The 57,671-nt window shown below is 35.7% G+C and carries 57 protein-coding genes (1 of these 57 running past the window's edge); 2 read left to right on the top strand and 55 right to left on the bottom strand.

Features of this window, described 5'->3' with window-relative positions:
- From fliH to MKY81_RS13070, 17 genes are all read right to left on the bottom strand, one after another.
- A protein-coding gene (gene fliH / locus MKY81_RS13150; RefSeq protein WP_066233039.1) for a flagellar assembly protein FliH crosses the window boundary here: on the bottom strand, window positions 1–67 show its 5' end (the start). It extends 701 nt beyond the left edge of the window; the window shows 67 of its 768 coding nt (coding positions 1–67); its start codon is at window positions 65–67; the stop codon falls past the left edge of the window.
- A complete protein-coding gene (gene fliG, locus MKY81_RS13145) occupies window positions 60–1,073 on the bottom strand; it encodes a flagellar motor switch protein FliG (RefSeq protein ID WP_066233034.1) in 1,014 nt (337 codons plus the stop codon). The genes fliH and fliG overlap by 8 nt, the downstream gene beginning before the upstream one ends.
- Before the next feature lie 12 nt (window positions 1,074–1,085).
- Window positions 1,086–2,678 (bottom strand): flagellar basal-body MS-ring/collar protein FliF, encoded by a 1,593-nt coding sequence (fliF, locus tag MKY81_RS13140; RefSeq protein WP_107921074.1) that lies wholly within the window; start codon window positions 2,676–2,678, stop codon window positions 1,086–1,088.
- A gap of 67 nt (window positions 2,679–2,745) precedes the next feature.
- The gene (fliE, locus tag MKY81_RS13135) at window positions 2,746–3,054 is read right to left on the bottom strand and encodes a flagellar hook-basal body complex protein FliE (RefSeq protein WP_107921073.1); all 309 of its coding nucleotides are present in this window, start codon (window positions 3,052–3,054) and stop codon (window positions 2,746–2,748) included.
- Window positions 3,055–3,068: 14 nt separating this feature from the next.
- Window positions 3,069–3,518 (bottom strand): flagellar basal body rod protein FlgC, encoded by a 450-nt coding sequence (flgC, locus tag MKY81_RS13130; protein WP_066233028.1) that lies wholly within the window; start codon window positions 3,516–3,518, stop codon window positions 3,069–3,071.
- Between the two features lie 2 nt (window positions 3,519–3,520).
- The gene (gene flgB / locus MKY81_RS13125) at window positions 3,521–3,913 is read right to left on the bottom strand and encodes a flagellar basal body rod protein FlgB (protein ID WP_066233026.1); all 393 of its coding nucleotides are present in this window, start codon (window positions 3,911–3,913) and stop codon (window positions 3,521–3,523) included.
- A gap of 396 nt (window positions 3,914–4,309) precedes the next feature.
- On the bottom strand, window positions 4,310–5,089 hold the full coding sequence (gene codY / locus MKY81_RS13120; RefSeq protein ID WP_107920826.1) for a GTP-sensing pleiotropic transcriptional regulator CodY: 780 nt from the start codon (window positions 5,087–5,089) through the stop codon (window positions 4,310–4,312).
- Between the two features lie 178 nt (window positions 5,090–5,267).
- A complete protein-coding gene (gene hslU / locus MKY81_RS13115; RefSeq protein ID WP_108070731.1) occupies window positions 5,268–6,671 on the bottom strand; it encodes an HslU--HslV peptidase ATPase subunit in 1,404 nt (467 codons plus the stop codon).
- A 77-nt stretch (window positions 6,672–6,748) separates the two neighbouring features.
- The gene (gene hslV / locus MKY81_RS13110) at window positions 6,749–7,291 is read right to left on the bottom strand and encodes an ATP-dependent protease subunit HslV (RefSeq protein WP_066230314.1); all 543 of its coding nucleotides are present in this window, start codon (window positions 7,289–7,291) and stop codon (window positions 6,749–6,751) included.
- A gap of 105 nt (window positions 7,292–7,396) precedes the next feature.
- Complete coding sequence (xerC, locus tag MKY81_RS13105) at window positions 7,397–8,296, bottom strand: tyrosine recombinase XerC (protein ID WP_066230311.1); 900 nt, start codon at window positions 8,294–8,296, stop codon at window positions 7,397–7,399.
- Window positions 8,297–8,567: 271 nt separating this feature from the next.
- Window positions 8,568–10,643: a type I DNA topoisomerase gene (gene topA / locus MKY81_RS13100; RefSeq protein WP_107920825.1), complete on the bottom strand. Its 2,076-nt coding sequence runs from the start codon at window positions 10,641–10,643 to the stop codon at window positions 8,568–8,570.
- Between the two features lie 386 nt (window positions 10,644–11,029).
- On the bottom strand, window positions 11,030–11,902 hold the full coding sequence (gene dprA, locus MKY81_RS13095) for a DNA-processing protein DprA (RefSeq protein WP_066230304.1): 873 nt from the start codon (window positions 11,900–11,902) through the stop codon (window positions 11,030–11,032).
- Between the two features lie 68 nt (window positions 11,903–11,970).
- Complete coding sequence (sucD, locus tag MKY81_RS13090) at window positions 11,971–12,873, bottom strand: succinate--CoA ligase subunit alpha (protein ID WP_107921168.1); 903 nt, start codon at window positions 12,871–12,873, stop codon at window positions 11,971–11,973.
- A gap of 21 nt (window positions 12,874–12,894) precedes the next feature.
- On the bottom strand, window positions 12,895–14,064 hold the full coding sequence (gene sucC / locus MKY81_RS13085) for an ADP-forming succinate--CoA ligase subunit beta (RefSeq protein WP_066230300.1): 1,170 nt from the start codon (window positions 14,062–14,064) through the stop codon (window positions 12,895–12,897).
- A 204-nt stretch (window positions 14,065–14,268) separates the two neighbouring features.
- The gene (locus tag MKY81_RS13080) at window positions 14,269–14,544 is read right to left on the bottom strand and encodes an EscU/YscU/HrcU family type III secretion system export apparatus switch protein (RefSeq protein ID WP_066230297.1); all 276 of its coding nucleotides are present in this window, start codon (window positions 14,542–14,544) and stop codon (window positions 14,269–14,271) included.
- Entirely contained in the window at window positions 14,541–15,806 is a 1,266-nt protein-coding gene (locus MKY81_RS13075) for a hypothetical protein (protein ID WP_066230294.1), read from the bottom strand. The genes MKY81_RS13080 and MKY81_RS13075 overlap by 4 nt, the downstream gene beginning before the upstream one ends.
- 34 nt (window positions 15,807–15,840) lie before the next feature.
- Complete coding sequence (locus MKY81_RS13070; protein WP_325946734.1) at window positions 15,841–17,709, bottom strand: terpene cyclase/mutase family protein; 1,869 nt, start codon at window positions 17,707–17,709, stop codon at window positions 15,841–15,843.
- A gap of 167 nt (window positions 17,710–17,876) precedes the next feature.
- On the opposite strand from MKY81_RS13070, the gene MKY81_RS13065 reads away from it, so the two are divergent.
- Window positions 17,877–19,040 (top strand): iron-containing alcohol dehydrogenase, encoded by a 1,164-nt coding sequence (locus tag MKY81_RS13065; RefSeq protein ID WP_066230293.1) that lies wholly within the window; start codon window positions 17,877–17,879, stop codon window positions 19,038–19,040.
- A gap of 36 nt (window positions 19,041–19,076) precedes the next feature.
- Here the strand turns inward: MKY81_RS13065 and MKY81_RS13060 are convergent, their stop codons facing one another.
- The 27 genes from MKY81_RS13060 to MKY81_RS12930 form a co-directional block, all read right to left on the bottom strand.
- Window positions 19,077–20,936, bottom strand: a complete 1,860-nt coding sequence (locus MKY81_RS13060) for a PTS fructose transporter subunit IIABC (RefSeq protein ID WP_341118007.1) — start codon at window positions 20,934–20,936, stop codon at window positions 19,077–19,079.
- A 15-nt stretch (window positions 20,937–20,951) separates the two neighbouring features.
- Window positions 20,952–21,863: a 1-phosphofructokinase gene (pfkB, locus tag MKY81_RS13055; RefSeq protein WP_066230286.1), complete on the bottom strand. Its 912-nt coding sequence runs from the start codon at window positions 21,861–21,863 to the stop codon at window positions 20,952–20,954.
- Window positions 21,860–22,615, bottom strand: a complete 756-nt coding sequence (locus MKY81_RS13050) for a DeoR/GlpR family DNA-binding transcription regulator (RefSeq protein ID WP_066230283.1) — start codon at window positions 22,613–22,615, stop codon at window positions 21,860–21,862. Before MKY81_RS13050 ends, pfkB begins: the two co-directional genes overlap by 4 nt.
- Window positions 22,616–22,775: 160 nt before the next feature.
- Window positions 22,776–23,543, bottom strand: coding sequence for a ribonuclease HII (locus MKY81_RS13045; protein WP_066230280.1), 768 nt, complete (start codon window positions 23,541–23,543; stop codon window positions 22,776–22,778).
- A gap of 44 nt (window positions 23,544–23,587) precedes the next feature.
- Window positions 23,588–24,457 (bottom strand): ribosome biogenesis GTPase YlqF, encoded by an 870-nt coding sequence (gene ylqF, locus MKY81_RS13040; RefSeq protein ID WP_066230274.1) that lies wholly within the window; start codon window positions 24,455–24,457, stop codon window positions 23,588–23,590.
- Between the two features lie 19 nt (window positions 24,458–24,476).
- Window positions 24,477–25,019: a signal peptidase I gene (gene lepB / locus MKY81_RS13035; RefSeq protein ID WP_066230270.1), complete on the bottom strand. Its 543-nt coding sequence runs from the start codon at window positions 25,017–25,019 to the stop codon at window positions 24,477–24,479.
- 262 nt (window positions 25,020–25,281) lie between these two features.
- Window positions 25,282–25,626 (bottom strand): 50S ribosomal protein L19, encoded by a 345-nt coding sequence (gene rplS, locus MKY81_RS13030; protein WP_066230267.1) that lies wholly within the window; start codon window positions 25,624–25,626, stop codon window positions 25,282–25,284.
- A gap of 143 nt (window positions 25,627–25,769) precedes the next feature.
- A complete protein-coding gene (gene trmD / locus MKY81_RS13025) occupies window positions 25,770–26,516 on the bottom strand; it encodes a tRNA (guanosine(37)-N1)-methyltransferase TrmD (RefSeq protein ID WP_341118000.1) in 747 nt (248 codons plus the stop codon).
- Entirely contained in the window at window positions 26,513–27,028 is a 516-nt protein-coding gene (rimM, locus tag MKY81_RS13020; RefSeq protein WP_066230261.1) for a ribosome maturation factor RimM, read from the bottom strand. The genes trmD and rimM overlap by 4 nt, the downstream gene beginning before the upstream one ends.
- Before the next feature lie 10 nt (window positions 27,029–27,038).
- Window positions 27,039–27,425, bottom strand: a complete 387-nt coding sequence (locus tag MKY81_RS13015; protein WP_066230258.1) for a YlqD family protein — start codon at window positions 27,423–27,425, stop codon at window positions 27,039–27,041.
- Between the two features lie 212 nt (window positions 27,426–27,637).
- Window positions 27,638–27,871: a KH domain-containing protein gene (locus tag MKY81_RS13010; protein WP_066230327.1), complete on the bottom strand. Its 234-nt coding sequence runs from the start codon at window positions 27,869–27,871 to the stop codon at window positions 27,638–27,640.
- An 11-nt stretch (window positions 27,872–27,882) separates the two neighbouring features.
- Window positions 27,883–28,155 carry a 30S ribosomal protein S16 gene (rpsP, locus tag MKY81_RS13005; protein ID WP_066230256.1) on the bottom strand — a complete coding sequence of 91 codons (273 nt, stop codon included), beginning with the start codon at window positions 28,153–28,155 and terminating at the stop codon, window positions 27,883–27,885.
- Window positions 28,156–28,275: 120 nt separating this feature from the next.
- Window positions 28,276–29,619 carry a signal recognition particle protein gene (gene ffh, locus MKY81_RS13000; protein ID WP_066230253.1) on the bottom strand — a complete coding sequence of 448 codons (1,344 nt, stop codon included), beginning with the start codon at window positions 29,617–29,619 and terminating at the stop codon, window positions 28,276–28,278.
- 12 nt (window positions 29,620–29,631) lie between these two features.
- Window positions 29,632–29,958 carry a putative DNA-binding protein gene (locus MKY81_RS12995; RefSeq protein WP_066230250.1) on the bottom strand — a complete coding sequence of 109 codons (327 nt, stop codon included), beginning with the start codon at window positions 29,956–29,958 and terminating at the stop codon, window positions 29,632–29,634.
- A gap of 81 nt (window positions 29,959–30,039) precedes the next feature.
- Window positions 30,040–31,029, bottom strand: coding sequence for a signal recognition particle-docking protein FtsY (ftsY, locus tag MKY81_RS12990; RefSeq protein WP_066230247.1), 990 nt, complete (start codon window positions 31,027–31,029; stop codon window positions 30,040–30,042).
- Window positions 31,030–31,063: 34 nt separating this feature from the next.
- Window positions 31,064–34,630, bottom strand: a complete 3,567-nt coding sequence (gene smc, locus MKY81_RS12985; RefSeq protein WP_341117993.1) for a chromosome segregation protein SMC — start codon at window positions 34,628–34,630, stop codon at window positions 31,064–31,066.
- 62 nt (window positions 34,631–34,692) lie between these two features.
- A complete protein-coding gene (gene rnc, locus MKY81_RS12980; protein WP_108070657.1) occupies window positions 34,693–35,442 on the bottom strand; it encodes a ribonuclease III in 750 nt (249 codons plus the stop codon).
- A 185-nt stretch (window positions 35,443–35,627) separates the two neighbouring features.
- Window positions 35,628–35,861: an acyl carrier protein gene (locus MKY81_RS12975; RefSeq protein ID WP_066230236.1), complete on the bottom strand. Its 234-nt coding sequence runs from the start codon at window positions 35,859–35,861 to the stop codon at window positions 35,628–35,630.
- A gap of 59 nt (window positions 35,862–35,920) precedes the next feature.
- Window positions 35,921–36,664 (bottom strand): 3-oxoacyl-[acyl-carrier-protein] reductase, encoded by a 744-nt coding sequence (gene fabG, locus MKY81_RS12970; RefSeq protein WP_066230233.1) that lies wholly within the window; start codon window positions 36,662–36,664, stop codon window positions 35,921–35,923.
- 37 nt (window positions 36,665–36,701) lie between these two features.
- Entirely contained in the window at window positions 36,702–37,640 is a 939-nt protein-coding gene (fabD, locus tag MKY81_RS12965; protein ID WP_341117991.1) for an ACP S-malonyltransferase, read from the bottom strand.
- A gap of 6 nt (window positions 37,641–37,646) precedes the next feature.
- Window positions 37,647–38,648 (bottom strand): phosphate acyltransferase PlsX, encoded by a 1,002-nt coding sequence (gene plsX / locus MKY81_RS12960; protein ID WP_107921027.1) that lies wholly within the window; start codon window positions 38,646–38,648, stop codon window positions 37,647–37,649.
- 46 nt (window positions 38,649–38,694) lie between these two features.
- Window positions 38,695–39,258, bottom strand: a complete 564-nt coding sequence (fapR, locus tag MKY81_RS12955) for a transcription factor FapR (RefSeq protein ID WP_341117990.1) — start codon at window positions 39,256–39,258, stop codon at window positions 38,695–38,697.
- A gap of 103 nt (window positions 39,259–39,361) precedes the next feature.
- Window positions 39,362–41,416 carry an ATP-dependent DNA helicase RecG gene (gene recG, locus MKY81_RS12950; RefSeq protein ID WP_181294606.1) on the bottom strand — a complete coding sequence of 685 codons (2,055 nt, stop codon included), beginning with the start codon at window positions 41,414–41,416 and terminating at the stop codon, window positions 39,362–39,364.
- Complete coding sequence (gene sdaAA / locus MKY81_RS12945; RefSeq protein ID WP_066230224.1) at window positions 41,403–42,290, bottom strand: L-serine ammonia-lyase, iron-sulfur-dependent, subunit alpha; 888 nt, start codon at window positions 42,288–42,290, stop codon at window positions 41,403–41,405. Before sdaAA ends, recG begins: the two co-directional genes overlap by 14 nt.
- A gap of 81 nt (window positions 42,291–42,371) precedes the next feature.
- Window positions 42,372–43,034 (bottom strand): L-serine ammonia-lyase, iron-sulfur-dependent subunit beta, encoded by a 663-nt coding sequence (gene sdaAB, locus MKY81_RS12940; protein ID WP_066230221.1) that lies wholly within the window; start codon window positions 43,032–43,034, stop codon window positions 42,372–42,374.
- A gap of 125 nt (window positions 43,035–43,159) precedes the next feature.
- Window positions 43,160–44,833: a DAK2 domain-containing protein gene (locus MKY81_RS12935; RefSeq protein WP_325946710.1), complete on the bottom strand. Its 1,674-nt coding sequence runs from the start codon at window positions 44,831–44,833 to the stop codon at window positions 43,160–43,162.
- 17 nt (window positions 44,834–44,850) lie between these two features.
- On the bottom strand, window positions 44,851–45,213 hold the full coding sequence (locus tag MKY81_RS12930) for an Asp23/Gls24 family envelope stress response protein (RefSeq protein WP_066230215.1): 363 nt from the start codon (window positions 45,211–45,213) through the stop codon (window positions 44,851–44,853).
- A 301-nt stretch (window positions 45,214–45,514) separates the two neighbouring features.
- Between MKY81_RS12930 and rpmB the strand changes: the two genes are divergently transcribed.
- Complete coding sequence (rpmB, locus tag MKY81_RS12925; protein ID WP_066230212.1) at window positions 45,515–45,703, top strand: 50S ribosomal protein L28; 189 nt, start codon at window positions 45,515–45,517, stop codon at window positions 45,701–45,703.
- A 79-nt stretch (window positions 45,704–45,782) separates the two neighbouring features.
- On the opposite strand, the gene spoVM is transcribed toward rpmB, so the two are convergent.
- The 11 genes from spoVM to coaBC all read right to left on the bottom strand — a co-directional run bounded on the left by spoVM (window position 45,783) and on the right by coaBC (window position 57,660).
- Window positions 45,783–45,863: a stage V sporulation protein SpoVM gene (spoVM, locus tag MKY81_RS12920; protein ID WP_017551496.1), complete on the bottom strand. Its 81-nt coding sequence runs from the start codon at window positions 45,861–45,863 to the stop codon at window positions 45,783–45,785.
- Between the two features lie 171 nt (window positions 45,864–46,034).
- Window positions 46,035–46,682 carry a thiamine diphosphokinase gene (locus tag MKY81_RS12915; protein ID WP_107920600.1) on the bottom strand — a complete coding sequence of 216 codons (648 nt, stop codon included), beginning with the start codon at window positions 46,680–46,682 and terminating at the stop codon, window positions 46,035–46,037.
- A 67-nt stretch (window positions 46,683–46,749) separates the two neighbouring features.
- Complete coding sequence (rpe, locus tag MKY81_RS12910; protein WP_107920599.1) at window positions 46,750–47,403, bottom strand: ribulose-phosphate 3-epimerase; 654 nt, start codon at window positions 47,401–47,403, stop codon at window positions 46,750–46,752.
- 3 nt (window positions 47,404–47,406) lie between these two features.
- Window positions 47,407–48,291: a ribosome small subunit-dependent GTPase A gene (gene rsgA, locus MKY81_RS12905; protein WP_107920598.1), complete on the bottom strand. Its 885-nt coding sequence runs from the start codon at window positions 48,289–48,291 to the stop codon at window positions 47,407–47,409.
- Window positions 48,292–48,310: 19 nt separating this feature from the next.
- Window positions 48,311–50,338 (bottom strand): Stk1 family PASTA domain-containing Ser/Thr kinase, encoded by a 2,028-nt coding sequence (pknB, locus tag MKY81_RS12900; protein ID WP_108070661.1) that lies wholly within the window; start codon window positions 50,336–50,338, stop codon window positions 48,311–48,313.
- Complete coding sequence (locus MKY81_RS12895; RefSeq protein WP_108070663.1) at window positions 50,335–51,093, bottom strand: Stp1/IreP family PP2C-type Ser/Thr phosphatase; 759 nt, start codon at window positions 51,091–51,093, stop codon at window positions 50,335–50,337. Before MKY81_RS12895 ends, pknB begins: the two co-directional genes overlap by 4 nt.
- A gap of 170 nt (window positions 51,094–51,263) precedes the next feature.
- The gene (gene rsmB / locus MKY81_RS12890) at window positions 51,264–52,607 is read right to left on the bottom strand and encodes a 16S rRNA (cytosine(967)-C(5))-methyltransferase RsmB (protein WP_108070665.1); all 1,344 of its coding nucleotides are present in this window, start codon (window positions 52,605–52,607) and stop codon (window positions 51,264–51,266) included.
- A gap of 1 nt (window position 52,608) precedes the next feature.
- Window positions 52,609–53,553 carry a methionyl-tRNA formyltransferase gene (gene fmt, locus MKY81_RS12885; protein WP_108070667.1) on the bottom strand — a complete coding sequence of 315 codons (945 nt, stop codon included), beginning with the start codon at window positions 53,551–53,553 and terminating at the stop codon, window positions 52,609–52,611.
- Entirely contained in the window at window positions 53,550–54,029 is a 480-nt protein-coding gene (gene def / locus MKY81_RS12880) for a peptide deformylase (RefSeq protein ID WP_425319818.1), read from the bottom strand. The genes fmt and def overlap by 4 nt, the downstream gene beginning before the upstream one ends.
- Window positions 54,030–54,052: 23 nt before the next feature.
- Window positions 54,053–56,455: a primosomal protein N' gene (priA, locus tag MKY81_RS12875; protein WP_341117988.1), complete on the bottom strand. Its 2,403-nt coding sequence runs from the start codon at window positions 56,453–56,455 to the stop codon at window positions 54,053–54,055.
- Complete coding sequence (gene coaBC, locus MKY81_RS12870) at window positions 56,455–57,660, bottom strand: bifunctional phosphopantothenoylcysteine decarboxylase/phosphopantothenate--cysteine ligase CoaBC (RefSeq protein ID WP_341117987.1); 1,206 nt, start codon at window positions 57,658–57,660, stop codon at window positions 56,455–56,457. Before coaBC ends, priA begins: the two co-directional genes overlap by 1 nt.
- Window positions 57,661–57,671 lie beyond the last annotated feature (11 nt).

The raw sequence follows: 57,671 nt of genomic DNA, 5'->3' as shown, positions 1-57,671 counted from the left end.
TAATACCAATTACTTTTCCTACTCTATTTTCATTGACTGATGTACGTGACTTAATGATTCTAGACAATAATGTCGTCCCCTCCACCACGAGCAATGATTATTTCACCAGCATCTTCTAATCTTCTAATGATTGAAACGATTCTCGATTGTGCTTCTTCTACATCTTTTAAGCGGATTGGTCCCATATATTCCATTTCTTCTTTAAATGTTTCTACCATTCTCGTTGACATATTCCTATAAACAACATCTTTCACTTCATCACTTGAAACTTTTAAGGCCAATAACAAGTCCTCATTCTCACATTCTCTAATAACACGTTGTATAGATCGATTATCCAATGTAACGATATCTTCAAATACGAACATTCTCTTTTTAATTTCTTCAGCTAGCTCCGGGTCTTGGATTTCGAGCGCATCCAAAATGGTTTTTTCTGTTGCTCGGTCTACACCATTCAACACTTCAACGACTGATTCGATTCCACCAGTTTGCGTGTAATCTTGTGTAACAGTTGCTGATAATTTCTGCTCCAAGATGGTTTCAACCTCACTAATAATTTCCGGAGAAGTTCGATCCATTAATGCAATCCGTCTCGCAATATCCGCCTGAACATCCTGTGGTAATTCAGATAGAATTTGCCCGGATTTTTCAGGTTCCAAATAGGATAGAATAAGAGCAATAGTTTGCGGATGTTCGTTCTGAATAAAATTTAGTACTTGTCCAGCATCCGCTCGCCTTGCAAAATCAAATGGTCGTACCTGTAAGGATGAAGTTAACCGATTAATAATTGTTTCCGCTTGTTCTGCTCCCAATGCTTTTTCAAGCACTGTTTTTGCATATCCAATTCCACCCTGTGAAATATAATCTTGCGCTAAAGCTAGATGATGGAATTCATCAAAGATGTCTTCCTTTGTGTGAGATTCAACCTTCTTTACTCCCGAAATTTCCAGAGTTAATTTTTCAATCTCTTCTTCAGATAAATGCTTATATACTGATGCAGAGACATCTGGACCAAGTGATATGAGAAGGATAGCGGCTTTTTGTTTTCCAGTTAAACCTTTTTCTCTACTCGCCATTTTTATCCCCCTTTAATCCTCTGAAATCCAAGTTCTTAATAATTTTGCAAACTCATCTGGTTTTTCTTTCGCCATTTTTTCCAATTGTTTCTTTCTTAATGAGCTTTCTGTTTCATGTTCCTCATTAACATCTGCGATTCGAACAGGTTCAGGTTGCTCAAGTAAATCTTCATCATCTTCTTCAGTAGCTGCCTTCTTTTTAGATCGCAGCATGAAAATAATTAACACGATTATTACTAATAAAAGTAATCCACCAATGAGATACACCCACCACGGAATTTTCGACTTATTACTAGCAGTTTCTTTCATTTTTCCATCAAAAGGTTGGACCGAAACAGCAATTTTATTTTCAAGATCCTGGTCACTAATATTTGCAGCTTCCTTTTTATCAATCGATGTTCTAATGATCGTGGATAATATTTTCGATACGTCATCCTTTGTACTTTGAGGCAATGAGTTCGGATTTTTCGGATCAGGTGGTTCAAGCATTACTTGAATTCCAAGATCTCTTATTTTATAAGGACTTTCTGCGACTTGTTTATGAATTTTATTCACTTCATAATTGACGGAGTCCTGTACTTTTTCATAATCTCCATTAGAGTCACTACCAGATACATAACTACTTCCTAGGGAATCAGCCGGGTCTGAACCTTGAGGAACTCCACCTGCCGATGCACCTTTTCCTGAATACGTTTCAGTAATTTTCTGGGCACTAATTTCAAGACCCTTCATATTATCTTTATCAACTGGCGCGACTAAGTTTTCCTCACGATTTTCTTGAGTAAAGTCGATGTCGGCAGTTACGGATGCTACAACTTTGTCATAACCGATCATTGTTCCTAGCATCGTTTGAACTTGCCTTTGAATATCACGCTCAATTTGATGTTTTATATCCATTTGTTGAGTAAATGTATTTCCCGTACTATTATCATTATTTAAATCAAAATACTCAAAATTTTGATTCATAATGACGATATTATCATTAGATAGGTTAGGGACACTTTTCGATACCAAGTTATATAGGGACTTTATTTGTGATTGATTAAATTCATAACCAGGTTTCGTCGTTAATACAATTGATGCGGATGCTTCGGCATTTTTATCATTTACAAATATTTCTTTCTTAGGCATATTAATCATTACCTTGGCATCTTCAACACCATCAATTTCCTTAATTAAGTTAGATAATTCTGTTTGCATAGCTTCCAATTTAACTACATCGAATTCATTATCAGTCATGCCAAAACCGGCATTTTGACTAAAGAAAGAATAATCAATACTTCCAGATTTCGGGATTCCCTCTGAAGCTAATTCAATTTTTAACGAATCAACATTTTCTTCAGGTACTTTAATCGTTTTTCCGCCATCAGCAACCTCGGATTGAATCCCTTTTGAATCAAGGCTTTCTTTGATTGAACCTGCTTCCGATGGGGTTAGATTGCTATATAGGGGTACCATAGTCGTTCTAGTAGTAAAAAATGTAATAATTGCAATTAAAAATATAACTAGCAAAATGGAGGAGATACCTACGATCTTTTGTTTTTTCGATAAATTATTCCAAAAGTCTTTCATCTTGACTGAATAGTTTTTTAATTTCTCATTCATTAACTATCCTCCAATATCAAACAAAAAAAGAATAAATATAAAATATATTATTAGTACTAGCAAGCTATTAAACTTGCATTCTCATTGTTTCTTGATAAGCTTCAACTACTTTATTTCTAATTTCTAATGCCGCTTGTAAAGTAATACTAGCTTTTTGAGCAGTAATCATTACTTGATGTAAATCAACATTTTCACCATTAGCCATTTTTTTTGTTAAAATATCTGAATCAATTTGTGATTGGTTCACATCTTCAATTGATTTTTTTAGAAAATCGGAAAATTTGACTTGTGATTGTGTATTCGGCGATTGGATATTTTTTTGTTCCAACGGTCGTAAAATATTAGTAGCAACCGAATTAATATTTTGTATAGCCATTAGTACTCCTCCTGTTATTTACCTATTTCCAAAGCTTTCATCATCATCGATTTGGACGCATTTAGAACAGTTACGTTTGCCTCATATGATCGGGTAGCACTCATTAAATCCACCATTTCCCTCAGTGGATCAACATTTGGTAAGCTAACGTAACCATCTTGATTGGCATCAGGGTTTTCTGGATCATAAACCATTTTTGAAGGTGTATTATCTTCGACTATTTTATTTACTTTAACCCCACCAATGCCATTTTGATTATTTAGAGCTGTTTGAAAATAACTTGTAAAAGAATTAGATTTCGGCTCAAGTACGACCATTTTACGTTTATATGGTTCCCATACTCCATTTACTAATTTTCCTCTTGTTGTATCGACGTTCGCCATATTAGAGGAAATAACATCCATCCTTAATCGTTGTGCAGTTAGAGCGGAGGAAGTAATCCCCATACCATTAAACATAGACATAATTATTTCCCACCTCTAATTACTGTCTGTAATGTTGAAAATTTTCCACTAATACGATTAGATAACGCATCATAGTATATTTGGTTTGTTGCAAGATCTGACATCTCTTTATCAATGTCCACACCATTTCCATTTTCGTTATACTCAATATTTTGTTGTGTAGATATAACCGAATCATTTGTCGTATTTTGAAATTCAAAATGCCTTGAATCCGTTCGTATTGCTTCAAATGGTTGATTCAACTGTTTCGCTAGCATCTGTTTAAAACTAACGTCTTTCGGTTTATAATTTGGAGTATCAACATTTGCAATATTATTAGCAATAACTTTTTGCTTTAATGAGGAATAATCTAATGCACGTTCTAATGTATTGAATGTATTGGAAAATAAATCCAATTTGTGACACCTCTTACTTTTCTTTGACATTTTTTGATTTTATATGACATTCTTTTTACAAACTAATATTATTTTAAAGTTAAATATTCAGCCTGTCCATGCTATGAATAAAAATTACATTAAATTTTCTTTTGTTTTATTAAAAATAGGACTTTTGGCATATGCCCATTTCTCTACATGTCATGTCATTATTTACTTTTCTAATTTTAGCAACTTTTAATTCTATTAACTACTGTGATTTATTGGGATTTTTATTAAATTTATTTTTTAGGTCTTTATTACTAGTCCATTTTCACAAATATCTGAAATTAACCGTTTAGAATATTATATAAACATAATAAAACCACCAATGATTAACTCATTGGTGGTTTTTGATTGTCGAAACTCGACGAAAACTTAATTTGATTTTAATTTTTCAAGTTCAACAAGGAATTTATCATTTAAAACTTTAATATACGTACCTTTCATACCAAGAGATCTTGATTCAATTACTCCGGCACTTTCTAATTTACGAAGCGCATTGACGATTACTGATCGTGTAATACCTACTCTGTCAGCAATTTTTGAAGCTACTAATAAACCTTCTTTGCCATTTAACTCTTCAAAAATATGTTCAATTGCTTCTAATTCACTATATGATAACGAACTAATTGCCATTTGAACAACCGCTTTGCTTCTAGCTTCAACTTCAATTTCTTCAGATTTTTCACGTAGAATTTCCATTCCAACTACCGTTGCACCATATTCAGCTAGAATTAAATCATCATCCTGGAATTTCTCTTGAAGACGAGCAAGAATTAAAGTACCTAATCTTTCTCCTCCACCGATAATTGGAACTACTGTTGTTAATCCATTTTGGAAAATTTCTTTATTTTCTACCGGAAATGCTGTATATTCACTATTTACATCTAAGTTTGGTGATGTTTCATTTATGCTGAAAAGACTATTTGTATATTCTTCAGGGAATTGACGATCTTCTAACATTTTTGTCATACGTTCGTTTTCAACTTGTTGATTAATCGCAAATCCTAATAGCTTTCCGCGACGGCTAACAACATAAACATTTGCCTCGATTACTTCACTTAATGTTTGTGACATTTCATTAAAATTAACTGGCTTCCCAGCAGCTTTTTGTAACATTGCATTAATTTTTCTTGTTTTGTCTAATAAATTCATTTTTCTTCCTCCTAGTGGATTCATTACTTCATTTTTTTATTTCATTTTTTTGAACTAATAAGGATTCTTTCCTTGCTATGTTAATCCCAGCTGTTGATTTTTCGCTTCAGGTGCCGGCTTTTTCTCTCCAATCAACTCAGCGGCAAAATCAATATTGTCCTTTAACATAGCTATTTCATTAAAGAATAAACTGACTTAAATCTTTGTTTTGCGAAATTACTCCGAGTTTTTCATTTACATATTGGGGTGTGATGTTAATTTTTTCTAATGTTATATCTGGTGCTTCAAATGATAAATCTTCAAGAAGTTTTTCTAAAATTGTGTGTAATCGTCTTGCCCCAATGTTATCTGTATTTTGGTTAACTTCATATGCAATTTCGGCAATTCTAACAATAGCATCGTCAGAAAATTCAATTTGTATACCTTCTGTTTCCAATAATGCACAATATTGTTTTATTAATGCATTATCCGGCTCAACTAAGATTTTCACAAAGTCGTCAACAGTGAGTTTTCCAAGTTCTACACGGATAGGAAATCGCCCTTGCAATTCAGGAATCAATTCAGATGGTTTCGCCATATGAAAAGCACCCGCAGCAATAAATAAAATATGATCTGTTTTTACAGAACCGTATTTTGTAACAACGGTAGAGCCTTCGACAATCGGCAAAATATCTCTTTGTACTCCTTCACGTGATACATCAGCTGAAGAATTACTATTTTTACCGACAATTTTATCAATCTCATCTATAAAAATAATACCCATTTGTTCTGCACGAAAAACAGCTTCTTGTGTTACTTCATCCATATCGATTAATTTTTGTGCTTCATCGTTTGTTAAGATTTTTCGAGCTTCTTTAACAATCACTTTTCTTTTCTTCTTTTTCTTAGGAATTAAATTGCTAAACGCATCTTGCATATTCATTCCCATTTGTTCCATTCCAGATCCTTGGAGCATATCAAACATAGAAGGTTGCTGCTCTTCGATTTCTACCGTAACCAATTCATTTTCAAGTTCACCGTTGGCTAGTCTTTCCTCTATGTTTTTTCGGTATTCTTTCATTGGAACATCTTCAGAAGAATCCTCTTCTACATCATTCGATTGATCATTTCCACCAAAAATCATTTCAAAAGGATTTTTATAATTTGATGATTTCTTTTTTGATGGCATAAGCAATTCAACTAATCGACGATTCGCATACTCTTCTGCTCTCTCTTTTACTTGAATTACTTTTTCTTCTTTTACTAAACGGACTGCTGTTTCAACCAAATCTCTTACCATTGATTCAACATCACGGCCAACGTAGCCGACTTCCGTAAACTTGGTAGCTTCTATTTTTATAAAAGGGGCACCTACCAACCGCGCCATTCTTCTGGCTATCTCTGTTTTTCCTACTCCTGTAGGGCCAATCATCAATATGTTTTTCGGAATGATTTCATCGCGAAATCTTTCATCTAACAGGCTCCGGCGATACCTATTACGCAATGCTACTGCTACTGCTCTTTTGGCATCTTTTTGCCCGACAATATATTGATCTAATCGATCGACAATTTGTCTAGGGGTTAAACTCATTGCTTTATTCATATTGTTTGCCATATCAATTCACTCCTTAAATTCAGTTTAAATAAATTTCTTAGTGATTCGAGAAATGACATAACTTATTAGAGTTCTTCCACAATAATATTAGTGTTCGTATACACACATATGTCCGCCGCAATATCCAGTGATGCCTTCGCAATTTCTTTTGCACTTAGCATTTCTCCTGCATGTTGTTTAAGCGCCCTCCCAGCCGATAAAGCATAATTTCCTCCGGAGCCTATAGCAAGAATTCCGTCATCTGGTTCAATTACTTCACCTGTGCCAGAAATTAACAGCATCTGACTTTCATCCATTACGATTAACATTGCTTCAAGTTTGCGTAAAATTTTATCGCTTCGCCATTGCTTCGCAAGTTCTACTGCTGCTCTTGTTAAATTACCGTTAAACTCTTGTAGTTTTCCCTCGAACATTTCAGATAAGGTAAACGCATCTGCTACGGAACCTGCAAAACCCGCTAACACTTTCCCGTTAAAAAGCCTTCTTACTTTCTTTGCAGTATGTTTCATTACTACTGCATTTCCAAAGGTAACTTGACCATCACCCGCCATTGCTGCTTTACCTTTATGCTGAATAGCAAAAATCGTTGTTGCATGGAAATCTCCCATATGAACACCTCCGAATAATTAATGCAAATTAATTATTAGTTATTATAATTGGACTTCACATATTCCATTGACAAATTAAAAAGAACCTATTCATTTGAAACTGATTTAAGCTCTTGGATGATGAGATAAATACGTTTTACGTAATTGTTCTTTCGTCACATGTGTATATATTTGAGTTGATGATAAATTTTCATGTCCAAGAAGTTCTTGTACCGTCCTTAAATCTGCACCATTATTTAGTAGATGTGTAGCAAATGTATGTCTTAGCATATGTGGATGCATTTTTCCAGTAAGTGCAGCTTTGCTGATCAAATTATTCAATATATGACGAATTCCTCTAGTTGTTAACGGAGTTCCTCGAAAATTGACAAAAAGATATTCGTGATCGGTCTTATTCATAAGTAAAGGTCTAGCATTCTTTATGTAATTGTTTAATGCCTCACTAGCAAATGTCCCAAATAATACAATTCGTTCTTTTCTCCCTTTACCTTTAACATGAATCGTCTCAAAGTCAAAATCAATATCACTTAGTTTAATATTTGCACATTCACTTACACGAATACCCGTGGAATATAATACTTCAAGAAGTGACAAATTTCGAAAATCTAAGGTTGAATTTCCTTGGCAAACTTCAAAAAGCTTTTCCATTTCCTCTTCATAAAAGAATTTCGGAATCTTTAGATGCTTTTTTGATTGGGATATTAACGTAAACGGATTTTCCTTTACCGTCTTTTCTCTCATCAAAAATTTAAAAAAGCTTCGTAAGCTAGAGATTTTCCGAGCTAAACTTGTTCTGCTATATTCCTTTTCATAAAGTTTTGTTAAATACAACCTGGCGTCAAAATATTCAACATCTTCAAGTTTTGATATACCTTGTTCAGCCATGAACATAAAAAAGTTTTCAATGTCTTGTCGATAAAATTTCACAGTGTATTCAGAGTAGTTTCGTTCTACCTGAATATACTCAATAAAAGCATATAGATTCGTTTTTAAATTCTCATCCATACTAACACCTCATAAGGGCTACTAAATATTATCACACTTTAGTAGCCCTTGCAATCAATGTTACAAACTTTTCACAAAGTTTCGAATTATTCACTAAACCAGATTATTTAAATTCGACAAATTTTTTGTTTATCCCCTAAAGCATTTTACAACACTCGTTCGAAGAAATAAAGTATTTGCAATTTTTTTAGTTAATCTATTATCTTAAATTTTTTCTTATTAGAACAAAAAGAGTGAGTTTCGTTAACTCACCCACATTGTTGTTTCTTTTTTACTCCACTGTCTTTTCTTTGTAATCACAATTTGTACATTGTACTTGAACGCCTTTTTTTAATTTCTTTTCAACTAGAAGTTGCTCGCATTTCGGACATTTTCTTTCGATCGGCTTATCCCAAGATAAGAAATCACACTCTGGATAACGATCACAACCGTAAAAGATTCTTTTCTTCTTACTTTTTCTTTCAATTATATTTCCTTCATTACATTTAGGACATTTGACCCCTATTTCCTTGACGATTGGTTTTGTATTTCTACAATCAGGAAAATTGCTGCATGCCATGAATTTACCATAGCGTCCCATTTTGAAAACCATTGGATTTCCACATAATTCACAATCTTCGCCGGCTTCCTCATCCTTTATTTCAACTTTTTCCATTTCTGATTCGGCCTTTACGAGATTTTCATAAAAACCTTTATAAAAATCATCAATGATTTTTACCCACTCGACTTTCCCTTCTTCAATTTCATCAAGATTATGTTCCATTTTTGCAGTAAATTCAACATCTAATATTTCAGGGAAAAATTCCATTATAAGTTCTAAAACAATTTCGCCAAGTTCAGTCGGAATAAATCTTTTATTCTCTAGAGCGACATATCCTCTTTTTTGAATTGTATCCAATGTAGGAGCATATGTAGACGGTCGGCCAATTCCGAGTTCCTCAAGTGTTTTTACTAAACGTGCCTCCGTATATCTAGGAGGTGGCTGTGTGAAGTGCTGTTTCGGATCAACCACGTCTGATTTAACGATATCTCCTTTTTCCATTTGAGGAAGAAATTTATCCTTTTCTTCAGATTGATCGTCCGTTCCTTCAACATACACTTTCATAAAACCTGGAAATTTCAATTTCGATCCATTTGCTCTAAAAACAATCTCTCCATTATTTAAATCGACACTCATCGTATCCATAACCGCTTGTGCCATTTGACTAGCAACAAAACGTTCCCAAATTAATTTATATAACCTTAACTGATCTCGGCTTAAAAATGCTTTAAGCGAGCTCGGTTCTCTCATCGTACTTGTCGGACGAATAGCTTCATGGGCATCCTGAGTATTGGAGGATTTCTTTTCCTTCCTTTGCTCTCCGCGAATATATTCTTTTCCATACTGCTGTTGAATAAAATTTGCCGCCTCTTCTTGTGCAACCTCTGATATTCGAGTTGAGTCTGTTCGCATATAAGTAATGAGACCGACCGTTCCTTCTTTTCCTAAATCGATTCCTTCATAAAGCTGCTGTGCTAACATCATTGTCTTTTTCGCTCTGAAGTTTAACTTTCTAGCCGCTTCTTGTTGAAGAGAAGAAGTGGTAAATGGAGGAGCTGGATTGCGTTTTCTCTCTTTTTTGGATACGGAAGTAATTTCGAAATCCTTCCCCTTAATTTGCGAAAGAATGGACTTAACTTCCTCCTCCGATTTTAGTTCTACTTTTTTTCCATTTTTACCGTAAAAGGAACCTTGAAATGTTTCTTTTCCTTTTTTAAAATCTGCAACGATCGTCCAATATTCTTCAGGTGTGAAATTCTTAATTTCATTTTCACGGTCAATGATCAAGCGGACAGCTACGGATTGTACACGGCCTGCACTCAATCCCTTTTTTACTTTCTTCCACAATAAAGGACTTATGTTATATCCGACTAATCGATCCAAAATCCGTCTTGCTTGTTGAGCATCAACAAGGTCGGTATTTATCGGGCGAGGATGTTTAAACGATTCTTTAATGGCATCTTTTGTAATTTCGTTAAAAACAACCCGACAATTAGAATGGATATCTACATCTAGGCTATGTGCCAAATGCCACGCAATTGCTTCCCCTTCACGATCAGGGTCAGCTGCCAAGTATACTTTTTTAGCTTTTTTTGCGGCTGTCTTCAATTCCTTTAAAATAGGTCCTTTTCCTCGAATTGTTATATATTTCGGTTCAAAGTTATGTTCAGTGTCGACACCCATTTGACTTCTTGGTAGATCCCTAATATGTCCCATAGATGCCTTAACTTTATATTTTTTTCCTAAATATCGTTCAATGGTCTTTGCCTTTGCAGGTGATTCCACTATTACTAAGTACTCTGACATTAAGAAGCCTCCCAGAGGTTTTCATTATTTTTCTAGTTATATACTTTTTCGATATTTCTGATACATAAAATCAAGTGTTCATATTAACCTTGATTTTTTTATTTGTCAATAAAGAGTGGAAGTTCAAAACTAGAAATCGTTTTCATTATAAGTTTTTTATTGCTAGTATCTGTTGGAAACAGTATAACAGATATTCCAAAATTGCAACCTTTTTCACTTAAATAGATGATTTTTTTATCATTTCGTTCCAAATTGCTTAGTTGTTTTCCTTTAGAAACGTTAGATAAATCTAGATATATGAAAAAAATCTGAGAAAATTACAGCATAAAATTATTGCCTAAATTAATATTATTTATTGAACAGTATACATAAATAGTTAACTCTGCCTAAAGATTGAGTTCATTAATAATATCTTCACTATTTAATACCAACTTTGCACCCTGTTGTATTAACATATTTGTTCCTTTTGAAAGTGGATCAAACATATTACCCGGAATAGCAAATACCTCTCTACCTTCCTGTAACGCATATTCCGCAGTAATTAATGACCCACTTCTTTCCTCCGCTTGAATAATCAATGTTCCAACCGATAATCCATTAATTATTCGATTTCTCATTGGAAAATGCCATTTTTGCGGCTTCACTTGTGGAGGATACTCCGAAATAAGAAGGTGCTCTTTTTTCATATTCTCTGCTAATTGTTTATTTTCCTGCGGATATACATGAAAAAAACCATTTCCTAAAACACCAATTGTTTTTCCACCAAATTGAATAGTTACTTGATGTGCTATTGTATCTACCCCTTTTGCTAAACCACTTGTTATGATCATCCGTTTATTTAATAAACTTGGCAGCAACTCTTCTATCACTTTTCTGGCATATCCATTTCCTTTTCGCGAACCGACAATGGCAAGTGAGGGCTCGTTAAGAAGAGTGGCATTACCCATTGTGTATAGAACGATAGGTGGATTGTAAATTTGTTTTAATCTAAATGGGTATGTTTTATCAAATATAGTTATTGGATGGATATTATGATTCGTGAGGGTCGCTATAATTTTGTCGGGATTTAAATGTTGAAGATCATAATAAAACTTGGAGAAAAGTTCGGGTGGAAGTTGCGTGAGATTTTTTAATGTGGAATCTGAAAAGCGATATATATTTTTTAAACTAGGGTCCGATTTTAGTATAGATATCATTCCTTTTGATCCTATTCCCCTGCAATAATGAAGATGTATCAATCTTTTCTTATACTCTTCCATATAATCCTCCTTTAAATGTTAGTAAAATAGTCCCTCTTAATAGAGGGACTATTAATTATGACTTTATCTTAATGTGTTTTACACTTTTCGTAAAGTCCTCTTTCTTTAAGTACTTCAATTAATGTTTCACCCATTACTGATGGTGTTGCTGCCACTTTAATTCCGCACTCATTCATGACACGGATTTTTTCTTCAGCTGTACCTTTTCCACCGGAAATAATCGCACCGGCATGTCCCATGCGTTTTCCTGGAGGTGCTGTTACACCGCCGATGAATCCTACAACCGGTTTCGTCATATTGGCTTTCACCCAGTTAGCAGCTTCTTCTTCTGCAGTACCACCGATTTCACCAATCATAATAACAGCTTCAGTTTCTGGATCTTCATTGAATGCTTTTAGCACGTCAATAAAGTCAGTTCCATTAACGGGATCTCCACCGATACCTACAGCAGTAGTTTGTCCAATACCTGCTTGTGATAATTGATGAACTGCTTCATAAGTTAATGTACCAGAACGTGATACGACACCAACATGCCCTTTTGTATGAATGTATCCAGGCATAATACCGATTTTACATTCTTCAGGAGTGATGACACCAGGACAGTTAGGACCAACTAAACGAGTCTTTTTGCCTTCCATATAACGTTTTACTTTTACCATATCCAATACAGGAATATGTTCAGTGATACAAATTGCTAAATCTAATTCTGCATCAACAGCTTCCATAATTGCATCCGCAGCAAAAGGAGCTGGAACATAAATGACGGAAGCATTTGCACCAGTAGCTTTAACCGCTTCTTCAACGGTATTAAATACCGGTACACCTTCAACTTCTGTTCCGCCTTTACCTGGAGATGTACCCCCAACGATTTTTGTACCGTATTCTAGCATTTGTTTTGTATGGAAAAGAGCTGTTTTTCCAGTAATACCTTGAACGATTACTTTTGTATCTTTATTAACAAAAACGCTCATTATATTCCCCTGCCTTTCTTATTATCTTGTTGTGCCTACTAATTCAACGATTTTTTGTGCACCGTCTGCCATAGATTCAGCTGCTACAATATTTAATCCGGATTCATTTAGAATTTTCTTACCTAAATCAACATTCGTTCCTTCTAAACGAACAACTAAAGGCAATTCTAAACCAACTTGTTTCGTTGCTTCTACGACACCTTCAGCAATAATGTCGCATTTCATAATTCCACCAAAAATATTTACGAAGATACCTTTAACATTTTCATCAGATAAGATGATTTTAAATGCTTCAGTAACTTTCTCAGCAGTTGCACCGCCCCCAACATCCAAGAAGTTAGCCGGATCGCCGCCATAATGTTTAATAATGTCCATTGTAGCCATTGCAAGACCTGCGCCGTTTACCATACAACCGATTTTTCCGTCCAATGCAATGTAGCTTAAATCATATTTAGAAGCTTCAATTTCTTTTGGATCTTCTTCTTCAAGGTCGCGATATTCTAACACGTCTTTTTGACGATATAGTGCATTAGAATCAAAGTTTAATTTAGCATCTAATGCCATTACATTACCATCACCTGTTACTACAAGTGGGTTAATTTCGGCAATTGAACAATCTTTTTCAACAAAAGCAGTATATAATCCCATCATGAATTTAACTGCTTTATTTACAAGATTAGCTGGAATGTTAATATTGAATGCAATTCGACGTGCTTGGAATGCAGTCAAACCAACAACCGGATCAATTGTTTCTTTGAAGATTTTTTCAGGTGTCTTTTCAGCAACCTCTTCAATTTCTGTACCGCCTTCTTCAGATGCCATTAATACAACACGTGAAGTAGCACGATCTAAAACAAGACCTACATAATATTCTTTTTGAATATCACAACCTTCTTCAATAAGAAGGCGCTTTACTTCTTTTCCTTCTGGACCAGTTTGGTGTGTTACCAATGTTTTTCCTAAGATTTCGTTTGCATATGTACGTACTTCTTCCAAATTCTTAGCAACTTTAACACCACCGGCTTTACCACGACCACCAGCATGAATTTGTGCTTTAACGACACATACAGTAGTACCTAATTCCTTTGCTGCTTCCACTGCTTCTTCAACTGTGAATGCAACTTTACCATTTGGTACCGCTACCCCGTATTTTCTGAGGATTTCTTTACCTTGATACTCATGGATATTCATTTTCCATCCTCCTATCAAACTCTACAAAAAATAAACTGCGATTCCATTGTATAAAATGGATTAAAATATGTCTAGCTTTCTGACGAAATTAGAATTGTTTATAACGTTATTTTATCTATTTTTTACTAATTATTTCCATACTTCCGAATCATTCCATTTTCGGAAGATGAATACTCATTTATATGAATATTGCGATTCATTTTACTAGTTAGCAATATTGCGATCCAAACGATAAATAAATGCAAAAACTTCAGCAACTGCTTCATATAATTCTTCAGGAATCGTTTCATTTATTTCTAGTTGACTAAGCAATTCTACTAAATTATGATCTTCTTGAATTGGAATATTTTTTTCTTTTGCTACTTCAATGATATTTTCAGCTGTTAAGCCTTTCCCTTTTGCGATAACTTTAGGTGCATCCTGGATTTCGGATTGATATTTTAAAGCGATTGCCTGTTGTCTTTTATTCGTTTCACTCATATTCGTATATCCACCCCCGAGTATTGGTTTATCACCGAATTTGAAAGAGACTTTTGAACTTCATTATTTGAAGAATGTTCGAATTGGATTGCGGATAGGGTGTAATTTAAATCTTTCAATCCTTGTTTTAATTTTGGAAGGATGAGCTTTGCCATATTTTGCAGTTGCTCGTTATTATTAATAATTTTTATTGAAATAATTCGGTTTTGCACCTTCATATCAACAATGGTTTCCTTCAGATGTTCCAATTCTAAATAAAATAATACATGGCAATAATCAGGGTCTATTTTCCCATCTTCTTTTCGTTTCCCGGACCATTGCATTGTTAGTTCTGTTTGAAATCCAAATAATTGTAATGGTAATTGATAAACAATATGCTGGTATGGTGTATTTGAGTGTGATAATAATTGTTGTCCATTCATTTTATTAATGATCTGTTCTGCAAGTTCTTTTGTCTCCAATGTATGGCCGGTTTCCTGTAAATACTTTACTAACAACGGCTTCATGCTATTTTCTAAACTTTTGTTGTCTTCTATATTTGCTAAAATATCTGCTTCGTAAAACAATCCCATTTTACTTGTTGTTTTCTTTAATAATGATAATAGAATTTGTGGGACGGATTCTTTATTGTTTGCATCTAAGTCTTTAAGTTGTATAGATTCAAGTGTTGATAACAATGCTTGGACTGTTTTTGTTTTAGGTTCAGCAATTAATTGAGATTCTAAATTTTGGAGCAAAGTTTGTATTGGAGCTTTGGGACTTAATACTTCCTTTAGTGATTTATAAATGGACTCAGAAAAAGGAAAGTCTTTTTCCACCATATATTTTAGGGCTTCGAACCCTTCCTTTGTATTATTCTGATGTTCAATCCATTGACCGGCTTTCAAGATTGATTCCTTCGGTAAGGGAATTTGTTCTTTTGCTAAGAATACTGTTAATTCTTTAAAAATTTTACTATTGGGAAGAGATAATTGTTTTAAAATAGAATCTTGAGTTTGATTTTCCATTGATAAAGGGGAAAGGATTTTTAAATGAATTTCTCCCTCTTTTGTTGATGCTTGAAACCAATACTTTCCGCCATTTATGATAGGAGCCTCAAGCTTTGCCAAAATATTTTGATTCCCTACTTTAACAACAGCTGTTTGATTTGGGTATATTTTACTAATATTTCCTGCAAAAACGTCACCCGATTTGAATTCAAATTGATTTTGAAGGGGCTTCACATCTCCTCTTAAAATTGACTGGATATTTGATAAGAGCATTCAATCCCCTCCTTTTTTGGGCTATTATCATAAACTACTTGTTAAATTTTTTTAAATATTTTACAAGTGTGAACAGGGGCCAAATATAATCATAGCTATGATAATGAATATAAAATTCCCCACCCATCCCTTGACCTTTTGGATAAGAACTCCTCCAATCTTTAATATCGGCATGATTGATTAAAAAGTTTATTCCTTTTTGTATCGAAGGAGTAACTTCATCCGCTATCGTTATTAAGGAGTCAAGGGCCCATGCAGTGTGGGTTAGTGTGCTTACACCCAATGGGATATATTTTTTTATTTTATCACTATTACATGACTCCCCCCAACCTCCATCGACATTTTGTGTGTGCTCAATCCACTTTTTTGCACGAGTGATTGATGGATGATTGGGTCTTATACCAACTGCCATTAATCCTATGATTGCTGTCCAAGTACCATATATATAATAAATTCCCCAGCGACAATTCCAACTGCCATCATCTTCCTGGTGATTTACAAGCCATTTAATTGCTTTTTTAATTTGTTGATCATCTTTATCAATGCTTGTATAATTCCCCAAAAAATCTAACGTTCTACCTGTTAAATCTACTGATGAGGCATCTAGCAACAACCCTTCCCCATAAGGCAATAAATTCAATAATGGATTATCAACATTTTTTTCAAAAGCTGCCCATCCGCCATCGTCATTTTGCATGGATAAAACCCAGCGAATCCCTCGATCCCACACATTATAATAATGTGGCTGTTCAATTATTAGTTGATGCAACGCACGCAAAGATGCAATTGTATCGTCTATATCCGGATTGATTGTGTTAACATTTGAAAATCCCCAACCGCCAGGATATGTATGCGGATTATGAACCGTCCAATCCCCTAGTTTTACATGTTGTCTTTCTAATAAATATTGATTTGCTTGACGAATGTTTACTTCTGTATGGGGAATTCCAGCAAATTGGAGTGCTGACGAAATTAATGCAGTATTCCAAACATGCGCCGTCGTATACTGACAATGCTTATCCCCATTAATCGTGCAAATCATAGATTTCAATCCGTCAATGGCTTTAATAATTTTTGAATCATTTTTATCCTTTCCCCGGGCAATGAATGCAAAAATCATATAGAAAGTTGCACTGAAGTAGCTATAAAGTGTGCCATCTAGTTCGATATGATCATATAAATATTGCTCCAAATATTCCAATGCTTTTTCATGAACATCTTCCTTTAATTCTACAATTTGTTCAATTCCCTGTTCAATGAAATCGAAAATTGATCTCGTTTCATCGGTAAACTTGTTCTTTCCATCAGTTTTCCTAATTATAAGATCTGCTAGATTCGGAGAATTTGCCGGTTTTACTACTAACTTATAATCCGCCACTATAAGTAAGGGAGCTAAGTTTGCTCTGCCAAAGACAGATATGTCAAAAAAATTAATTGGAAATTTTTCAGGAAGGAGGACTGCTTCTACTGGAATTGGAAATGGTGAATCCCACTCGATTTGACCTGTTAACGATAATAAGGCAAGTGTGAACATGTTTGCTTTATGGAGCCCACCATTTATCATGATAAATTCTTTTGCTCTTATGAGATTAGGAGAATTCTTCTCTACGTAACCCGAAAACAGCAAGGCATAGTAAGCTGTAATGGTTAATGATAAATTCCCTTTCCCTTCATCAACATATAGCTTCCATGTCCCATCATTGTATTGTTCCTTTAAAATACGATTAACTAGGCTTTGAATTAAACTTTCATCATTTTTTTCCAAAACTCTTAATAAGATAATCATATAGCAATCTGTTAATATCCCTGTTTCAAAAGGATATTCCCAAGAACCATTACGGGATTGATCAGAAAGCAAGCGCTCTATTATTTTATCCCTTTGTCTTATTACATCTTTCCTCATCCTTATCATCCTCTCTGGGAACTCATTATCTATATTTTTATTCTTACAGACTTGTCTAATTTCCAAAACAATTATTGTAAAATGAAAAGATTGTAGCATATTAATAATGCTGCATTTTTGCATTTCTTATTTCTCTATTTCATAATGTAGGTGAGGAGTGATTGTTAATGGATAATTTTACATATTGGAACCCAACTAAATTAATATTTGGTAAGGGTCAACTTGAACAGTTGAAAGTAGAAGTTCCACAATACGGAAAAAAGGTGCTGCTTGTTTATGGTGGAGGCAGTATTAAGAAAAACGGCTTGTATGATCAAGTGGTAAAAAATTTAGAAGAGATCGGCTCACAAGTATTCGAATTATCTGGAGTTGAGCCAAATCCGCGTATCTCAACGGTAAGGAAAGGCGTCGATTTATGTAAAAAAGAGCAAATTGATTTTCTCCTTGCTGTTGGTGGTGGAAGTGTCATTGACTGTACAAAAGCAATTGCAGCGGGAGCGAAGTATGATGGGGATGCGTGGGATCTTGTTACGAAGAAAGCTTTCGCAAAAGAAGCCCTTCCCTTTGGTACAATACTAACCATTGCAGCAACTGGTTCAGAAATGAATGCAGGATCGGTTATTACCAATTGGGAAACGAATGAAAAGTATGGCTGGGGTAGTTCGGTTACATTTCCTAAATTTTCAATACTTGACCCAGTTAACACTATGACTGTTCCGAAAGATCAAACCGTATATGGAATGGTCGATATGATGTCACATGTGTTCGAGCATTATTTTCATCTAACAGAAAACACACTTATGCAGGATCGGATGTGTGAATCATTATTACTTACTGTTATGGAAACTGCTCCAAAGCTAATTAATGATCTGGAAAATTATGAATATAGATCAACGATTTTATATACAGGAACGATGGCATTAAACGGTATGCTTTCAATGGGCTATCGAGGCGATTGGGCTTCCCATAATATTGAACATGCCGTTTCGGCTGTTTACGATATTCCCCATGGTGGTGGATTAGCCATCCTCTTTCCAAATTGGATGAAGCATAATTTAAAGGTGAAGCCTTCACGTTTTAAACAGCTCGCAGTACGGGTATTTGGCGTAGACCCTGAAGGTAAAACCGACGAAGAGGCTGGTTTAGAAGGGATCGAAAAACTGAGGGAATTTTGGAATAGTATCGGTGCACCATCCCGATTAAGTGATTATAATATCGATGCAAGTAAATTAGAAGTGATGGCCGATAAAGCAATGGCAAATGGTGAATTTGGCAATTTTAAAAAATTAAACCGTGAAGATGTATTAGAAATATATCGCAAATCCTTATAAAAGGAAATAGGCTGACATTTTGTCAGCCTATTATTTTTATTCAATTACTCTTTTCTTAAGTAAGCCTACTAATAATGCTGTGACGACAGAACCGATTAAGATGGCTAGGATATATAAAAGAGGATTTCCATCCACTAAAGGAATAACAAATATTCCACCGTGCGGCGCGCGAAGTCCAATCCCAAATAGCATCGTTAATGCCCCCGCAACTGCCGAACCTACTACAGCTGAAGGAATCACACGTGCTGGATCAGATGCAGCAAATGGGATGGCACCTTCAGTAATAAATGACGCACCCATAATATAGCAAGTAATCCCCGCTTCCCGCTCTTTTTTTGTAAATTTATTACGAAATAAAGTCGTTGCAATTGCCATACTAAGTGGTGGAACCATCCCACCGGCCATGACAGCAGCATGTGGCGCATAATTTCCTGCGTCAATCATCGCAATCCCAAACGTAAAGGCCGCTTTATTAATTGGACCACCCATATCGACGGACATCATACCACCAAGAATAATACCAAGTAATACTAAATTTCCGGTACCAAGATTATTTAATAAATTGGTTAAATATTCATTAAATAGACTACAAGGTTTATTTATAACAAAGAACATGATGATACCAGTAATAAATATCCCAAATAGTGGATAAAGCAATACCGGCTTAATTCCTTCAAGTGCATCCGGTAATTTCGAGAATAATTTTTTCAGTAATACAACAACATACCCTGCTAGAAAACCTGCAATGAGACCTCCTAAAAATCCAGCTCCACCTTGGGCAGCCATAAAACCGCCAACCATACCAGGTGCTAATCCGGGACGATCAGCAATACTCATCGCGATAAAACCAGCTAAGACAGGGATCATTAAACCAAACGCGTTACCGCCACCAATTGTATTTAAAGCTTCCGCAAATCGATTATATGTCTCGTCTTTAGGATCAGCCGAATGAATCCCAAACATAAAGGAAATCGCAATTAAAATTCCTCCGCCAACAACGAAGGGCAGCATATTTGATACACCATTCATGAGATGTTTATAAAAGCCGCTTCTGCCTTTATGATCACTACTATCTTTTTTCTTTTCACCTGAACCGTTGTAAATCGTACCGTCCTGTTTAACCGCTTTCTCAAGCAGCTCTTTCGGTTTACGGATTCCATCGGCAACTGGCACTTCAATAATACACTTACCTTTAAAACGTTCCATTTCTACTTGCTTATCTGCAGCAATAATGATAGCGGCCGCTTGATCAATTTCTTCTTGTGTTAATACATTTTTTTCACCGCCGGAACCATTTGTTTCAACCTTAAATGGAATCCCTAATTCTTTTGCCTTTTCCTTTAGCGAATCAGCAGCCATATATGTGTGAGCAATACCAGTAGGGCAAGCTGTAACTGCAAGGACCATATTCTTCTCTACGGATGTTTGTACCGTTTCTTCATCTACATCAAATTCATTAAATACAGCTATTACCTCTTCAGGAGATGAAGCTGCCATTAATTTATTTCTGACAACATCTTTCATTAATAACGAAGAAAGTCTTGATAACGCCTCTAAATGTGTATTATTTGCCCCTTCACTGGCAGCAATCATAAAGAATAAATGACTGGGCTGTCCATCAAAAGATTCATAATCCACACCTGCAGTCGATCTCCCAAAAGCGATAGCCGGTGCTTTTACTGCATCTGTCTTAGCATGTGGGATGGCAATTCCGTCTCCAATACCGGTGGTACTTTGCTCTTCTCTTGCTAAAACAGCTTTTTCATATTTATCTTTATCATTTAATTTTCCAGCTTGATCAAGGACATTTACCAGTTCATTAACTACTTCTTTTTTTGCTGTTGATTTAATCCCCAATTTAATGGTTTCTAATGTAAGCAGTTCGGTAATTTTCATGTTGTTTATCTCCTTTTAAAGAGTTGTAACTTTTACTTGGTTTAGTAGATTTGAAACCATTTCTTTCGTGCAAAGACCCATAGAAAACGCGGTGGCACTTCCTGAAGAAACTCCATTTCGAAATGCTTGTTCAACTGGAGCACCTGTTACAAAAGCAGCTAAAAATCCACCTACTAAAGAATCTCCGGCACCAACCGAGTTTACAAGTGTTCCTTTTGGTACATTTGCATGATACGCACCTGTTTTAGTAATTAATACGGCGCCTTTGTCAGCCATTGAAACAATAACATTTTCAATTCCACTGTCTACTAATTTTTTTCCATATAAATAAGCATCTTGAATAGTAGTAATTTCTTTATCAAAAAGTTCCCCAAGTTCATGGTGATTGGGCTTAATTAAAAATGGTTTAGCTTCTATTACATTTTTTAATGCCACACCCGAAACATCTGCAACAAAAAGTGTTCCTTTCTGTTTCCCCTTTTCAATTAAGTCCTTATATATTGTTGCGGGGAGTGTGCTTGGAATACTTCCTGAAAAAACGATTATATCTTTTGAATTAGCCGCATCTAGTTTTTCTATAAATTTTTCAAATTCGGCTGGCCCAATATTGGGACCTGACCCATTAATTTCAGTTTCAACATCTGTTTTCAGCTTAATGTTAATTCGGGAATCACCGGCTACTTTTACAAAATCTACTTCAATTTGTTCGTCTTTTAAATAGTCTTCAATATACTTTCCTGTGAATCCACCAACAAATCCGAGTGCCTTCGAGTCTACTCCAAGTCGTTTTAACACGCGCGATACGTTAATACCTTTCCCGCCGGGAACTTTATAATCTTCGTTCGATCGATTTAATTCACCTATTTGAAAATTATCTACTTTTACGGTGTAATCCAATGAAGGATTTAATGTTATTGTGTATATCATGGTGTCACTACCTTAATAATTGTTTTTTCGTTATATAATTCTTTCGTTTCTTCATCTATATCATTTGTAATTATAGAGGCTTTAGAAATATCAGCTATTTCTGAAAAGGCGATTTCACCAATCTTTGAACGATCTGCAAGAACATAGCATTCTTTTGAGAGCTCTAATGCTTTTTTCTTCATAGCGGCTTCCTCTGGATCCGGTGTTGTAAACCCTAGTGATGGGTGGATACCATTCACTCCTAAAAAACATTTATCGAAACGGAAAGATTGAATACTATCTAGTGCAACTTTCCCAATCATGGCACTTGTACTCGCCTTAAGAAATCCGCCAACCACATATGTTCTAATGCCTTTACTTAAAAGCGGCTCTAAATTGGTTACACCATTTGTTACAACGACAATCTCCATTTCACTATCCAAGTATTGAATTAATTGGAGGGTTGTTGTGCCAGCGTCTAAATAAATACAATCACCGTTTTCAATCAAACTTGCAGAGTATTTTGCAATTGCATTTTTAGCTGAGAGATTTTTAGCGGACTTTTCCAATATATTAGGCTCATCTAATTTTCTTTGAATTCGTGATGCACCGCCATGCACCCTTTTCAATGCCTTTTTTTCTTCTAAATGTATTAAATCCCGTCTGATTGTTGATTCTGAGGTGTTTGTTGCATCAACTAGTTCTTGGATACTTACAATATCTTTTTTCTTTAAAAGCTCAACAATCATTCGATGTCTTTCTACTGTTAACATGTTTTATCACCTTAGCTTCTATTGATAACGCATACATCTTCTTTACTCTTTATAGTTTACATCCACTTTCGTTCAAAATCAACTATTTTCAGTCAAAAACATTCACAAACAATCATAACAATAAAAAAACTATGAGAGTAGTATCTCATAGTTGAAAATTTTACATATAGTTTTTAATGGGAGCAAAGGTTTTTCGATGAATTGGACAGGGACCATATTTTTGTATAGCTTGGAGATGTTCATTTGTACCATAGCCCATATTTTTATCAAATAAGTAATTCGGGTATTCTTGTGCATATCTCTTCATTAATCGATCTCTTGTTACTTTAGCGACAATGGAGGCAGCGGCAATCGATACACTGGATGCATCCCCCTTAATGATGGATGTCTGAGGGAAGGGTATCGTTAATTTCATCGCATCTATTAAACAATAATCCGGCATTGTTTGGAGGTCATTGATTGCTGCTATCATCGCTTTTTTCGTCGCTTCATATATATTAACCTCGTCTATTTCTTGTGCGGAAATAACTCCCGTTCCAACTGCCACTGCTTCTTTCATAATGATGGTATAAAATTCATCACGTTTTTTTTCAGATAATTGTTTTGAATCATTTAGGCCTTCTAAGTAGAAATCATCAGGCAAAATAACTGCTGCTGCAATAACGGGACCTGCAAGCGGACCTCTGCCCACTTCATCAATTCCGGCTATGTACTTGAAGCCTTGTTGCTTAATGTCGATTTCATATTTCATCATCTGATTAAATTTTTTACGGTAATTTTCCTTTAATTCTTGCTGTCTATACCATTGCTTTAAGAGATTTTGAACACCTTTTCGTTCATCAACTTCTAGTATTTTGATTAGTGGGTCTTCCTTGCTTACTATTTTATTTAGCATTTCGGCAATATCTTTAATTGTCCTTGTGTTCATATTCAGTCCCTCATTTTATTGGTAGAATAAAAAATCCCCTCAAATTAGGGGGATGCAGTTTCTTTTTGTTCACCAGGTATATCGAATGATAAAGCTCCTAACTTATCCGAACGGATATCACGAATAATCGTTTCCGCTGTTTTATCGTAATCGACTTCCCCTTTCGACATTAAACATCCACGTAATTCACCTATATGATTAAATAAATCAAGGACCTCAGAAGGAATTTCGGAAAAATTATATCTTTCCTTTAGTCGATTAGGATAATTTTCCTCAAGAAAACGTAATGCGTAAATTGAAATATCCTGCAAGTTTAATATCGTATCTTTAATAGCACCAGTTAAAGCTAATTTATAACCTACTTCTTGATCTTCAAATTTCGGCCATAAGATCCCTGGAGTATCAAGTAATTCCAGTTCTTTCCCGACTTTAATCCATTGCTGCGACTTCGTAATACCAGGCATATTTCCTGTCTTTGCTATATTCTTCTTAGCAAGACGATTAATTAATGTAGATTTCCCTACATTAGGAATACCGATAATCATCGCACGGATAGCTCTAGGTTTCATCCCTTTTGCCTTCATACGATCAAATTTAGGCTTCAATATTTCTTTGGCTGCATTTACAATTTCATGTAAGCCACTTCCGGCTTGTGAATTGATTGATAAAGCTTTTTTATCTTGCTCGGCATAGTATTGCAACCATTTTTTCGTCGTTTCACGGTCTGCTAAATCAGCTTTATTTAATAAAGTTAATCTCGGTTTTTGCTGAATGATCTCATCGAGCATTGGGTTTGCAGAGGAAACAGGAATTCTCGCATCCACCAGCTCAAAGACGATATCCACCAATTTTAGTTTCTCCGTAACTTCCCTGCGAGCTTTTGCCATATGCCCTGGGAACCATTGAATCGTCATGCTTTCAACTCCATATTTCTTATTTTACAAGGCGAATGTCTGAAATTGGCCAATAAATTAATTTCGTATCACCAATTACTTTCTTTAATGGAACCGCACCAATATGTCGGCTGTCCTTACTAAATCTGCGATTATCACCCATGACGAAGATTTCTCCTTCAGGAACGGTTTCTTGTCCGACCGGAGTATCTTTCAAAGTGAAATCTTCTGTCAAAGGACCTTCCGGTAAGTCTTTTTTATATTGATCTAGGTATGGTTCCTTATACGCTTTGCCATTTATGTAAAGTGTATCATTTTTATATTCTACCTTATCACCCGGTAAACCAATAACTCTTTTTATGTAGTCTTTCTTTTCAGGTGCATGGAAAACAACGATATCAAACCGATCCGGATTTCCTAGTTTATTAACGATCATCCGATCTCCATTTTGAAGAGTAGGCATCATGGAAGAACCATCTACAACAATTGGCGCAAATAAAAAATAGCGAATAATTACCGCAAGTGCCACCGCAATTAGCAGAGCTTTAGTCCATTCCCATAATTCGTTCTTTTGTTTTGACATGTTTCCACCGCCTATGTAAAATTGCCAAGCTATATATATTAATATATCAGCTAATCAACAATAAATGTAAAATATTTTTTATGCCTATCATTATTTTATATCCAATTTACCATATCCATAATCCGGATTAAAAAATTTATTAAAGTCGAAAAGGAGCTTGATATCAAGCTCCTTCTCTTCTTGTCCAGCATCAGCACCTAGCTCCCCCACAAGGTCAAATGACTTGTCGGGGCTGACCAAGGCGCTTACACTTTTCTTATTATTATCGAATTTCTTTAATACGAGCGGCTTTACCACGTAAATTACGTAGGTAGTAAAGTTTCGCACGGCGAACTTTACCGCGACGCACTACTTCAAGTTTCGCAATCTTAGGAGTGTGAACAGGGAATGTACGTTCAACACCAACACCATAAGAAATTTTGCGAACTGTGAAAGTTTCGCTGATTCCACCACCACGGCGTTTAATTACAACACCTTCAAATAGCTGGATACGTTCGCGAGTACCCTCGATAACTTTAACGTGTACACGTACAGTATCACCAGGACGGAACGCTGGAAGATCAGAGCGAAGTTGATCTTTTGTAATTTCATCAATAATTTTGTGCATCGAATTCAACTCCTTCCAACAGATGCTCATACAAATCTATCCATGCAGCGGAACATCGTTTTCATGCGATTTATTAAAATAAATCACAAGGAATATCTTATCATATCAATAACTGTATTGCAATCACCTATTTACCAATGACCTTAATCTTTCTCACACTTTTTCCATTCTGCTATCCATTCCTTATGTTTCTCTGTTAATGGATAGTTTTCTAACAAATCAGGTCGTCTTTCATATGTTCGCTTTAGCGATTGTTTCTCCCGCCATTCATCTATATGCTTATGATTTCCTGATAATAGTACATCCGGTACCCTCATCCCTCTAAAGTCAGCAGGGCGTGTATAGTGGGGATGTTCCAACAAGCCTGATGAAAAAGAATCTAGCAGCGGAGAATCTTCATTTCCTAACACTCCAGGCAGTAGACGAACAACACTATCAATGACAACCATTGCTCCTAGCTCTCCACCTGTTAACACATAATCACCGATGGATATTTCATCTGTTACGACATGCTCACGAATTCGTTCATCATATCCTTCATAATGTCCACAAACAAATATAAGATGCTGTTCCTTTGCTAATTCCTCTGATACTTTCTGAGTTAAAACTTTACCTTGAGGACATAAAAGAATTACTCTCGGCGGTTTACTATTTTCTTCGTTTTTAGTCAGAGAATCAACTGCATCGAATATTGGCTGTGGCTTTAAAACCATTCCTGCACCGCCGCCGTAAGGATAATCATCAACTGTTTGGTGCTTGTTATCAGCAAACTCGCGAAAATTTACGACATTGTATTGTACAGCTTTTTTTTCAGCCGCTTTTTTTAATATAGAGGAACCAAAGACTCCGGAAAACATTTCGGGAAAAAGGGTTAGGACGTCTATTTTCATGATAATAATCCTTCCATTGGATCAATCGTTATAACCTTTTCCTCGATGTTTACATTTTTTATTATGTCATCAATATATGGGATTAAGTGTTCTTTTTTATCCTTTCCTTTAACTACCCATACATCATTTGCTCCAGGGGTTAATATTTCTTTTACAATCCCAATTTCTTCTCCGTCTAGTGTAATAACTTTGCACCCAATGATTTCATGGAAATAATATTCTCCTTCATCAAGGTTTGTTAATTGTTCTTCAGAAATTTTTAATAAACCATTCTTCCATTTTTCAACTATATTAATATTTTCGTACCCCTCAAATTGTAATAAGTCGAAATTTTTATGTGTACGATGATTTTTAATCGTTAATTGAACTGGTTCTTGATCATTTAAAAATAAATAAAGGGTATTCCCTTTTTGATATCGTTCTTCGGGAAAATCTGTTTTGGAGATGACACGAACCTCCCCATTAAGTCCATGCGTATTTACTATTTTTCCTACATTAAACCAATTAGTCATTCACTCACCTCTAACGTATTTCTATGACAATTCCATCTTTTACTATAATCATTTGTTCTTTCATTAGTTTTTCCCAATTATCGCCGACTTTTACATCCACAATGGCTTGTATGTCCTGTTCTTTAATTTCGCTTCCTAGCGGCAGTAGAGAAAGCTGCTCAATTTGAAAATCAATTAATTTAATTTTCTCTTTTCTGCTATTAATTTCTTTTTCAAAATGTGTTTTTAAACTTGTTGGTGAAAACTTGTTTGTTCGCTCCAATTTTTTTAATTCAAATCGTAATTGATCACATTCTTTTTGCATGGTGATTTTTTTTTGAATATAGGATTGCTGCAGTTCTTTTTTACTTTTTTCTGTTAAAACCTGCTTTATTGTTACAGTTTGAAGTAACTGCATTTCCACCCTCCTTATATGTTCTTTTACTAATTATTTTCACTTTGCATTTGTGATACTTTATTTTGATAAGGAGTTAAAAAGAGGTATGTATACGAATTTTGTATATAGAAAAAGGGAGGAATTGAACCCTCCCTTTTCTCATGCAGTGTAATAAATTCAGTGTGAGAATTCTTATTTCTGCTTGATAAACCAAAGGAAATTATCCTTTGGTTTCATTCGATAATTTCCAAATAAATTTTCTTATGATGTTTGGATCCTGCTGCAGCATAGACAACAGTTCGAATGGCTTTTGCAACCCGCCCCTTTTTTCCTATTACCTTACCGATATCCTGTTTATTAACTGATAGTTTGTAAGTGATATGACTATCTTCTTCAGCTACGAAAACTTGAACATCTTCTGGTGAATCGACAAGGGGCTTAACAATCGTTTCGATCAAATCTTGCATTGAGTTCACGATTATTTGCTATATTTTGCGTTGTGGAATTTTTCCATGATGCCTTGTTTAGAAAATAGATTGCGAACTGTGTCAGATGGCTTTGCACCATTTTGTAACCATTTCATTGCTAGTTCTTCATCAATTTTAACTTCAGCTGGTTGTGAAACAGGATTATAAGTTCCTACTGTTTCAATAAAGCGTCCATCACGTGGTGAACGAGAATCAGCTACAACAATACGATAGAAAGGAGATTTTTTTGCTCCCATACGTTTTAAACGAATTTTTACTGCCATTTTAAATAGCACCTCCGAATAGTTTTACACAAGATAGTATATTATCAAATATGTGTTTAGTTTGTAAAGTGTTTTTTCTTAACACTTAGTATTATATCAAAAACGATGAGAAAGGACAAATTACATAAATGGAAATTTAAAGCCTTTACGTTTTCCTTTTTGCTGCATTCCTGTCATCTGTTTCATCATTTTTTTCATTTCTTCAAACTGCTTTAAAAGTCGATTCACTTCTTGAACGGAAGTGCCGCTTCCTTTCGCAATTCTCTTTTTTCTACCAGCGTTAATAATCTCCGGATTGACTTTTTCCTTTTTCGTCATTGATTGAATAATTGCTTCAACATGACTAATTTGTTTTTCATCAATCTGCAGATTACCCATGCCTTTAATTTTATTTGCACCAGGCATCATTTTTAATAGTTCATCAAGTGGACCCATTTTTCGAACTTGACCTAATTGATCGAGAAAATCATCAAATGTAAAATTCATTGTTCTCAATTTCTGTTCAAGTTCTTTTGCTTTTTCCTCATCGACATTTGCCTGCGCTTTTTCAATTAAGGAAAGCATATCTCCCATACCTAAAATACGGGATGCCATACGTTCGGGATGGAATGCTTCTAATGCATCTAATTTTTCACCCATACCGACAAATTTAATCGGCTTTTCTGTTACGGCACGAATTGAAAGGGCTGCACCACCGCGAGTGTCCCCATCAAGCTTCGTTAATACGACACCGGTAATGCCTAATTGCTCATTAAAGCTATCAGCAACATTAACAGCATCTTGTCCAGTCATCGCATCAACAACGAGGAAGATCTCATCGGGATTAGAAAGCTCTTTAATTTCTTTAAGCTCATTCATTAATTCCCCATCAATATGCAACCGACCTGCTGTATCGATTAATACATAATCATTATGGTCTTCTTTTGCCTTTTCAAGAGCCTGTTTGGCAATTTCAACCGGGCTGACTTGATCCCCTAAAGAAAATACAGGCATATTAAGCTGTTTTCCTAACGTCTCTAGTTGTTTAATAGCAGCCGGACGATAAATATCAGCGGCAACTAATAAAGGATTTCGATTATATTTTTTTCGCAATAGATTTGCAAGCTTTCCAGTCGTCGTCGTTTTACCGGCACCCTGTAAACCAACCATCATAATAACCGTTGGAGGGCGCTTCGATACTGCGATTTGACTTTGTTCCCCACCCATTAAATTCGTTAATTCTTCTTTAACTACTTTAATGACCTGTTGTCCAGGTGTCAGACTTTTCATCACTTCCTGTCCAACGGAGCGCTCGCTTACCTTTTTAACAAAATCCTTTACTACTTTGAAGTTAACGTCCGCTTCTAATAGAGCGAGACGTACTTCACGCATCATTTCTTTTACATCGCTTTCAGATACTTTTCCTTTGCCGCGTATTTTCTGTATTGTGTTCTGAAGTCGGTCGGATAGTCCTTCAAATGCCATTCATACCGCCTCCTATTCTAATATTTCAAGCGCTTCAATGAGCTTTGCCAGTTCTTCCACTGAATTAGTTTCCAATGCTTTTTTCATATTTTCAAGAATTACTTTTCGATCCTGAAACTTTCGGAATAATAATAATTTCTTTTCATATTCCTCAAGCATGGCTTCTGTACGCTTGATATTATCAAACACCGCCTGCCTGCTTACTTCATATTCTTCAGCAATTTCACCAAGCGAAAAATCGTCTAAATAATAAAGGGACATATAGCTACGTTGCTTTGGAGTTAACAACGATTGATAAAAATCATATAAGTAATTCATTCTCGTTGTTTTCTCTAGCATTCTTCTCACTCCCTTGTTAAGTGAAAGACCTTTACATATGAAGATTACACAGTATTTATCGATTTGTCAAGTAAATGTCCTTTATTCCTCGTTTTGCTCAATGATCGTTGAAAAAAGTCCATACACATATTTTTCCGGATCAAATTCTTGTAAATCGTCCATTTTTTCACCTAAACCAACAAACTTAACTGGAATTTCAAGTTCATTGCGGATCGCTAGAACAATTCCACCTTTAGCGGTACCGTCTAATTTAGTCAAGACAATCCCGGATACATCTGTTACTTCTTTAAACGTTTTTGCTTGTACCATCGCATTTTGCCCTGTTGTTGCATCTAAGACTAGAAGCACTTCATGGGGTGCATTTGGTATTTCTCTTTCAATGACCCTTTTTACCTTTTCTAATTCATTCATCAAATTAACTTTGTTTTGCAGTCGACCTGCCGTATCACAAAGAAGAATATCAGCTTTACGCGCCTTCGCTGCCTGAATCGCATCATACATAACAGCGGCAGGATCAGAGCCTTCACCTTGCTTGATTACATCAACACCGACCCGTTGCCCCCAAACCTCTAATTGATCGATAGCCCCTGCCCTAAATGTGTCCCCTGCGGCTAAAATAACTTTCTTCCCATCGGTTTTATATTTATGAGCAAGTTTGCCAATTGTCGTTGTTTTCCCCACTCCATTTACACCAACGAATAAAATAACCGTTAAACCTTCCGATTGAATATTAATAGTATTAGGTGTTTTGGTATCCCCTTGATAGATTTCAACAAGCTTTTCGGAAATGACGGATTGAACTTCGGCTGGATCTTGAATATTCTTTTTCTTTACTTCCATTTTTAATTCTTCAACAAGCTCCATAACTGTATTGAAGCCCACATCTGCTCCAATAAGTATTTCTTCAAGCTCTTCAAAGAAATCCTCATCTACTTTCCGATATCTTGCTACAAGGTCATTCACTTTAGAAGCAAAATTATCTCGCGTTTTTGATAAACCTTGTTTGAATTTTTCCGTTACAGAATCAGTAGATTTTGTGAATTTATCTTTTAGCTTTTTAAAAAAACTCATCTTTCAATCACTTCCTCGTTTCTTCTCATTAATTTTATGTTTCAACTAGTTCTTTAGATGATTCAAGTCTAACGGATACAAGTTTAGATACGCCGGATTCTTGCATTGTGACGCCATAAAGGACGTCCGCTTCCTCCATCGTACCTTTTCGATGCGTGATTACAATGAATTGCGTTTCTTCGCTAAATTTTTTTAAATATTTACTAAAACGGTATACGTTTGCTTCATCCAGTGCTGCTTCCACTTCATCTAAAATACAGAAAGGAACAGGTCGAACTTTTAAAATAGCAAATAATAGCGCAATTGCAGTTAGTGCACGTTCTCCTCCGGATAATAACCCTAAGTTTTGCAACTTCTTTCCGGGCGGCTGAGCGACAATATCTACTCCCGTATTCAATAAATCAGTCGGGTCCGTTAATTTTAATTCAGCACGTCCTCCACCGAATAACGCTTTAAAAATCGGTTCAAAATGAAACTTTACCGATTCAAATGTTTGCTGGAAACGCTTTTTCATTTCTTCATCCATTTCATCAATAATTTGCAGTAATGTCTCTTTCGCGGACACTAAGTCTGATTGTTGTTCCATTAAAAACTGATATCGTTCTGATACGCGTTCGTATTCATCAATCGCACCGATATTAACAGTCCCTAATTCTTCAATGGCAAGTTTAATTAGTTTTACGCGTTTTCGCGCATCTTCAATTGGGATTTGCAGTGGATATTTCTCTTTAGCCGCCTCAAAGGTTAACATATATTCTTCATTTAAACGGTTAAGTCGATTTTCTAAATCAACATCGATTCGATTAATTTTCACTTCTTCATCTTTAACTACTTCTACTAAACCTTTATGTTGCCTCTTTAGTTCTTTAATTGCTAATTCAGCATCTTCGAGTTTTGTTTGTAATTGCATCCGTTCTTCTCTACGGATTGAAATTAGCTTAGTTGTTTCGATCTTATCGGTTAATTTTTTCTCCGCCGCTACAGATAATTCTGCTTCCCCTGAATTATTATTGGACATTTGACTTACTAACCAGTTGAGCTCTTCTTCATAACTAGTTTTTTTCGCACTTACTTCTTCGTATTCTACTTTTACAGTTGCAAGTTTTTCACGACTAGTTACAAGTTGCTCATTTTTCACTGCCAGTTCTGCTTTTAAATCACTAATTTCAGCTAGTAATTCATCCTTTGAAGTGTTTTGATTATTTTTTTTCTTTGTTAAATCTTCAATTTCTTTATCAAGTTGTTCAATGTTTTTCGTTATTTGCGTTAAAGTGGCAGTTAGTTCATTTATGCGGCGATCTACATTATGAACAGTAGTATTCGATTCATTACGCTCCATATCGTAAATTTGGAGTTTTTCATTTAGATTTTTTTCGGCTAATTCAATTTGCCTCATTTCCGATTTCAATTCTTGTTGCTTTAAGCGAAGGAGCTCTCCAGCGCTTCTCATTTCTTCAAGTATCTTTTCATTGCTGTTTACGTCTTGTTTAAGTGTTTTAACTTGCTGCTCAAGCTGATCTGTTTTTTCTTCCATCAATTTCGTTTTTTCTTTAAGATCTTCGAGTTCTCCTTTTCGGCTGATTAACGATGTAGAGGATTGCTTCACAGTCCCGCCCGTCATCGAACCACCCGGGTTAACAACGTCTCCATCTAATGTCACTAATCGATATCGGTATTGCAATAGCTTGGCAATTTCATTTGCCCCTCGAAGATCTTTTGTAATAATTACATTTCCTAAAAGATTAGAAATGATTGTTTGATACTTTTGATCGATTTTTACAATATCAGCTGCAATACCTATAAATGCTTCATGCTTACTAATCAATTCCAATTGGCTTCCCGACAACCCTTTGCCTTTAATAATATTTAACGGCAAAAAGGTAGCACGTCCATATCGATTAGTTTTTAAATATTCAATCGCCTTTCTACCATCGGCTTCTGTCGCAACGACGACATTTTGCATTGCTCCGCCTAATGCTGTTTCAATTGAGAGCTCATATTGTTTAGGAACTTGTATAAGCTCCGCAACGGCACCTTCAATCCCAGAAAGCTTAGAATTTCTAGCTTTTAATACTTCCCGAACACCATGGAAGAAACCGGTATAATCCTCTTCCATTTCCTCTAAAGTTTCTTTTCGAGACTTTGCTTTTTGCAAATACTGAAAAGCTTGATAAAGTGTCGTTTCTTGCTTTTGATATTGATTTTTCAATGCTTCCAGCTTTTTTTGATGTTCGCGGAATGCAAGAACTTGGTCTTCAATTTGCTTATCGACTTTTTCTAGTTCCTCATTCGTTTTCTGCTTCTCTTCTAAAATCGTTTGTCTTTGTTCTAGGTATTTTTTATTTTCACCATCAAGCTTTATTTTTTTAGCTTCCTGTTGTCCTAATTGCTGCTCAAGTATGGCCAACTCGTTTTTATAAGTTGCCTTTTCATTTAAAAGCTCAATATAATCGCTTTTTAATGATTCAATCATTTCTTCAATATTAATATTATATTGATTCATTAGTTCGGTTTTTTCTTTTAATTTCTTTTTCAGCGCAGCAGCCGATTTAGTGTGATGATCGTATTCTGTTACCAATGTAGTTTTTTGTTCCTCAAGCTTCTTAAGCTTGCTTGTAAGCTCTTCAATGTTTTTTTCGTATTGCTCTTTATTACTGCTTGCATTCTTTTTTCGTTCTTTTAAAACTTCTTTACGTCCTTCAAGCTTTTCGAGCTCTTCTGTCGCTGAAAGTAACACATTTTGTAAATCATTTATTGATTCATCTAATGCGGCAAGAGTATCGCGTATTTTCTCAAGAGTGGCTTCTTCTTTTTGGATGTTAGCTGACAAAGCCATTTCCTTATCCTGATGAATTCCTAGCTCCTGCTTCAATGTTTCCCATTTTTGACTTAGCTCTTCTATTTCATAAACCGTTAAAGCGACTTCGAAATTCTCAAGTTCTGCTTTTTTATCTAAATATTCTTTAGCAAGTGATGCTTGGATTTTCAAAGGTTCTACTTGATTCTCCAATTCATGAAGAATATCGTTTACCCGATTTAGATTTTCACCCGTTTCATTTAATTTCGATTCGGCTTTCTTTTTTCGGGTTTTATATTTAAGTACTCCCGCAGCTTCTTCGAAAATCGTTCTTCTTTCCTCGGCTTTACTGTTTAATATTTCTTCAACTTTCCCTTGGCTAATGATTGAAAAAGCTTCTCTGCCAAGTCCTGAATCCATAAATAAATCAATAATATCTTTCAAGCGGCATGACTGTTTATTAATAGAAAACTCACTATCACCTGAACGATATACCCTTCTCGTTACACTAACTTCATTGTAGTCAATTGGTAACTGATGGTCTTCGTTATCTAATGTTAATGTCACTTCTGCGAAATTTAATTGTTTTCTGGAATCACTTCCGGCGAAAATGACATCTTCCATTTTCCCACCACGAAGCGATTTTGCTGATTGCTCACCGAGAACCCATCTGACTGCATCGATTATATTACTTTTTCCGCTTCCATTTGGGCCTACAACAGCAGTTACTCCAGAAACAAAATCGATCGTGATTCTTTCCGCAAAGGATTTAAATCCAACAACATCTAAGCGTTTAAGAAACAAGAAACTCTCCTCCTATATCCTTTTCTTCCTTGCTGTTTTTCTCTTAGGAGAAGTACAACATATTATTTTTCCTGGAGTGGCGATTTTAGTTTGCTTAAAGCAATTTGTGCCGCATGTTGTTCAGCTTCTTTTTTAGACCTTCCAGTACCAGTTCCTAATTCTTCTTTATTTAAAAGTACTCGTGAGACGAACTCTCTATTATGTGCCGGACCTCTTTCTTGAAGAACTACATATTCAAGTACACCAGCAGCATCTTTTTGGATGAATTCCTGTAGTTGACTTTTAAAATCCATCACATGAGAAAAAGCACCAGCATTAATTTTAGGGTAAACAATTTTTTCTAAAATTGAGATGACCGTTTCCAGACCTTGGTCTAAAAAAAGAGCACCGATAAACGCCTCAAATACGTCTGCGAGTAGTGCAGGACGTGTCCGGCCACCAGTCAATTCCTCACCTTTTCCTAATAAAACAAGCTCTCCAAATTGTAATTCATTGGCAAAAGTCACTAATGACGGCTCACATACGATGGCAGCCCTTAATTTAGTTAACTTTCCTTCACTCATAGTTGGATACTTATTATATAGGAATTGTGAAACAGTTAATTCAAGTACAGCATCCCCTAAAAATTCAAGTCGTTCATTATCTGCATGTAACTTCTTGCGATGCTCATTCACATATGATGAATGTGTAAATGCTTGTTTTAATAAATCTAATCGATTAAATTGAATACCAATTCTCTCTTGAAATTGATTGAATTTCTCATCTATCCTCAAAGTTATTTGTTTTTCTCTATCACGATTTTTTTTCCGCATCGGTCATCCACCTTGTTTATCTTTCTTTATTTAATACTCCATATAAATTTTATTAAAAAAACAGCCGAAGTGCAAAGTCCTCATTTAATATTTTTTAATAGATCATAGAAAAAGAGGTTGACCCTTTTACAAAAAGTGTAAAACACCTTTGGGTCAACCTCGTTTTAGTGAATCGGAACGAACGATTATGCTTTAGCTTGTATGTAATTAACAGCGTCACCCACTGTAGCAATTTTTTCAGCATCATCGTCGGAAATTTCCATGTCAAATTCATCCTCTAATTCCATTACTAATTCAACAACATCAAGGGAATCTGCACCTAGATCATCTTTAAAAGAAGCATCTAAAGTAACTTTAGATTCCTCAACACCTAGACGATCCACGATAATTTTCGTTACACGTTCTAATACTTCTGCCATTCGGTTCACCTCCCCTCAAGACATTATAGAGGATATTATCGAAATAATAAAGCGAAACTTTACATTACCATCCCGCCATCGACGTGAAGGGTTTGCCCAGTCATATAGTCTGATGAAGAAGATGCAAGAAAGACAACGACATTCGCAACATTTTTTGGTTCTCCAAAACGTGCCAACGGAATTTGCTTTAGCATTTCACTTTGAACATCCTCCGGAAGTTTATCAGTCATTTCAGTTGTAATAAACCCAGGTGCTACCGCATTCACATTAATTCCTCGAGATGCCAATTCTTTCGCCGTTGATTTTGTAAGTCCAATGACACCTGATTTAGCTGCAACATAATTGGCTTGTCCAGGATTTCCACTTACGCCCACAATTGATGAGATGTTAATAATTTTTCCTGAGCGTTGTTTCATCATTTGTCGAGTAACACCTTTAGTACAAAGAAATACACCTTTTAAATTCGTGTTAATAACATCATCCCACTCATCTTCCTTCATTCTCATGATCAAATTATCACGAGTGATGCCTGCGTTATTTACAAGGATATCAATTTTCCCAAACAGACCAATAGTTTCTTTTATCATTCCTTGTACTTCATCATTATTTGCGACATTGCATTGAATAGCCTTCGCTTCTCTTCCTAATGCTTTAATTTCCTCAACCACTTCATTCGCACGCGCCTCACTGCCGGCGTAATTTACAATTACATTAGCTCCTTCTCTTGCAAGTTCTAATGCTATTTCACGACCAATTCCACGTGATGCTCCTGTAACTAAAGCAACTTTCCCTTCAAGTAACATCGTTTCTCCCCCATTCATTTTACGGACCTAGTTACGATTATAATTTCAATTCATTTACGACTTGCTGACAGCTTTCAAAATCTTGGACCGAGTATGTTTTTACATTTCGATTAATTTTTTTAATTAAACCAGATAGCACTTTACCAGGTCCGATTTCAATAAATGTATCTACACCTAGTTCAAGCATCGTAAGTACGGAATCTTCCCATAAAACAGGAGAATACAGTTGCTCGATTAATTTCTCTTTAATATCTGATGCTTTACTTATTGGAGCAGCTGTCACATTAGCAATAACCGGAATTTTTGAATCTTGAACTTTCACTTCATCGAGAACCTCGACAAATTTTTGTGCTGCCGGCTTCATTAATTCGGAATGAAATGGACCGCTAACCTGTAATGGTAATGCTCGTTTAGCACCTTTTTCTTTCGCTAAAACGCTTGCCTTTTCTACCCCTTTTACTGTTCCGGAAATTACAATTTGACCAGGACAATTTAAATTAGCCAATTGTACGGAATCGCCATTTGCTGTCACTTCATCTGTCACTTTTTGCAAATCGTTGCGATCCATACCCAAAATAGCTGCCATCGTACCTTCCCCATTTGGCACAGCTTCCTCCATATATTCACCACGCTTGTGGACCGCAAATACTGCGTCTTCAAAATCCATTGCTCCTGCTGCGACAAGTGCAGAATATTCCCCTAAACTATGTCCAGCAGTGTAATCCGGCCGAATTCCTGCTTCCTCTAAACATGTTAAAATTGCTATACTAGTCGTTAATAATGCTGGTTGCGCAATTGTTGTTAAGGTTAATTTTTCATCTGGTCCATTAAAAATAATATCCGATAATGAATAGCCCAATCGTTGATCTGCACTTTCAAAAATAGATTTCGCTTGATCGCTTTTTTCTACAACGGATTTCCCCATACCAACCGTTTGAGAACCTTGGCCTGGAAATACAAATGCTATTTTCCCCACTATCATCTACTCCTTAGTTATTTCATTTTCTTTTTGAATTGTTTCTTTTATAATTCTCGTTACTTTATGACTTGCCATATCATTAGCCTGTCTAATTGCATTATAAAGTGCATTTGCATTGGATGACCCATGTGCTTTAATAACCGGTGAATTAAGACCGAACAACCCTGCTCCACCGTATTCAGTGTAATCCATCATGTTTTTTAGATCTTTTAATTCGTTTTTAACTAATCCTGCTGCTATTTTGCTTTTGAAGTTTGTCATAAACGTTTTTTTCAATAAAGAGAATAAAGATCCTGCCGTTCCCTCAATCGTTTTTAATACCATATTGCCGGTAAAACCATCGGTAACGACTACATCGGCTGGTCCTTGCAATAGATCCCTTGACTCAATATTACCAACAAAATGAAGATTAGAATCTTTAAGTAATTCAAAGGCCTTCTTCGTTAACTCATTTCCCTTCTTCTCTTCTGTTCCAATATTTAACAACCCAACTTTTGGCTTTTCTATTCCACGTACTTTTTGAGCATATATTGAACCCATAATTGCATATTGAAGAAGATGTTCCGGTTTAGCTTCAGCATTTGCACCAAGATCTAACATCACAAAGCCTTTACCATCCACTGTTGGTAAAGTAGGTGCCAATGCCGGCCGTTCGATTCCATCGATTCGCCCTACTATAAATAGGCCAGCTGCCATTAAGGCACCTGTATTTCCTGCTGATATACATGCATCTGCTTTTCCAGCTGCAACTGCCTGTGCCATTAAAACCATTGACGCATTCTTTTTTCTACGAACCGCCCTTACTGGTTCGTCAGTTCCTTCAATCTTTTCATCCGTATGGACTATTTCCACACGCGCATTAGGTTCTAAATACTGTTGAATTTCTTGTTCTTTCCCAAAAAGTATGATTTCAATATCAGTAAATTCTTTTATCGCTTTATTTATACCCAATACGATTTCTTTAGGGGCATTGTCTCCCCCCATTGCATCGATGGCAATTTTCATTATTTTCATCCCTTACTCTTACTGTTATCGTTTCATAATTAAAGGCTTACTTACTATTACGAAACATTTCAAATTCACCCTTAAACACTAACTCATTTCCAACAAAACTATCAACATTAACGATTGTACGATCCTTTTCATTATGTATATCACAAACCTTCGCTTTTGCAACCACACGTTCACCTTGCTTTACTGAACGAGTAAAATGAATATTAGCTTTTGCCGTTAATGCTAGCTCATCATTAATTACAGCAACCGCTAATGAATTTGCTTGCGCAAAAAGATGATGTCCTCTAGCAATTGAATTCCGTTTAAAGACATGTTCCTTTTTTACTTCAAAAATCGAAATTGCGCTTTTATCAAGGTCAACATCAATAATTTCACCAATTACCTCATCAATTGGCAGTGATTTTACTTCATCATCAAATCTTTTCTCAGCGACATTTTTTATTCTTTCCCTTAATTCCGGAATCGATAATTCTAATCGATCTAAACGAATGGTTTGCACGCTGACTTTAAATTGTTCTGCAAGCTCTTCATCAGTAATAAATGGATTGTTATTTATCGTATCCTGTAATCGTTGTTGCCGCTCTTTTTTAATCATTTTCATAAAAATTCATCACCATTCACGATATTAGGACTTGGTACTAATAGTAGTATATAAAAATAAAAAGCAGAATGCAAGAATGGACTTCTATTCTGCTTTCACCTTTTTAATCAAGTTTTTCACCATCCATAACACCGGATTCCTCTAAATACTTTCGCAAATAATGATACTTTTGATCGTGCCAAAAATCTTTTTGGTTAATAAGTTGTGCCGCATCGTTTCTAGCTACTTCTAAAGCTCGATAATCATGTACCATATCAGCTACTTTAAATTCAGGCAATCCACTTTGCTTTTTTCCAAAAAAATCACCTGGTCCACGCAATTCCAAATCTTTTTCGCTCAAAACAAATCCATCATTTGTTTCAGTCATAATTTTCATTCTTTCTTTCCCAACATCCGTTTTCGGATTGGCAAGTAAAAAACAGTACGATTGATCCTGTCCTCTTCCAACGCGGCCCCGGAGTTGGTGCAATTGGGATAGTCCAAATCTTTCAGCATCATAAATGACCATAATCGTTGCATTAGGAACATTCACTCCAACTTCGACAACAGTAGTGGAAACTAAAATTTGTATGTCATTGTCACTAAATCCTTTCATCACATTTTCTTTTTCTGCGGGGTGCAGGCGTCCATGCATAAGACCGACTTTAAATTTATCGTAATAATAATCTGTAAGCATTTGATATACATCAATCGCATTTTGTAAATCTAATTTTTCCGATTCCTCGATTATAGGACAAATGATATAGGCTTGTCTCCCTTTTATCAATTCTTTTTCAACAAAACGTAAAACCTTTTCAAGCATTTCATTTTTCGCCCAGTAAGTTTCAATCCTTTTTCTTCCCGCAGGCATTTCATCAATAACCGACACATCCATTTCACCAAAGGCTGTGATAGCAAGTGTTCTCGGTATAGGGGTTGCTGTCATGAATAGTACATCGGGAGTTACACCTTTTTCTCTTAACACTCGTCGCTGTTCTACACCAAATCGATGTTGCTCATCTGTTATAACTAAACCTAATTTATTGAAATGAACATCATCCTGAATAAGTGCGTGTGTTCCAACTAAAACATGAATTTCACCTTTTCGGAGTCGTTCCAGCAAACCTTCACGTTTTTTCCCCTTTATCGAACTAGTTAGAAGTTCTATATTTAAGCCTGCTTGACCTAACATATTCTGAAGCGATACTGCATGTTGTTCTGCTAAAATTTCCGTTGGAACCATAAGGGCACCTTGGAATCCTGCTGTCCAACTGGCAAAAAGGGCAACTGCGGCAACGACTGTTTTACCCGAACCTACATCTCCTTGAAGCAAACGGTTCATACGATAGGGAGATTTGAGATCAGCACAAATTTCATTAATTACTCGTTTTTGCGCATTTGTTAATGGGAAAGGTAATAAATCAAAAAAAGCACGAAGTTTATTTAAGTCATAATGTTGGCTGATTCCCCCTGAATGTTCCCTTTCAAATTTTCTAAGAGCTTGCATTTTTAATTGAAAAAATAAAAATTCTTCATAAACAAAACGACGTCTTGCCTGCTTGACATCCTCTTGAGTAATAGGAAAATGCATCATTTTCATTGCATCTCTTCTAGGGAGTAATTTGTATTTTTTAATTAAATCTTCAGGAAGATTTTCATTAATTTGATTGCCGTATGATTGAAATGCCAATCTAATAAACTTCCGTAAAGATTTGACTGTAAGCGAACCTCTCACCGTATAAACCGGTTCAAAATCTGCGTTTTTTTGGTATGGTCCTATTTTTAGTTCCTGAGCTGTAATGGTTCCACGATGACGATCCCATTTACCCGAAATCGTAATCGTATCTGAAATAGAAATTTTCTTTTTTAAATACGGTTGATTAAAAAAGAACACTTTTATGAGATTTTTACCTACTAATAAGTGAATAGTTAATCGAGAACGTTTACGATTATAAAAGACAAGAGAAGGTTCACTTTGAACCTTCCCTTCAACCGTTACTTTCTCATCGTGTTCAACTTCTTGCAAATCCCGCAAACGGTAATCGTCAAAACGATAAGGGAAATGTTCCAATAAATCAAGAACAGTAAAAATACCCATCGATGCTAACTGGCTTTCCGTCTCTTCACCAATACCTTTAATAATTGATACTGAATTTTCTAGCGCATTATTCACGTTCATTTAACGGCATCCCAAATATTTTAGCTTCTAGTCTGCGACCAGTAGGTGTAGCCGCAAGACCGCCCTGTGCAGTTTCTTTTAGTGAAGTCGGCATACTCTGACCAATTTTGAACATCGCATCAATAACCTCATCACAAGGTATACGGCTAGTAATTCCCGCTAATGCCATATCTGCTGCCACCATTGCATTCGCAGCGCCCATTGCATTTCTTTTTACACATGGCACTTCAACTAATCCTGCAACTGGATCACAAACGAGACCAAGCATATTTTTCAAAGTAATTGCCATTGCCTCTGCACATTGCGACGGTGAACCGCCAGCCATTTCAACAATTGCTGCCGCCGCCATCCCAGCTGCAGATCCAACTTCCGCTTGGCATCCACCAGCCGCTCCGGAAATGGACGCATTATTAGCTACGACAAAACCAAAAGCACCAGATGTAAACAAAAAATGAACCATTTGCTCTCTTGTTGGATGAAGTTTATTTTTCACCGCAAACAATGTTCCTGGCACAACTCCGGCAGAACCAGCCGTAGGAGTAGCACAAATAGTCCCCATTGCCGCGTTTACTTCATTTGTAGCGACAGCCTTGCTTACTGCATCTAATATCGTTTCCCCAGATAAAAAATTTCCTTTTTCGATATATTTCTTCATTAAAACGGCGTCTCCACCTGTTAAACCAGAGTGAGAAGTAACGCCATTAAGTCCACGTTCTACTGCATCTTCCATCACTTTTAAACTTCTATCCATTTGATTAAAAATCTCTTCTTTTGATCTACCGGTTACTTCCATCTCTTGTTCAATCATTATGTCGGAGATTTTTTTATTCTGAGCTTCAGCTAACTCAACCAATTCTGCAACATTTCGAAACATGTAAAAACCTCCTTGCATTAAGCATTCGTAAGCGCTACCAAAATTTCACTATTTATAAGTATTATCCACCATTTTATACAATTAATCTACAACTCTCGCAACTTGTGTAATATTTGGCAGTTCTTGAATTTCTTTTAAAATAAATTCTTCGATATTATGGTCAACTTCAATGACCATTAACGCCATCTGTCCAACATCCTTACGTGACACTTCCATATGACCGATATTAATTTCATATTTTGATAAAATATTTGAAACGGCTGCTATTACTCCATAACGATCGTTATGAACAACAAGAATCGCGGGATGATGTCCGGTTAATTTCAGTTTAAAACCGTTAAGCTCTGTTATTTCAATTTTGCCCCCACCAATAGATATTCCGACTAATTCCATTTCTCCGTTTGCATCGCCAATAACCATTTTCGCGGTATTTGGATGTTCCGGAATCGCAGTTTCAGCAATAAAATCAATTTCCATGCCTTGTTCTTTCGCTAGATCAATGGAGTGAATGATTCGTTCATCAAAAGTATCAAAATCTAATAAACCACCAATTATCGCTACGTCGGTGCCATGACCTTTATAAGTTTCAGCAAAGGAACCGTAAAAATGAATTTTAGCCCATTGCGGGGGTCTCCCAAAAAGCGTGCGTGCAACTCTACCAATCCTAGCAGCTCCCGCTGTATGTGAGCTCGATGGACCTATCATAACCGGGCCAATAATATCAAAAACACTTTTATATTTCATTATTGTCACTCCCCTCGGGTAACGTTATATAGTATATGTTTATTTTATAAAAGGAAATAGAAGGGTTGCCCCTTCTATTTATTATATAGTCAAATGAACGTTTGGTAAATTTCTTTTTACTAGCACTATTCAATTGAAAAAATAAAGGAATAAAGTGGCTGTTCCCCATTATGAATTTCGACTTCAATATCCTCATAATTTTGATTAATATATGATACGACTTCATCTACATCATTCGTTGAAACATCTTTCCCATATATTAAAGTGACGATTTCATCATCTTCCTCTAACATATTGGAAAGCAGTGAGGTTGTCGCTGTCACCAAGTTTTTATTCGTCCCAACAATCTTCCCGTCAGCTATTCCCATATAGTCGTCTTTGGAAATTGTAATCCCATCAATTGTTGTATCTCGCACTGCATACGTAATTTGACCCGTTTTCACATGTTGCAAGGCCTCATTCATACCGTTTTTATTCTCATCTAATGTAAGTGATGGATTAAACGCCAATAATGCTGCCATACCTTGTGGAACCGTTTTCGAAGGGACGACAATAATTTCTTGGGAAGCCACCTGTGCAGCTTGTTCAGCAGCCATAATAATATTTTTGTTATTCGGAAGAATAATGATTTTCTCCGCATTTACATCATCGATCGCTTTTAAAATATCCTCTGTACTTGGGTTCATTGTTTGCCCACCCTCAATAATTGCATTTGCACCAATACTTTTAAAGAGGTTACCAATTCCACTTCCCATCGAAACAGCTATAATTCCATATTCTTGTTTTTCAACCTGTTGTTCAGAAGATAAAGTATTATGCATCTCATCGATGATTGTACTATGCTGCTGGCGCATATTTTCAATTTTCATATTGATCAACTGACCATATTGTTGAGCATAAGTTAATACTTCACCAGGTTGCTCCGAATGAATATGAACTTTTACAATTTCATCGTCAGAAATGACTAATAATGAATCACCATAATGACTTAGATCATTTCTAAATTCATGTTCAGAGAATGGATGGGCAGCAAGCTTGTCTTTTGCAAACTTAACCATAAATTCTGTGCAATAGCCAAATTTTATATCTTCTGTATTCATAAAGCTTTGGACACTTTTATGGTGTTCTGCATTAACCATTTCGTTCATTGATATAGGTGGATTTGATGTAGTTGATAATGTTTCACCTTTTAATTCAGCAAGAAAACCTTCATAGACAAATACGAGTCCTTGTCCTCCACTATCTACAACACCAACTTCTTTTAGAACAGGGAGTAGCTCCGGTGTGCGTTTCAAAGATTTTTTTGCTTCCTGAACCACTGCTTCCATTACCTTAACGAGATCTGTTTCATTTTTTGCTATTTCAACGCCTTTTTTTGCGGCATCTTTAGCAACTGTTAAGATTGTCCCTTCAACAGGTTTCATTACTGCTTTATACGCAGTTTCTACTCCTGCTTCAAGTGCCGAAGCAAATTCTTTTGCCGAAATTTCTTTCTTATTTTCAATTGCTTTTCCGAGACCACGAAACAATTGGGAAAGAATAACTCCAGAATTCCCTCTAGCTCCCATCAACAATCCTTTCGAAAGGGCTGAAGCCACCATACCAATATGCTCTTGAACATTTTTTTGAACTTCTTTTGCCCCTGAAGTCATTGATAGGTTCATGTTAGTCCCAGTATCACCGTCCGGCACCGGAAAAACGTTAAGCGCATCAACAACATTTGCATTATTTGATAAATGATTCGCTCCCATGATTACCATCTCTGCGAAACGTTTTCCATCCAAGGATGTAATTGCCACGAATCTTTTCCTCCTTATTACGGGTTTGTCACCCTGACTCCTTGAACATAAATATTAATAGAGTCTGCTGATAAACCAACTGTCTTATCTAGTGTGTATTTTACTTTTGATTGTACATTATGTGCAATTTCTGAAATTTTTGTTCCATAGCTAACTATTATATACATATCAATATGTACTTCATCATTTTCTTGACGTACAATGACACCACGAGAGAAGTTTTCTTTACGCAAGATGTCAGTGATTCCATCTTTTATTTGATTTTTTGATGCCATCCCTACTATGCCATAGCAATCAATAGCTGCGCCTCCTGCGATCGTTGCAACAACGTCATTTGAAATATCTATTTGACCGAAATTCGTTCTCATTTCAATGGACATTTGTCTTTCCCCCTTACCGTATAAGTAAATACAATCAAGCTATAGTCATTTTACTATAATATATAATTATAGAAAAGTACAATGAAAAATGGATGTACAGTCGCCTTTCGCTTTTATTTGTCCAGCTACGGCTTTCTAGCCTCCGCTTTTCTAAGCGTCAAGTATTTTTTCTTGAAAGTGTTGTGCTGAAGTATTGCATTATTATAGGTTGTATGATAAATTATTAAAGTATCTTTTTATGATGAATATTGAAGTGATGAAACATATGATATTTCTACTTCAGGGTAAGGAGGGAATTAATATGCCAAAAAAATGTGTTATTACTGGACGCAAAACTCGTTCCGGCAATTCTCGTTCTCACGCAATGAACGCTAACAAACGTACATGGGGTGCAAATCTTCAAAAAGTTCGTATCCTTGTAGATGGTAAACCTAAGCGTGTTTGGGTTTCTACAAGAGCATTAAAATCAGGAAAAGTTGAACGCGTTTAATTAATAAACGTTACCTGATATAGCCCAAAAAAAAAAATGCCTTTTCGGCATTTTTTTTGTTTTAAGTGTTTATCATAAACTATCCTTTTTTAAACGTTCCTAGCATTGCTCGGACAATACCACCTAAAAATTTAGGCAATTTAATTGTATAAAACTTCATAAATGTCCCTCCCCATCTATCTGACAACCGAATGTCACTTACAAATTACTAATCACCAATTTTTATTCCAACCTAAAAATCAGTTTAAGTAATTACCCGACTACACGGGTTCACACTATAGTATTCAATACAAATAAAAATGAATCACCTGATAATTTATGATTACGTGATTTAATCATGACTTCTTATCATCATTAATATGCCTGAAGTAAAAGAAAAATGACCTGTTTCTTGAATAAGTTCATTACTAATACATAATGACGAGCCCATGAAAGTTTGCTTATTCGTTAGTGGATATTTAAAACCACGTAATGTAATATCATTCACTTTCTCACTAAGAGGGACAAATGAAATATATTTTTTATCGCTTCTATTTTCAATCGTATACTCTCCGGGTGAAAAGACGGACACGCTATTTTGTTTATCAATAATTTCTATATTCCATCGAATACATTCCGGACGAGCTAAAAGCATTGTATTTGCAAAAAAGTGATCCGCTCTCCCCCCAGTTGCACCAAAAATCCTAATCTTTAACGGCTTTTGTTTTATAGCCCAAAGTAACGCAAGTTCTAAATCCGTCTCATTTTTTTCAGGTTTAAACCTTTTTATTTCATTTGTCACTTGATCTATTTTTCTCAATTGGGATTCCGTTACTGAATCAAAATCACCAAAAGCAATCGAAGGTATTATTTTTTGATTAAATAAATGAATAACTCCATAATCTACCCCAACCCATTCAATATCCGGTAAATTAAACGATGATAATGGAGGAACTAGCTCTTCTGGTCCTCCCGCCATAATATGTATTATTTTTTGCATGTTTAAGAATCTCCTTTCCTAGCATATAAAAATGAATAAAGTCAGCTAGTGGTAGCTGACTCAAAGTTTATCCTAATTGATCTTTTATTTCATTAATAGCTGCTGTACGATCTTTTTGTTGAAAGATGGCTGATCCGGCAACAAGTACGTTAGCGCCGGCATCATAACAAAGTTTGGCGGTATCACGATTAACCCCACCATCAACTTCAATTTCAATCGCGAGTCCTTTTGTATTAACCATTTCCTTCACTTGCTTAATTTTTGGAATAACAGAATGAATGAAGCTTTGCCCACCAAAACCAGGGTTAACGGTCATTAGTAACACCATTTCAATGTCCTCTAAAACATGTTGAATGGTCTCCACTGGTGTTGCAGGGTTTATAACTACTCCTGCTTTGACACCAAATGAGTGGATTAACTGGAGTGTTCGGTGCAAATGTTTGCATGCTTCAACATGAACCGTGATAATGTCCGCACCTGCTTTGGCAAATGCTTCAATATATTGATCCGGATTTTCAATCATCAAATGCACGTCTAAAGGCAATTTTGTTACCGGTCTTATCGCTTCCACAACTAACGGACCCATCGTTATATTGGGAACAAAATGGCCATCCATCACATCAATATGGATGTAGTCAGCCCCTCCCCTTTCAACATCTTGTATTTCTTCGGCCAATTTCGAAAAATTTGCAGCTAAAATGGATGGTGCAATTTTTACCATAATTTAATACCTCGGCTTTCTCTCTCTAATTTCCTGTAAAAACTGTAAATAATGATGATAGCGATAATCAGCAATTTCATTATTTTCGAGTGCATTTTTAATTGCACATTTCGGTTCGTTTACGTGGAGACACCCTCTAAATTTGCATTCACTACTTCTTTGAGCCATTTCAGGAAAACAATTCGATAGATTTTCCGCTTCTAATTCATCAAATTCTAAAGCACTAAATCCCGGTGTATCTGCGACTAGACCAGAATTATTAATTTCAATTAATTCCACATGTCTTGTTGTATGTTTACCCCGGCCAAGATGAGAGGAAATATGACTTGTTTTTAATGCTAACTCGGGATTAATCGCATTTAGTAGTGATGATTTTCCTACGCCTGATTGTCCTGCAAACACACTTATTTTCCCATCCAAATATGGAAGCAGTTCATTAATCCCCTCTTTTGTTTTAGAAGACGAAAGAATAATTTGATAGCCTATTTTTTCATAATCATTTACAAAATTCATAAGATGTGTTTTTTCTTCATCTGTTAAAAGGTCCAATTTCGTCAAACAAATAATTGGATTAATGTCATTTGATTCTATTATTACTAAAAATCGATCTAATAAAGTTGAACTGAAATCCGGTTCTTTCGCAGAAAATATGAGAATAGCTTGGTCTACATTAGCAATTGGTGGGCGGATTAGTTCATTTATTCTTTCTTTAACTTCCATTATATAACCCTCTCGATTATTTTCTGCCTGGTAAACAACCGTATCCCCTACTAGAGGAGTAATTTTATTTTTGCGAAAAACTCCTCGACCTCTACATTGAATTATTTGATCCTGATCTAATACATAGTAAAAACCACTTAATGCCTTAATTATTTTCCCTTCAGGCATAGCATCGACTCCTTTAATACTATTCTTTTGGGTATGAAACGGTATCCTCAAGTATAACTTTATTATCTCGCATAACTTTATACTTCGCTTTTTTTCCTTCTTCAATGGTAAATTCAAGATTTCTTTTCACAGTTTCGGTGATTGTAAACGTTTCAATCGGTTCGTTTATATTATGATTCATATCTTCAATAAAGATTTGGACATGTTGAGGCTTCGGTTCCTCTTTATTTTCCCCATCATCATCTTCTTCATTTGTTTGCTCATATGGTATCTCAATTTCTCTTTCTACCATTTTCGGCGGCTGTTCCTTTGGACCTTTCGATATAACCACTTTCACTTTATCCCCTTTTACTAGCTCGGTTCCAGGTTCGGGCGATTGTGAAATGACTAAGCCCTCCTTAACAGTATCTGAATATTCCTCTTTGGACATATCAATAATTAGTCCAGTATATTCCTCGTAATCTCTTAAACCTTTTTCATTATACTCTGTTAAGTCTTTTACTTTAATTTTTTCCGGTCCTTTGCTCACTGTAAATGTGAGAATCGTATCACTCGGAATGATTTCTTCGTTGGACGGTGGATCTTGATCGATTATTGTGCCAGCAGCGCTATCATCGTATACATCATTCCTAATATAATCCTTAAATCCTTGCTCCTTCAGCATATCTATTACATCTTCATATTGTCGTCCGGTATAATCGGACATGGTGAATTTTTTCTTCCCGTTACTAATATAAAGATCAATCTCTGCTCCTTCTTTTACCGCTTTTCCCGCTTTAGGATTTGTTTTTATAACTTTCCCTTCAGGTACATCCTCACTTGGTGTTTCATATTTTTTGCCGATTTTTAATTTCAATTCCATGATTTTTTGTATCGCATCATTTACATTTTCTTCCGAAACATCGGGAACTTTAACCTCTTTCGGCCCAGTAATTGTCGGTAAAAGAATAATACTTATTGCAGTCAATAAGACGATTAAAAAAAGAATCGTTCCAACAACCCATGGCCATTTTTTTCTTTTCTTTTTTTGCTTTTTATTTTTTTTCTTTTTCCCATTACTTTTCGAATCATTATCTGCATGATTGTCTTGAGGATCACTTTTAGTATGAACCATCGTTTGATCTTGATTTTCATTATTTGTCATCGCATGGATATTTGTAATAATTGGGATTGCTTTTGTTGCTTCATGATCCTCCGGAATAACAAACTTTGGTTCATTAATTCGATTAGGATCCAATGCAGTTCGAATACTTTCACCCATTTCATCTACCGTTTCAAATCGCTGAAAAGGGTCTTTTGAGGTTGCTTTTAATACAATGTTTTCAACACTTTGTGGTATATCAGGATTCCATCTTTTTAAAGACGGTGTTTCTGTTTGTAAATGTTTAAGTGCAATTGATACAGCTGATTCACCGGAAAAAGGAAGTCTGCCGGTTAACAGTTCGAACATAACGATCCCTAATGAATATATATCCGATTTTCTTGTAGCCATGCCACCGCGCGCTTGCTCCGGTGATAAGTAATGCACTGAACCAAGGACTGAGTTTGTCTGAGTAATGGAAGTTGCACTTAATGCCATTGCAATCCCAAAATCGGTTATTTTTACAATACCATCGTGATCAATTAATATATTTTGCGGTTTAATATCCCGATGAATAATTTGATGTTCATGCGCATGTGAAATAGCTGAAACTAATTGCTGCATAATATCTAACGCTTTTTCTACCGATATCGGATGATATTGTTGTATATATTGCTTTAATGTCATGCCATCAACATATTCCATTACTATATAATAAATATCATCCTCCTCACCTACATCATAAATATTTACGATATTAGGATGATTTAAGCTTGTTGCTGATTGTGCTTCTCGTTGAAAGCGATGTATAAATTCTTGTTCATTTGCAAAATCTAATCGTAATATTTTTATAGCAACATCCCGATCTAGAATAATGTCTCTGGCTAAATACACATTAGCCATACCGCCTCCGCCAATCATGCTGATAATTTTATAGCGGTCACTTATTCTTTTTCCAATTATCATTCATTACACCCGCTTTCAACATCAGTAGCAACATTAATAAGGATAAGTGTAATGTTATCTTCACCGCCATTATCATTAGCTAAATCAATAAATGCTTGAGCTTTCTCTTCAATTGAATTCTCATTTTCCAAAATTTCTTTCATTTGCAATTCGCTCATTTTGTCCGAAAGACCATCTGAGCAAAGAAGCAAATAATCACCTTCCTCAATGATGATTGTTTTAATATCGGCTTCTATTTTCTCTTCAGTACCTAAAGCCTTTAAGACCACATTCTTTCTAGGATGATGTTCGGCATCTTCTTTTGTGATTATTCCCGTTTTAACTAATTCATTCACTAACGAATGATCCTCTGTTATTTGTTTGAAACCATTTTCATTGAATATATAACAACGGCTATCACCAATATTTACAATTGTCGCAAAATCATTTGTACAGATTGCAGCTACTAGTGTGGTTCCCATTCCTTCACATGCGCTATTTCCTCTTGAGTGAACCAAAATTTCTTGATTAATTATGTCCACTCTATCAGAAAACCATTTTTCAGCAGATTCAGCAGTATTGATTCCTGAGGACTTTTCCCATTCGTTATAAAAAAAGTCTACCGTCATCTTACTTGCGACATCACCGGCATTATGGCCGCCCATTCCATCCGCTACAATTGCAAGGCGATCACCTGTTGAATTAACAAAAAATCCCCCATTATCTTCATTGCGTTGACGAATTTTCCCCTTGTCTGTTCGAAAAACAGCCCTCATATAGAAGGTCACCTCGTTTCTTTATAAAAAACCTATACATTGGTCCTATCTAGCAATATTTATCGATTTTAAAAAGGATTACTTGGTTACTTTTACGACTTTATTCATCAATTTTCCTGCTTTTTATTTTGCCATAAGTATAGTTCTTTTTTACTGCTACTTAATGATGTTTATTTGTCCGTGTCTCTCTTTTTAAAACATGCGATAAAAAAACCGTCGCCCCCAAAATCTTGGGGAAATATTTGTACTTTATTTTCTTCTACAAATGGAGTAATTGCTTCCGTCAACTGCAAATGATATGCCTCAAATTCCGATGATGTGAGCAAGAACTGATTGACAGTACCTTCATTTTCTATCTTATCGACAGTACAAGTACTATAGATAAGTAGTCCCCCGGGTTTTACTAATTGTGCAGCCTGCCGGAGTATTGCTTGTTGTATTGATTGTAAAGAAGTTATATCTTCTAATGATTTGCTATATTTAATATCAGGTTTTTTCCGTAAAACACCTAATCCCGAGCAAGGTGCATCTACTAATACACGGTCAAAACTATTTTTTGGAAAATGTTCGGTCACTTTACGACTATCCAATACTTTTGTTTCTATATTATTTAATCCAAGTCTTTTAGCATTTTCATCAATTAGTTTAATTTTATGTTGATGTAAATCTAGAGCAACCACTTTCCCGGTTCCATTTAACTTTTCAGCTATATGTGTTGTTTTTCCACCCGGCGCAGCACAACAATCTAAAATGAATTGATCATTTTTAATATTCATCGCATTAGCTACTAACATAGAGCTTTCATCCTGAACGGTAATTAATCCTTCTGCAAAGGCTTTAGAGTGTGCTAGATTTCCTTTTAACGAGCGGATACCTTCGTGTATGATGGGACTTGGCGTAACTTCATATCCTTCATTTTCCAACATATCGATTACCATTTCCCTAGTCGTTACCATTGTATTTACACGTGCAGTTTGTGTTGGTGCATTTAGATTCGCCTCACACATTTCCTTTGTTTTCTTTATACCGAACTGTTCTGACCATCTACGAACCATCCATTCTGGATGACTAGTTTCAATTGCAATTCTTTCGATTGGGTCATTAATTTCGTCTAATGAAGGGACACCATTTCTTTGAATCGCCCGCAAAACCCCATTAACCATACCGGCTATTCCACGATGACCTCTTTTTTTGGCTATTTCGACTGCTTCAAATATAATCGCTCGATCCGGAATTTTATCTAAATATACCATTTGATATAAAGATAGTCTTAATAATATTTGAACCCATTTTTCTATTTTTTTATTTATAAATGGTTTTAAATAATAATCTAGGGTGAATTTTCTCTGTAATGTACCATATGTAATTTCGGTTAATAACCCTATGTCCGGTCCTTTAATATGATTTCTTTCAATTACGTGATTTAGAAGTAAATTACTATATGCTTGATTTTTCTCGACTGCCTCAAGTATTTCTAATGCCGATTCTCGGACATTCAGTTTTTTATTTCCCATATTATTCTCCTAATATGGTGCCGATTGATAGTTGCGAACCAGCGCCATTTAAAAATTGTGCTGCAGTCATTTTTTTCTTACCGGATGGTTGTAATTCTTTAATTTTAATTCCTGTTGAGTTTCCTGTTGCAACGATGAAACCATCTTTCATTCGTTGAACAATCATTCCCGGTGCTTTTTGTTCTGTTAAAGGAATCTTTTCACTCTCCCACACCTTTATTACATTGCCATCAAGCGTTGTATAAGCTACAGGCCATGGATTTAATCCGCGGATATGATTGTATATTTCTTCACCGGATTTAGTCCAATCGATCTTTTCCTGTTCTCTTTTTATATTTGACGCAAAGGTAGCTAATTCATTATTTTGAGGAATAGGTTTAATTTCCCCATTAATTAATTTAGGAATTGTTTCAGATAATAGTTCCGCTCCCGCTTCACTTAACTTATTAAAGAGTGTTCCCACATTATCAGAATCAGAGATTGGCACCTCTACCTGACTAATAATATCACCCGCATCTAGTTTTTCTACCATATACATAATAGTTATTCCGGTTTTCTTTTTTCCCTGAATAATTGCATAATGAACAGGGGCTCCCCCGCGAAGTTCCGGAAGTAGTGATGCATGCACATTAATACATCCGTATTTTGGAGCATCCAGTAATTCCTTTGGTAAAATTTGTCCAAATGCCGCTGTTACTATTAAATCTGGTTTCATTTCGATAATGTTTTGTAATTCTGTAGAATTGCGAATTTTCTCCGGCTGCAAAACAGGAATTTGATGTTTTTCCGCTTCCACTTTAACAGGAGGAGGAGTTAAAGTTTTTTTCCTGCCTACCGGGCGATCGGGTTGTGTAACTACTGCTATTACTTCATACCCATCATTTATTAATCTTTTTAAAACAGGAACCGAAAAATCCGGAGTTCCCATGAATACAACTTTATTCATTCTTCCTCATACCCTTCTAATTCTTCTTCATCAATATATTTGAGTACTTTCGTCGTAAATAATACGCCGTGAAGATGATCAATTTCATGTTGAATAGCACGAGCTAGATAATCTTCAGCCTCTATATAAAATGTACGCCCTTTTACATCCTGGGCTTGGACTTTAACATAAAAGGGACGTGAAACTGTACCATATAATCCCGGGAAACTTAAACATCCTTCGACATCTGTTTGTTCACCGCTTTTTTCGATAATTACTGGATTTATTAAATTAAGTCTGCCAGTATCATCACCGATATCAACCACTGCAATTTGTTGATCAATACCAATTTGTGGAGCTGCTAAACCAACTCCATCAGCAGATAGCATTGTTTCATACATGTCATTTAGCAGTACTTTTAATTTTTTATCAAATTGTGTAACCGGCTCACATTCTTTTTCTAATATGTCGGCCGGATGTTTTACGATTGTGAGAATTGCCAAGATCTTTCCTCTTTTCTTTACATCATTATATAAGGATTGACATCTATGCTGATTGTTAGTCCTTCAGATGTGATTTGTTGTTGGTAATGCTCTAGTAAATAGCGGAGATGTTTATTTAATTCTGGTTCTCGTTTGTATTTTAGCAAACATTGATAGCGATATCTATTTTTAATCCTAGGAATAGGTGAGGTGGTAGGTCCTAGAATGATCGTATCGTTTGATAATTTTGCTTGTAAGTATTTTGTTATTTTTTCAGTAATGGATACGACTTTCATTAAATCCTCATGAATAACTGTAATTAATGTTATAAAGTAAAAAGGTGGATAGGAACCTAGTTTTCTCATCATCATTTCCCTATTATAAAATTGGTCATAGTCCTGGGCTCCCGCCAATTCAATGCTATAATGTTCCGGTGTATACGTTTGAATGACAACTTCCCCCGCCAACTGGTGCCTTCCCGCTCTTCCACTTACCTGTGTTAATAACTGAAATGTTTTTTCAGAGGAACGGAAATCTGGTAAGTGCAACATCGTATCAGCACTTAATACCCCTACAAGCGTAATATTAGGAAAATCCAATCCTTTTGCAATCATTTGAGTTCCTAATAATATGTCAGCTTTACCATCTTGAAACTGTTGAAGTAACCTTTCGTGCGAGCCTTTTCTACTAGTAGTATCCACATCCATTCGAATCACTCTAGCTTCGGGAAGTAATTTATTGAGTTCTTCTTCAACCTTCTGTGTCCCTGTTCCAAAATATCGAATATGTTCACTTAAACATTCAGGACATTGAGTAGGAACAATGGATTCATACCCACAATAATGGCACTTCATTTGATTGGAATAACGATGAAAAGTTAGGGAAATATCACAATGTGGACATTGAAGAACATAGCCGCAGTCTCGACACATAACAAAGGAAGAATGCCCCCTACGATTTAAAAAAAGGACCGTCTGTTGGTTCTTTTTTATTCGATCCTGAAGTTTTTCAAAAAGTTCCCGGGAAAACATTGACCGATTTCCTTCCCGTAATTCTTCCCTCATATCAACAATGGAAACGGAAGGTAGAGCCTGATTATTCATTCTTTTTTTCATGGAAAGCAGTGTATAAATCCCTTTTTGTGATCGTGCAAAAGACTCTAGCGATGGTGTCGCACTTCCCAAAATGACTGGACATTGATGTAATTCTCCCCGATAAATCGCCACATCCCTTGCGTGGTATCGTGGATTTTCCTCTTGTTTATAACTATTTTCATGTTCTTCATCAATAATAATAATCCCTATATTTTCAAATGGGGCAAATATTGCCGATCTTGCTCCAACAACTACTTTTGCTTCTTTTCTTTGTATTTTTCGCCATTCATCATATTTTTCTCCGATAGATAATCCACTATGAAGTACTGCTACATCATTTCCAAAACGGCTTTTAAATCGTTCAACCATTTGGGGAGTCAAAGCAATTTCCGGAACTAAAACAATGGCTTCTTTTCCTTTATTGATTACTTTTTGAATAGATTGTAAGTAAATTTCTGTTTTTCCACTTCCGGTAACCCCATTTAAGAGAAAAGTTTCATGATAATTTTCTTCAATCGATTTGATGATTGGGGTAATTACTTTCTGTTGTTCCATTGTTAATTGAAAAGGAGTTGTTTTTTGGAATTGTCGATGTTCATAAGGATCACGATATTCTTCTTTATTTTCTTCCTTTAAATAACCTTTGTTTATTAATGATCGAATCGTCGCTGTGGTTGAATTTGTATCTTCTAATACCTTTTTAACTGGAATAGATTTGGTCGAAGTTAGAAAATATTCTAGTACCAATTTTTGTTTTAAAGCATTCGGAGATAAATTCTTTAAGGCAGTAAGCAATTCATCATTCGATAATAAACTTGTAATCATTCGGACAGTTTTTTTATTCGCTTTATTCTTTACTAAATACTTAATTTCGACCGTTCCATTTTTAATTTGCTCTTGCAGTACAGGTAAACTATTATTATTCTTCGCAACATCCCATCTTAGCTCATCTTTATTTCCAAACAATTCATCCAAAAATGGATTCGTTCCTCCATCTAATCGATGAAACACTTTTTCATACTTTGCCTTCATTGCGGCAGGAAGCATAGCTTGGTAGGCTGATATTTTTAAACATAAAACTTTTTCAGATAGCCATTTACCCAAGTTTAATAATTCTTCATTTAATACCGGTGATATATCTAAAGGTTCATGAATATATTTTAATTTTTCCACATCACTATGGTCCTTTTGTTCAAGTACAAAGCCTTGAATCATTCGAGGACCAAATGGAACAGACACCCTCATTCCCGGCCGAATAAAATTTATCCATTTTTCCGGTACTAGATAATCAAATAATTTATCAGTATTCATTGTAGGAACATCTACAATTACACTAACTATTTGCATTATTCTTCTCCTCTTTTTAGTTCACGGGAAATTTCTCGAAGAATTTCTTGCGCTGTTTCATTTTTACTTAAAAGCGGTAACTCTTTTTTCGTTCTATCCTTTTTATAAATCGTTACAATATTTGTGTCACCGCCGAATCCTGCACCTTGTTTACTTACATCATTGGCGACAATGATATCCGCATTTTTTCTTTCTAGCTTCCCCCAAGCATTTTCGTCAACATTTTCGGTTTCAGCCGCAAATCCTACTAAAAATGGCTTGTCCTTTTTTTGGCCCAATTCTTTTAATATATCCTTCGTTCTCTCTAATTCAAAAACTAAGTTCCCATCTTTTTTCTTCATTTTTTGCTCGAATACTTGTTTCGGTTTGTAATCAGCCACTGCCGCACTTTTAATGACTACGTCCGCTTCATTATAATGGCTCATTACTGCTTCATACATATCCTCGGCACTGGTAATTTGAATATGTTTAACCCCGTGTGGAACGTTTAGACCTTCAACTCCGGAAACAAGTATGACGTTAGCCCCTAATTTTACCGCCTCTTCGGCAATGGCAAATCCCATTTTCCCAGATGAGCGATTGGTAAAATAGCGGACAGGGTCAATTTTTTCTTTAGTAGGACCTGCCGTTACTAAAATCGTTTTCCCTGTCAACTCAGTAGAGTGTGAATTAAAATGCTCCGAGATTAACGATACTATTTTTTCCGGCTCTTCTAACCTTCCTTTGCCTACGTAACCGCACGCTAAATAGCCTTCACTCGGTTCAACAAATTCATAGCCGAAACCTGCCAATATTTGTATATTTCGCTTTACGGCCGGGTGATCATACATATGTACATTCATTGCAGGAGCAATCCAAACTGGTGATGTAGTAGCAAGTAAAGTCGTCGAAATCATATCGTCAGCAATACCGTTCGCTAATTTTCCAATTATATTAGCAGTTGCCGGTGCAACTAAAACAAGGTCCGCCCAATCTGCTAAATCGATATGTGCTATAACTGCCGAATTTTTCTCATCAAATGTATTAGTATATACATCATTCCGAGATAATACTTGAAATGTCAGGGGTGTCACGAATTCACAGGCAGATGTACTCATAATAACCTTCACATTTGCACCTGCCTGGGTTAATTTACTTGTTAATGCCGCTGCTTTATATACCGCAATTCCGCCTGTTACACATAATAAAATATTTTTTCCGATCATGAAAAATCCCC

Origin of the sequence: Heyndrickxia sp. FSL W8-0423 (assembly GCF_038009395.1) — a bacterium.
In the GTDB taxonomy this organism is placed as follows: Bacteria; Bacillota; Bacilli; order Bacillales; family Bacillaceae_C; genus Heyndrickxia; species Heyndrickxia sporothermodurans.
Note: the sequence above shows the minus strand (reverse complement) of the source record. Positions and strands in the feature narration are given on the sequence as shown.

Bases quoted from the DNA above. Each gene is read 5' to 3' on its own strand.
- pfkB (WP_066230286.1), bottom strand. From the start codon at position 21,863: ATGATATACACAATAACATTAAATCCTTCATTGGATTACACCGTAAAA.
- lepB (WP_066230270.1), bottom strand. From the start codon at position 25,019: ATGTCAAAACAAAAGAACGAATTATGGGAATGGACTAAAGCTCTGCTA.
- ylqF (WP_066230274.1), bottom strand. From the start codon at position 24,457: ATGACGATTCAATGGTTCCCAGGGCATATGGCAAAAGCTCGCAGGGAA.
- rsmB (WP_108070665.1), bottom strand. From the start codon at position 52,607: ATGGGAAATAAAAAACTGAATGTCCGAGAATCGGCATTAGAAATACTT.
- spoVM (WP_017551496.1), bottom strand. From the start codon at position 45,863: ATGAAGTTTTATACAATTAAATTGCCTAAATTTTTAGGTGGTATTGTC.
- hslU (WP_108070731.1), bottom strand. From the start codon at position 6,671: ATGAATAAAGCAATGAGTTTAACCCCTAGACAAATTGTCGATCGATTA.
- xerC (WP_066230311.1), bottom strand. From the start codon at position 8,296: ATGGATGAGAATTTAAAAACGAATCTATATGCTTTTATTGAGTATATT.
- rimM (WP_066230261.1), bottom strand. From the start codon at position 27,028: ATGACTAATTGGTTTAATGTAGGAAAAATAGTAAATACGCATGGACTT.
- MKY81_RS13070 (WP_325946734.1), bottom strand. From the start codon at position 17,709: ATGAGGAAAGATGTAATAAGACAAAGGGATAAAATAATAGAGCGCTTG.
- rplS (WP_066230267.1), bottom strand. From the start codon at position 25,626: ATGCACAAAATTATTGATGAAATTACAAAAGATCAACTTCGCTCTGAT.
- hslV (WP_066230314.1), bottom strand. From the start codon at position 7,291: ATGGGAGATTTCCATGCAACAACGATTTTTGCTATTCAGCATAAAGGT.
- MKY81_RS12895 (WP_108070663.1), bottom strand. From the start codon at position 51,093: ATGAGGGCTGTTTTTCGAACAGACAAGGGGAAAATTCGTCAACGCAAT.
- flgC (WP_066233028.1), bottom strand. From the start codon at position 3,518: ATGTCTATGTTTAATGGTATGGGGATTACTTCCTCCGCTCTAACTGCA.
- pknB (WP_108070661.1), bottom strand. From the start codon at position 50,338: ATGATAATTGGAAAAAGAATAAGTGACCGCTATAAAATTATCAGCATG.
- rpmB (WP_066230212.1), top strand. From the start codon at position 45,515: ATGCCAAAAAAATGTGTTATTACTGGACGCAAAACTCGTTCCGGCAAT.
- ffh (WP_066230253.1), bottom strand. From the start codon at position 29,619: ATGGCATTTGAAGGACTATCCGACCGACTTCAGAACACAATACAGAAA.
- sdaAA (WP_066230224.1), bottom strand. From the start codon at position 42,290: ATGTTTCGAAATGTTGCAGAATTGGTTGAGTTAGCTGAAGCTCAGAAT.
- topA (WP_107920825.1), bottom strand. From the start codon at position 10,643: ATGTCAGAGTACTTAGTAATAGTGGAATCACCTGCAAAGGCAAAGACC.
- sucC (WP_066230300.1), bottom strand. From the start codon at position 14,064: ATGAATATCCATGAGTATCAAGGTAAAGAAATCCTCAGAAAATACGGG.
- MKY81_RS12995 (WP_066230250.1), bottom strand. From the start codon at position 29,958: ATGCTAGAGAAAACAACGAGAATGAATTACTTATATGATTTTTATCAA.
- codY (WP_107920826.1), bottom strand. From the start codon at position 5,089: ATGAATTTATTAGACAAAACAAGAAAAATTAATGCAATGTTACAAAAA.
- MKY81_RS13015 (WP_066230258.1), bottom strand. From the start codon at position 27,425: ATGCAGTTACTTCAAACTGTAACAATAAAGCAGGTTTTAACAGAAAAA.
- rnc (WP_108070657.1), bottom strand. From the start codon at position 35,442: ATGCGGAAAAAAAATCGTGATAGAGAAAAACAAATAACTTTGAGGATA.
- fliG (WP_066233034.1), bottom strand. From the start codon at position 1,073: ATGGCGAGTAGAGAAAAAGGTTTAACTGGAAAACAAAAAGCCGCTATC.
- MKY81_RS13080 (WP_066230297.1), bottom strand. From the start codon at position 14,544: ATGAGTGAAACGAATAAAAGACAACAGGCAATCGCTTTAAAATATCAA.
- fapR (WP_341117990.1), bottom strand. From the start codon at position 39,258: ATGAAAATGATTAAAAAAGAGCGGCAACAACGATTACAGGATACGATA.
- sdaAB (WP_066230221.1), bottom strand. From the start codon at position 43,034: ATGAAATATAAAAGTGTTTTTGATATTATTGGCCCGGTTATGATAGGT.
- priA (WP_341117988.1), bottom strand. From the start codon at position 56,455: ATGCAAATAGTTAGTGTAATTGTAGATGTTCCTACAATGAATACTGAT.
- dprA (WP_066230304.1), bottom strand. From the start codon at position 11,902: ATGGAAGAGTATAAGAAAAGATTGATACATCTTCATTATTGCAGGGGA.
- ftsY (WP_066230247.1), bottom strand. From the start codon at position 31,029: ATGAGTTTTTTTAAAAAGCTAAAAGATAAATTCACAAAATCTACTGAT.
- MKY81_RS13010 (WP_066230327.1), bottom strand. From the start codon at position 27,871: ATGCAAGATTTGATCGAAACGATTGTTAAGCCCCTTGTCGATTCACCA.
- sucD (WP_107921168.1), bottom strand. From the start codon at position 12,873: ATGAGCGTTTTTGTTAATAAAGATACAAAAGTAATCGTTCAAGGTATT.
- trmD (WP_341118000.1), bottom strand. From the start codon at position 26,516: ATGAAAATAGACGTCCTAACCCTTTTTCCCGAAATGTTTTCCGGAGTC.
- plsX (WP_107921027.1), bottom strand. From the start codon at position 38,648: ATGAAAATTGCCATCGATGCAATGGGGGGAGACAATGCCCCTAAAGAA.
- MKY81_RS13045 (WP_066230280.1), bottom strand. From the start codon at position 23,543: ATGAACACAAGGACAATTAAAGATATTGCCGAAATGCTAAATAAAATA.
- rpe (WP_107920599.1), bottom strand. From the start codon at position 47,403: ATGGTAAAAATTGCACCATCCATTTTAGCTGCAAATTTTTCGAAATTG.
- MKY81_RS13060 (WP_341118007.1), bottom strand. From the start codon at position 20,936: ATGAAAATTACCGAACTGCTTACATTAGAAACCATTAAATTGGGGATT.
- fmt (WP_108070667.1), bottom strand. From the start codon at position 53,553: ATGAATAAAGTTGTATTCATGGGAACTCCGGATTTTTCGGTTCCTGTT.
- rsgA (WP_107920598.1), bottom strand. From the start codon at position 48,291: ATGCCTGAAGGGAAAATAATTAAGGCATTAAGTGGTTTTTACTATGTA.
- fabG (WP_066230233.1), bottom strand. From the start codon at position 36,664: ATGTTACTTGAAGGGAAAGTTGCTTTAGTTACAGGAGCATCACGTGGA.
- MKY81_RS13050 (WP_066230283.1), bottom strand. From the start codon at position 22,615: ATGTTAACAGTAGAAAGACATCGAATGATTGTTGAGCTTTTAAAGAAA.
- MKY81_RS12930 (WP_066230215.1), bottom strand. From the start codon at position 45,213: ATGTCCATTGAAATGAGAACGAATTTCGGTCAAATAGATATTTCAAAT.
- MKY81_RS12915 (WP_107920600.1), bottom strand. From the start codon at position 46,682: ATGCAAAAAATAATACATATTATGGCGGGAGGACCAGAAGAGCTAGTT.
- MKY81_RS12975 (WP_066230236.1), bottom strand. From the start codon at position 35,861: ATGGCAGAAGTATTAGAACGTGTAACGAAAATTATCGTGGATCGTCTA.
- fliE (WP_107921073.1), bottom strand. From the start codon at position 3,054: ATGGCTATACAAAATATTAATTCGGTTGCTACTAATATTTTACGACCG.
- MKY81_RS13075 (WP_066230294.1), bottom strand. From the start codon at position 15,806: ATGCTCTTATCAAATATCCAGTCAATTTTAAGAGGAGATGTGAAGCCC.
- MKY81_RS13065 (WP_066230293.1), top strand. From the start codon at position 17,877: ATGGATAATTTTACATATTGGAACCCAACTAAATTAATATTTGGTAAG.
- coaBC (WP_341117987.1), bottom strand. From the start codon at position 57,660: ATGATCGGAAAAAATATTTTATTATGTGTAACAGGCGGAATTGCGGTA.
- recG (WP_181294606.1), bottom strand. From the start codon at position 41,416: ATGAACGTGAATAATGCGCTAGAAAATTCAGTATCAATTATTAAAGGT.
- rpsP (WP_066230256.1), bottom strand. From the start codon at position 28,155: ATGGCAGTAAAAATTCGTTTAAAACGTATGGGAGCAAAAAAATCTCCT.
- fliF (WP_107921074.1), bottom strand. From the start codon at position 2,678: ATGAATGAGAAATTAAAAAACTATTCAGTCAAGATGAAAGACTTTTGG.